Origin of the sequence: Spirochaeta isovalerica (assembly GCF_014207565.1) — a bacterium.
In the GTDB taxonomy this organism is placed as follows: domain Bacteria; phylum Spirochaetota; class Spirochaetia; order DSM-2461; family DSM-2461; genus Spirochaeta_F; species Spirochaeta_F isovalerica.
On record NZ_JACHGJ010000009.1, the window covers coordinates 115,186 to 172,856 of the forward strand.

General features: G+C 44.9%; 52 protein-coding genes (2 of these 52 only partly in view). 20 read left to right on the forward strand and 32 right to left on the reverse strand.

Going from position 1 to position 57,671, the window contains the following annotated elements:
• Positions 1 to 318, forward strand: the 3' portion of a protein-coding gene (locus HNR50_RS18695) for an iron-containing alcohol dehydrogenase (RefSeq protein WP_184748326.1). The gene continues 813 nt to the left of window position 1, outside the view; the window shows 318 of its 1,131 coding nt (coding positions 814-1,131); its start codon lies off the left edge, out of view; the stop codon is at positions 316 to 318.
• Between the two features lie 10 nt (positions 319 to 328).
• On the opposite strand, the gene HNR50_RS18700 is transcribed toward HNR50_RS18695, so the two are convergent.
• On the reverse strand, positions 329 to 1,306 hold the full coding sequence (locus HNR50_RS18700) for a 2-hydroxyacid dehydrogenase (RefSeq protein WP_184748327.1): 978 nt from the start codon (positions 1,304 to 1,306) through the stop codon (positions 329 to 331).
• A 78-nt stretch (positions 1,307 to 1,384) separates the two neighbouring features.
• Here HNR50_RS18700 and HNR50_RS18705 point away from each other — a divergent pair, with 78 nt between their 5' ends.
• Together HNR50_RS18705 and pncB are read left to right on the forward strand one after the other, a co-directional pair.
• On the forward strand, positions 1,385 to 3,664 hold the full coding sequence (locus HNR50_RS18705; RefSeq protein ID WP_184748328.1) for a sensor domain-containing protein: 2,280 nt from the start codon (positions 1,385 to 1,387) through the stop codon (positions 3,662 to 3,664).
• A 33-nt stretch (positions 3,665 to 3,697) separates the two neighbouring features.
• A complete protein-coding gene (gene pncB, locus HNR50_RS18710; RefSeq protein WP_184748329.1) occupies positions 3,698 to 4,885 on the forward strand; it encodes a nicotinate phosphoribosyltransferase in 1,188 nt (395 codons plus the stop codon).
• 1 nt (position 4,886) lies between these two features.
• On the opposite strand, the gene HNR50_RS18715 is transcribed toward pncB, so the two are convergent.
• Positions 4,887 to 6,434, reverse strand: coding sequence for an HPr family phosphocarrier protein (locus HNR50_RS18715; protein WP_184748330.1), 1,548 nt, complete (start codon positions 6,432 to 6,434; stop codon positions 4,887 to 4,889).
• A gap of 17 nt (positions 6,435 to 6,451) precedes the next feature.
• On the reverse strand, positions 6,452 to 7,102 hold the full coding sequence (locus tag HNR50_RS18720; RefSeq protein ID WP_184748331.1) for a Crp/Fnr family transcriptional regulator: 651 nt from the start codon (positions 7,100 to 7,102) through the stop codon (positions 6,452 to 6,454).
• A 121-nt stretch (positions 7,103 to 7,223) separates the two neighbouring features.
• Between HNR50_RS18720 and HNR50_RS18725 the strand changes: the two genes are divergently transcribed.
• The 4 genes from HNR50_RS18725 to HNR50_RS18740 are packed head-to-tail and all read left to right on the forward strand — an operon-like array spanning position 7,224 to position 10,429.
• Complete coding sequence (locus HNR50_RS18725) at positions 7,224 to 8,474, forward strand: ABC transporter substrate-binding protein (protein WP_184748332.1); 1,251 nt, start codon at positions 7,224 to 7,226, stop codon at positions 8,472 to 8,474.
• A complete protein-coding gene (locus HNR50_RS18730; protein WP_184748333.1) occupies positions 8,471 to 9,166 on the forward strand; it encodes a GTP-binding protein in 696 nt (231 codons plus the stop codon). Before HNR50_RS18725 ends, HNR50_RS18730 begins: the two co-directional genes overlap by 4 nt.
• On the forward strand, positions 9,167 to 10,177 hold the full coding sequence (locus HNR50_RS18735) for an ATP-binding cassette domain-containing protein (protein WP_184748334.1): 1,011 nt from the start codon (positions 9,167 to 9,169) through the stop codon (positions 10,175 to 10,177).
• Positions 10,178 to 10,189: 12 nt separating this feature from the next.
• Complete coding sequence (locus HNR50_RS18740; RefSeq protein WP_184748335.1) at positions 10,190 to 10,429, forward strand: hypothetical protein; 240 nt, start codon at positions 10,190 to 10,192, stop codon at positions 10,427 to 10,429.
• Here the strand turns inward: HNR50_RS18740 and HNR50_RS18745 are convergent.
• Both HNR50_RS18745 and HNR50_RS18750 read right to left on the reverse strand, forming a co-directional pair.
• The gene (locus HNR50_RS18745) at positions 10,404 to 11,006 is read right to left on the reverse strand and encodes a TlpA family protein disulfide reductase (protein ID WP_184748336.1); all 603 of its coding nucleotides are present in this window, start codon (positions 11,004 to 11,006) and stop codon (positions 10,404 to 10,406) included. The two genes, HNR50_RS18740 and HNR50_RS18745, sit on opposite strands and share 26 nt — an antisense overlap.
• Before the next feature lie 2 nt (positions 11,007 to 11,008).
• The gene (locus HNR50_RS18750; protein ID WP_184748337.1) at positions 11,009 to 11,767 is read right to left on the reverse strand and encodes a YaaA family protein; all 759 of its coding nucleotides are present in this window, start codon (positions 11,765 to 11,767) and stop codon (positions 11,009 to 11,011) included.
• A gap of 63 nt (positions 11,768 to 11,830) precedes the next feature.
• Here HNR50_RS18750 and HNR50_RS18755 point away from each other — a divergent pair, with 63 nt between their 5' ends.
• Positions 11,831 to 13,231 (forward strand): HAD-IG family 5'-nucleotidase, encoded by a 1,401-nt coding sequence (locus HNR50_RS18755; protein ID WP_184748338.1) that lies wholly within the window; start codon positions 11,831 to 11,833, stop codon positions 13,229 to 13,231.
• Between the two features lie 8 nt (positions 13,232 to 13,239).
• Positions 13,240 to 13,773: a GNAT family N-acetyltransferase gene (locus tag HNR50_RS18760; RefSeq protein WP_184748339.1), complete on the forward strand. Its 534-nt coding sequence runs from the start codon at positions 13,240 to 13,242 to the stop codon at positions 13,771 to 13,773.
• Positions 13,774 to 13,949: 176 nt separating this feature from the next.
• Here HNR50_RS18760 and HNR50_RS18765 read toward each other — a convergent pair whose 3' ends face one another.
• The gene (locus tag HNR50_RS18765) at positions 13,950 to 14,435 is read right to left on the reverse strand and encodes an FKBP-type peptidyl-prolyl cis-trans isomerase (protein ID WP_184748340.1); all 486 of its coding nucleotides are present in this window, start codon (positions 14,433 to 14,435) and stop codon (positions 13,950 to 13,952) included.
• 158 nt (positions 14,436 to 14,593) lie between these two features.
• Here HNR50_RS18765 and HNR50_RS18770 point away from each other — a divergent pair, with 158 nt between their 5' ends.
• Genes HNR50_RS18770 through HNR50_RS18780 form a run of 3 tightly spaced genes read left to right on the forward strand, consistent with a single transcriptional unit; the run spans position 14,594 to position 16,751 of the window.
• Positions 14,594 to 15,433, forward strand: coding sequence for a nitroreductase family protein (locus HNR50_RS18770; protein WP_184748341.1), 840 nt, complete (start codon positions 14,594 to 14,596; stop codon positions 15,431 to 15,433).
• Positions 15,430 to 16,317, forward strand: coding sequence for an aldo/keto reductase (locus tag HNR50_RS18775; protein WP_184748342.1), 888 nt, complete (start codon positions 15,430 to 15,432; stop codon positions 16,315 to 16,317). The genes HNR50_RS18770 and HNR50_RS18775 overlap by 4 nt, the downstream gene beginning before the upstream one ends.
• Positions 16,318 to 16,328: 11 nt before the next feature.
• A complete protein-coding gene (locus HNR50_RS18780; RefSeq protein ID WP_184748343.1) occupies positions 16,329 to 16,751 on the forward strand; it encodes a DUF3783 domain-containing protein in 423 nt (140 codons plus the stop codon).
• Here HNR50_RS18780 and HNR50_RS18785 read toward each other — a convergent pair.
• The 12 genes from HNR50_RS18785 to nagA all read right to left on the reverse strand — a co-directional run bounded on the left by HNR50_RS18785 (position 16,739) and on the right by nagA (position 30,735).
• Positions 16,739 to 17,146 (reverse strand): MerR family transcriptional regulator, encoded by a 408-nt coding sequence (locus tag HNR50_RS18785; RefSeq protein ID WP_184748344.1) that lies wholly within the window; start codon positions 17,144 to 17,146, stop codon positions 16,739 to 16,741. The genes HNR50_RS18780 and HNR50_RS18785 overlap by 13 nt on opposite strands.
• Positions 17,147 to 17,157: 11 nt before the next feature.
• Positions 17,158 to 18,111, reverse strand: coding sequence for an NAD(P)-dependent oxidoreductase (locus tag HNR50_RS18790; RefSeq protein WP_184748345.1), 954 nt, complete (start codon positions 18,109 to 18,111; stop codon positions 17,158 to 17,160).
• Between the two features lie 14 nt (positions 18,112 to 18,125).
• Positions 18,126 to 18,680 (reverse strand): DUF1707 SHOCT-like domain-containing protein, encoded by a 555-nt coding sequence (locus HNR50_RS18795; protein ID WP_184748346.1) that lies wholly within the window; start codon positions 18,678 to 18,680, stop codon positions 18,126 to 18,128.
• Positions 18,681 to 18,814: 134 nt separating this feature from the next.
• Positions 18,815 to 19,984 carry an iron-containing alcohol dehydrogenase gene (locus HNR50_RS18800; protein ID WP_184748347.1) on the reverse strand — a complete coding sequence of 390 codons (1,170 nt, stop codon included), beginning with the start codon at positions 19,982 to 19,984 and terminating at the stop codon, positions 18,815 to 18,817.
• Between the two features lie 56 nt (positions 19,985 to 20,040).
• On the reverse strand, positions 20,041 to 21,423 hold the full coding sequence (locus HNR50_RS18805) for a phosphomannomutase/phosphoglucomutase (protein ID WP_184748348.1): 1,383 nt from the start codon (positions 21,421 to 21,423) through the stop codon (positions 20,041 to 20,043).
• Positions 21,420 to 23,180 (reverse strand): HAMP domain-containing sensor histidine kinase, encoded by a 1,761-nt coding sequence (locus HNR50_RS18810; RefSeq protein WP_184748349.1) that lies wholly within the window; start codon positions 23,178 to 23,180, stop codon positions 21,420 to 21,422. Before HNR50_RS18810 ends, HNR50_RS18805 begins: the two co-directional genes overlap by 4 nt.
• A gap of 7 nt (positions 23,181 to 23,187) precedes the next feature.
• A complete protein-coding gene (locus HNR50_RS18815; RefSeq protein ID WP_184748350.1) occupies positions 23,188 to 23,883 on the reverse strand; it encodes a response regulator transcription factor in 696 nt (231 codons plus the stop codon).
• 12 nt (positions 23,884 to 23,895) lie between these two features.
• Positions 23,896 to 25,008 (reverse strand): ATP-binding cassette domain-containing protein, encoded by a 1,113-nt coding sequence (locus HNR50_RS18820; protein ID WP_184748351.1) that lies wholly within the window; start codon positions 25,006 to 25,008, stop codon positions 23,896 to 23,898.
• A gap of 1 nt (position 25,009) precedes the next feature.
• Positions 25,010 to 26,803, reverse strand: coding sequence for an ABC transporter permease (locus HNR50_RS18825; protein WP_184748352.1), 1,794 nt, complete (start codon positions 26,801 to 26,803; stop codon positions 25,010 to 25,012).
• Positions 26,804 to 26,851: 48 nt separating this feature from the next.
• Positions 26,852 to 28,000, reverse strand: a complete 1,149-nt coding sequence (locus HNR50_RS18830) for an ABC transporter substrate-binding protein (protein WP_184748353.1) — start codon at positions 27,998 to 28,000, stop codon at positions 26,852 to 26,854.
• Positions 28,001 to 28,100: 100 nt separating this feature from the next.
• Positions 28,101 to 29,573: a hypothetical protein gene (locus HNR50_RS18835; RefSeq protein WP_184748354.1), complete on the reverse strand. Its 1,473-nt coding sequence runs from the start codon at positions 29,571 to 29,573 to the stop codon at positions 28,101 to 28,103.
• Entirely contained in the window at positions 29,563 to 30,735 is a 1,173-nt protein-coding gene (nagA, locus tag HNR50_RS18840) for an N-acetylglucosamine-6-phosphate deacetylase (RefSeq protein WP_184748355.1), read from the reverse strand. Before nagA ends, HNR50_RS18835 begins: the two co-directional genes overlap by 11 nt.
• A 134-nt stretch (positions 30,736 to 30,869) precedes the next feature.
• Between nagA and HNR50_RS18845 the strand changes: the two genes are divergently transcribed.
• The 3 genes from HNR50_RS18845 to HNR50_RS18855 all read left to right on the forward strand — a co-directional run bounded on the left by HNR50_RS18845 (position 30,870) and on the right by HNR50_RS18855 (position 34,015).
• Positions 30,870 to 32,162, forward strand: a complete 1,293-nt coding sequence (locus tag HNR50_RS18845; protein ID WP_184748356.1) for an extracellular solute-binding protein — start codon at positions 30,870 to 30,872, stop codon at positions 32,160 to 32,162.
• Positions 32,163 to 32,230: 68 nt separating this feature from the next.
• Positions 32,231 to 33,136 carry a carbohydrate ABC transporter permease gene (locus HNR50_RS18850; RefSeq protein WP_184748357.1) on the forward strand — a complete coding sequence of 302 codons (906 nt, stop codon included), beginning with the start codon at positions 32,231 to 32,233 and terminating at the stop codon, positions 33,134 to 33,136.
• A 9-nt stretch (positions 33,137 to 33,145) separates the two neighbouring features.
• Entirely contained in the window at positions 33,146 to 34,015 is an 870-nt protein-coding gene (locus HNR50_RS18855; RefSeq protein ID WP_184748358.1) for a carbohydrate ABC transporter permease, read from the forward strand.
• Between the two features lie 88 nt (positions 34,016 to 34,103).
• Here the strand turns inward: HNR50_RS18855 and HNR50_RS18860 are convergent, their stop codons facing one another.
• From HNR50_RS18860 to HNR50_RS18870, 3 genes are all read right to left on the reverse strand, one after another.
• Positions 34,104 to 34,904, reverse strand: coding sequence for a helix-turn-helix domain-containing protein (locus HNR50_RS18860; protein ID WP_184748359.1), 801 nt, complete (start codon positions 34,902 to 34,904; stop codon positions 34,104 to 34,106).
• Positions 34,901 to 36,625 (reverse strand): cache domain-containing sensor histidine kinase, encoded by a 1,725-nt coding sequence (locus HNR50_RS18865; RefSeq protein WP_184748360.1) that lies wholly within the window; start codon positions 36,623 to 36,625, stop codon positions 34,901 to 34,903. The genes HNR50_RS18860 and HNR50_RS18865 overlap by 4 nt, the downstream gene beginning before the upstream one ends.
• A 107-nt stretch (positions 36,626 to 36,732) precedes the next feature.
• Positions 36,733 to 37,656, reverse strand: coding sequence for a DMT family transporter (locus HNR50_RS18870; protein ID WP_184748361.1), 924 nt, complete (start codon positions 37,654 to 37,656; stop codon positions 36,733 to 36,735).
• A 277-nt stretch (positions 37,657 to 37,933) separates the two neighbouring features.
• Here HNR50_RS18870 and HNR50_RS18875 point away from each other — a divergent pair, with 277 nt between their 5' ends.
• The gene (locus HNR50_RS18875; protein WP_184748362.1) at positions 37,934 to 40,339 is read left to right on the forward strand and encodes a PAS domain-containing hybrid sensor histidine kinase/response regulator; all 2,406 of its coding nucleotides are present in this window, start codon (positions 37,934 to 37,936) and stop codon (positions 40,337 to 40,339) included.
• A 44-nt stretch (positions 40,340 to 40,383) separates the two neighbouring features.
• On the opposite strand, the gene HNR50_RS18880 is transcribed toward HNR50_RS18875, so the two are convergent.
• From HNR50_RS18880 to HNR50_RS18905, 6 genes are all read right to left on the reverse strand, one after another.
• Entirely contained in the window at positions 40,384 to 41,652 is a 1,269-nt protein-coding gene (locus tag HNR50_RS18880; protein ID WP_184748363.1) for an ABC transporter substrate-binding protein, read from the reverse strand.
• A gap of 85 nt (positions 41,653 to 41,737) precedes the next feature.
• Positions 41,738 to 42,805 carry a response regulator transcription factor gene (locus HNR50_RS18885; protein ID WP_184748364.1) on the reverse strand — a complete coding sequence of 356 codons (1,068 nt, stop codon included), beginning with the start codon at positions 42,803 to 42,805 and terminating at the stop codon, positions 41,738 to 41,740.
• The gene (locus HNR50_RS18890; RefSeq protein ID WP_184748365.1) at positions 42,806 to 44,488 is read right to left on the reverse strand and encodes a sensor histidine kinase; all 1,683 of its coding nucleotides are present in this window, start codon (positions 44,486 to 44,488) and stop codon (positions 42,806 to 42,808) included. It lies immediately after the preceding gene.
• 50 nt (positions 44,489 to 44,538) lie between these two features.
• On the reverse strand, positions 44,539 to 46,158 hold the full coding sequence (locus HNR50_RS18895; protein ID WP_221439933.1) for a cellulase family glycosylhydrolase: 1,620 nt from the start codon (positions 46,156 to 46,158) through the stop codon (positions 44,539 to 44,541).
• Between the two features lie 5 nt (positions 46,159 to 46,163).
• Positions 46,164 to 47,003: a carbohydrate ABC transporter permease gene (locus HNR50_RS18900; RefSeq protein WP_184748367.1), complete on the reverse strand. Its 840-nt coding sequence runs from the start codon at positions 47,001 to 47,003 to the stop codon at positions 46,164 to 46,166.
• Complete coding sequence (locus HNR50_RS18905; protein WP_184748368.1) at positions 47,003 to 47,872, reverse strand: carbohydrate ABC transporter permease; 870 nt, start codon at positions 47,870 to 47,872, stop codon at positions 47,003 to 47,005. Before HNR50_RS18905 ends, HNR50_RS18900 begins: the two co-directional genes overlap by 1 nt.
• Before the next feature lie 234 nt (positions 47,873 to 48,106).
• Between HNR50_RS18905 and HNR50_RS18910 the strand changes: the two genes are divergently transcribed.
• A complete protein-coding gene (locus HNR50_RS18910; RefSeq protein ID WP_184748369.1) occupies positions 48,107 to 50,707 on the forward strand; it encodes a diguanylate cyclase in 2,601 nt (866 codons plus the stop codon).
• A gap of 17 nt (positions 50,708 to 50,724) precedes the next feature.
• Here the strand turns inward: HNR50_RS18910 and HNR50_RS18915 are convergent, their stop codons facing one another.
• The 4 genes from HNR50_RS18915 to HNR50_RS18930 form a co-directional block, all read right to left on the reverse strand.
• Entirely contained in the window at positions 50,725 to 51,288 is a 564-nt protein-coding gene (locus HNR50_RS18915) for a hypothetical protein (protein ID WP_221439934.1), read from the reverse strand.
• 216 nt (positions 51,289 to 51,504) lie between these two features.
• The gene (locus tag HNR50_RS18920; protein ID WP_184748370.1) at positions 51,505 to 51,810 is read right to left on the reverse strand and encodes a nucleotidyltransferase domain-containing protein; all 306 of its coding nucleotides are present in this window, start codon (positions 51,808 to 51,810) and stop codon (positions 51,505 to 51,507) included.
• A 3-nt stretch (positions 51,811 to 51,813) separates the two neighbouring features.
• Complete coding sequence (locus HNR50_RS18925; RefSeq protein WP_184748371.1) at positions 51,814 to 52,227, reverse strand: nucleotidyltransferase substrate binding protein; 414 nt, start codon at positions 52,225 to 52,227, stop codon at positions 51,814 to 51,816.
• Between the two features lie 111 nt (positions 52,228 to 52,338).
• The gene (locus tag HNR50_RS18930) at positions 52,339 to 54,525 is read right to left on the reverse strand and encodes an Ig-like domain-containing protein (RefSeq protein WP_184748372.1); all 2,187 of its coding nucleotides are present in this window, start codon (positions 54,523 to 54,525) and stop codon (positions 52,339 to 52,341) included.
• A 463-nt stretch (positions 54,526 to 54,988) separates the two neighbouring features.
• Here HNR50_RS18930 and HNR50_RS18935 point away from each other — a divergent pair, with 463 nt between their 5' ends.
• From HNR50_RS18935 to HNR50_RS18945, 3 genes are all read left to right on the forward strand, one after another.
• Positions 54,989 to 56,104: a Fic family protein gene (locus HNR50_RS18935; protein WP_184748373.1), complete on the forward strand. Its 1,116-nt coding sequence runs from the start codon at positions 54,989 to 54,991 to the stop codon at positions 56,102 to 56,104.
• Positions 56,105 to 56,234: 130 nt separating this feature from the next.
• A complete protein-coding gene (locus HNR50_RS18940) occupies positions 56,235 to 56,507 on the forward strand; it encodes a transposase (RefSeq protein ID WP_184748374.1) in 273 nt (90 codons plus the stop codon).
• Positions 56,508 to 56,692: 185 nt separating this feature from the next.
• Positions 56,693 to 57,265: an integrase core domain-containing protein gene (locus HNR50_RS18945; protein WP_184748375.1), complete on the forward strand. Its 573-nt coding sequence runs from the start codon at positions 56,693 to 56,695 to the stop codon at positions 57,263 to 57,265.
• Positions 57,266 to 57,550: 285 nt separating this feature from the next.
• Here HNR50_RS18945 and HNR50_RS18950 read toward each other — a convergent pair whose 3' ends face one another.
• On the reverse strand, positions 57,551 to 57,671 hold the 3' end of the coding sequence (locus tag HNR50_RS18950; RefSeq protein WP_184748376.1) for a hypothetical protein. 431 nt of this gene lie beyond the right edge of the window; only the last 121 of its 552 coding nucleotides appear in the window; the start codon falls outside the window, past its right edge; its stop codon occupies positions 57,551 to 57,553.

Below are 57,671 nucleotides of genomic sequence, written 5' to 3' on the forward strand. Positions count from 1 at the left end.
CACGGAACAGCCTGCGGAACCCTGATGCCGGAGACAATGAGGCGGACTGCAGAGCGACTGACCGCTTCAGGAGAGAGAGCGGGTTTCGATACGCTGGAGAAAATGGACCGGCTGGGCCGGTATGCCGGAGGTTCAGACCGGAACAGGCTTCTGGAGATTCTCGATTACTGGCAGGATAAGCTCGATATCCCCCGATTATCTTCTTTCGGAATTCACGAGGATGATATGGGGCGAATCGTTTCTGCATCTGGGAATAAAAACAATCCTTACCTATTCTCGGACGATGAGTTAACAGATCTGATAAAAGCCCGGCTATAAACGGATAGGATCAGTAATCTCCGGTAATGCTGTTAATAACAGTACCGTTATGAAGATAGGTCTCGAGCACTTGGCAGGCGCCGGTCAATTGCCCCAGTTTTCCTTCGGGAGCATGGCTGGCCGCATGAGGCGATATGACGACATTGGGCAGTTCATGGAAGGGAAACGCCGATCCCGTGACAGCCGGATTTTCTTTCGAGGGGTACTCATACCAGGCATCGATTCCGGCACCCTTTACTGTTCCGCTTTTCAGGGCATCAAAAAAAGGTTCCTCTTCAATAAGAGATCCCCGTCCGACGTTTATGACAAATTTCCCCTCCAGAAGGGATATTTTATCACGGCTGATGATGTTCTCTGTTTCCTTTGTCGAAGGAAGTGCCAGGAAAACGAGGTCTCCGAAACGCAGGGCCTCATCGAGGTCGGTGGTAATGGCATCAAAATAATCCGTCAGTTCCCCGGAATTTTTTCTGAACCCCAGAACAGAACAATCAAACCCTTTCAGAAGCCGGGACAGGCTTTTCCCGATAGATCCAGTACCGAGAATGGAGATCTTCTTTCCCGCAATGGAATACCAGTAATCGAAAGGCCTGCTCTGGTCTCCCGTTCTATGCCAGTTGCCTTCTTTCATATCATTGTGAAATTCAACAATTCTACCGCAACAGGCCATAGCCAGTCCCAATGCCCGCTCTGCGACTACCGCCCCGTTTCCATGGCTGTTCGCGACAGAAATCATTCGACTGCGGATCAGGGGAAAGTTAAGCTGTCCGACACCGGCGTAGGGTACGATAATCAGTTTGAGTTCCGCAGCTCTTTTGATAATATCATCAGAGGGATTTCCATAAACCAGAATATGCGAATCCAGCGCATGTTCCAGATACTCATCTTTCGAACGGGCACAGATGAAAGAATGCTCTTTCCATTTTTCTTTCAATTCATCAATCAGGGCGGGGAATTCTTCGGTCAAATGGGTAAAAAAGAGGATTTTCATATCTATTTCTGATTATAAACAGTTCTAGGAATATTTCCTATAGAATCAAATGGAATCTAATGAGAAAATAGAACACTAATGGAGAAGCAAAACAAGCCTGCCCAGCTGGAAAACAGAATGGGTTCTCTTGAAACCAAACTTGATTACCTCTCAACTCTTATCAATCAGTACAAGGCTTTGAATTTGAACCCCGAGGATGTGGTCAAAACGGCTTTGGAGGATAAGGATCTCAGCCTGCTTCTCGGCAGAGAGGATATCAATTTCCTGACAGGCAGTCCCGAGGAAATGAAATTCCGCAATCTTACGGAACAGTTGGGCGATACCTTTCTGGAAGTGAAAGAGGACGGGAACCTGAGCTTCTGTAACAGTAGAATTGAAGCGCTGACGGGCTTCAGTTGTGATGACATGATGGAGAGGTCTCTCTACCATATTATCAAGCCGGAATACAAAGCCGTTTTTTCCTACCATTTTTCCGGCACCGATCCTCTGGGCGATCATATTGTATTTCAGATCATACACAAATCAGGCAGCTTCATTACCCTGGAAGGGCAGATCGGTTTCTACAAGCGGGACAATCAACGTGTCATGGGAATGATTATCCACAGCCTTTCGCCGGAAAAGGAACTGCAGAACAGATTGCAGAAACTGGAAGACAACTACGACGCTCTTTCAGAGACCGTGAATGAAGTCATAATCCGGATCGATGAGGATTTTAATATCATCTATTCCAATTCGGCGATGAAAGACATCTTCGGTTACGGCTCCGATGAGATCCTCGGGAAGAACCTGTCAATTCTCTTTCCACCGGAAATACTGAAACGTTATCACGATGATCTTCGGAAGTATTTCTATATAGACAGCCGGGACAGGGAAAAAATGGGCATGACCAATTCTCTCGAAATACTGGGCCGCCATAAAACGAGGGGCATCTCTCCCATGGAGATTTCATTCGGCAATACTAAGAACTTCGAGGAAAGAACCCTGACCTGTATCATCCGGGATATTACTCAGCGCAAGAATGCGGAAAGGACACTTCATAAACTGGCTTATTATGACCAGCTGACAGGTCTTGGGAACAGGGATCTGTTCTTTCAGGATATGCAGGAGCACTTTGATAATATTCAATTGGAATTCAACCTCAGCTGCCTTATGTTCCTGGATCTGGACGGATTTAAAAACATCAACGATACCCTGGGGCACGATACAGGCGACATGCTACTGAAAGAAGCGGCGAAAAGGCTCCACGACTGCCTGAGGGAAAGCGATTCGGTTTATCGTCTCGGCGGAGATGAATTCCTAGTCCTGATCAGGAAAATAAGAGAAGTAAAAGACGCCTCGAAGGTCGCGGGAAATATCCTCAACACGATCCGCATGCCTTTCTACCTGAAAAGGGGAGACAAGTCGATTCCCGCCGTCAACGTGGGTGTCAGCATCGGGATTGTCTTTATCTCCGAAGGCGAAAAAGATGTCAACGAGCTGACAAAAAAAGCCGACCTGGCTATGTACGGCTCCAAAAACGCCGGAAAAAACCGTTACACCTTTTACTCTGAAGAAATGGTGCAGAAGATAAACGAGCGATGGGAACTGGAACAGGGCTTGAAAAAAGCCATGGCGGGAAACGAGCTGGAAGTCCACTATCAGCCCATTGTCGGAAGTTCAGGAAATATCCGCGGACTGGAAGCTCTCCTTCGATGGTATCATCCGGTCATGGGGCTCATTCCCCCGGATAAATTCATTCCCATTGCCGAGGAGACGGACCTGATCGTTCCCATAGGAACCTGGGTACTGGAAAAAAGCTGTCAGGATATTACAGAGTGGAACAATAACGGTTATGAAAACCTTTATGTCACGGTGAATTTTTCTACGAAGCAATTTGAACAGCCCGATATTATCGATACGATAACCCATGTGATCGAGCGGACAGGATGCAATCCCTCCAACCTGAAAATCGAGCTGACCGAAACGGGAATCATGCAGGCTCCGGACGAAACCATAAAAAAAATGAATTTGCTGAAAAGCGAAATTCCGGAGATCGAAATTCTGATTGATGATTTCGGCACCGGTTATTCCTCTCTCAGCTACCTGGCCAACCTCCCTACGGATATCCTTAAAATCGATCTCTCCTTCGTTTCGAAACTGCACGACCCGAACAACAGGAAAGTTGTCAACTCCATCATCAACCTTGCCGAATCCCTTGAAATGGATTATGTGACAGAGGGGATCGAATCGGAAGTGGAACTCGCCTTCTTTCAGGATAAAAAATGCGAAAGGATGCAGGGCTATTATTTCAGTCATCCGGTCAGTAAAGATGAGATTGTAAAGCTGCTTAAAGCGTCGTCGCTTCCATTGAAAGAATAGTCAACTTCAATTATTAAGGTTATATTGTATTCTATGGCCATAATTAAAAGCCTTCTCGATACGGACTTATATAAATTCACAATGATGCAGACTGCTCTGCACCAGTTTTCAACCACAAAAGTGGAATATTCTTTCAAATGCAGAAATGAAGCAAACTGGACAGCGGAAATACTCGAAGAGATCAATTGCGAAATCGACAGCTTCTGCTCCCTTCGCTTCACAAAAGAAGAACTTGACTACCTTCACACCATTCCCTTCATGAAGAGTGACTTCATCGATTTCCTCGGTCTTTATCAGCCCAACAGGGACCATATTCGTCTCTGGATAGATGATGAGGGAGAACTTCAGATCTCGGTCAAAGGCCCCTGGTATCTGACGCTGCCATTCGAAGTGCCGGTGCTGGCCATCATCAATCAGATCTACTTTGAAAAAACAGGAAACTTTGTCTACGATCCTTCAAACAGCGAAAATCCCGTTATTCGAAGCGGCCTGGAAAAACTGGAAAAGAAATTTGAAGCGGCTGTAAAATCGGGAATTCCATTCTCCGATTTCGGAACGAGACGGCGGTACAGTTTTCTCTGGCAGGGAACCGTTCTCAAAAAACTGAAAGAGCTTCCCCATTTTACCGGAACGTCCAACGTCTATTACGCCATGAAATACAATCTCAAGCCGATCGGAACCATGGCTCACGAATTCATCATGGCCGGCGCAGGACAGAACGATGTTCCTCTGGTCAAGTCACAGCAGAAGATGCTACAGGCCTGGGTCGACGAATACAGGGGAGACCTGGGAATAGCCATTTCCGACACATACGGCGTCGATGCCTTTATGCGGGATTTCGATTTATACTTCGCGAAACTCTATGACGGAGTCAGGCACGATTCGGGAGAACCCATAGAGTGGGCCTGGAAAATCATCCGCCATTATGAAAGCCTGGAGATAAACCCCAGAACCAAAACCCTCATATTCTCAGATGACCTGACAATAGAGAAAGCGAACAGCATACACGAGCAGCTCAGCCCTTATATTCAGGTGGCATTCGGGATCGGAACCCATCTGACAAATGATTTCGAAGGCGTTACACCTCTTCAGATTGTTATGAAAATCATTAGCTGCAATGACAGGCCCGTAGCCAAATTGAGCGACAGCCCCGGCAAGGGGATGTGCAAGGATGAGAATTATCTAACCTATTTAAAAGATGTCTTTAAGATTGCAAACTGATCTAGCGGCTCAGGTAGGAGAGTTCTTCGGGGAGAACGATGTTGTTTCCGTAACAGTCTTCACCATAACCGTTTTCCGCCAGAACCTGTAAATCGTGGAGAACTCTTTTGTCACCCTTGAACGAAACCTTCAGGTCGGTTCTCAAATCGATTTTCCCCTGTGCCAGAAGATAGGCTATGGCCCTGTTGGCAAATTCTCCGAGCGTTTCCTCATTGATCTGGCTTAAATCGGGAAGAGAGAACTCTGTCGAATAATTAATGATCTTGTTTTCTTCGAGCAGTTCGTGAAAAATTTCCTTCAACCCCTTTTCAAAATTCTCATTGCATTCCGGATCGTGAACGGAATGAAGGTTACAGATACTGAATGCGAGATTGCGCCTTTTCTCTGCATTGATTTTTTCGTTGACTCTGAATAAATCCATCGGCTTGGAAGCATCATAGGTTTCATCACCCAAAACGAGAGAAACCTTGCTCCCGTAATGCTGGACAATTTTGGCCACGAGCGTCGAGGGCCGGACATGAAATCCCCGGTAACTGGGAACAGAGACCTGCAGATCCCCTTCCTCGGCATATTTGGAAATGACCTGTCGGGAAAGCTTGACACCGGCTGACAGAAACTGGGATGCGTAATTTAGATAGTAATCAAAAATAATGCCCAGAATCTCTTTATCGGACACGGGCGGCTTATAGATTTTCGTATCCTTGCCGGAGAGGCTCATTATGTGACGCTCATAATAATGGATCAGGCTTGTCGATGCCTCGAGAAGGTGAAAGACGATGGACGCGTGCCCGCGGATAAGAAGTAGATCCTGATCCATATCCTCGCTGTCCGTATTGGAAATATATGTGTCATAGAGGCTCTGGAGATTGTGGAATTTATTCTCCAGCAATCTGATACGGCTTTCATTATAAATATTGGGAATCAATTCCGAATATTTACCAGTTCTTTGCTTTTCAAGATCTATGAGGAGAACGCTTTCGCTGGCCAGGTTGAGATAGCTGGTTGCCAGATTAACAATGACTTTTTCAGGGTTGGTCACCTCTCTGCGCTTCAAATCCGATTCCAGCCTGCCTTCGGGGAATTCAATATAATGAAGGTTTTTCTTATCGATGACTGAACATTCTTTCAGCTCATTTCGCGATGCATTTTTCGTAATATCCTTAAAGCTGGTTTTCAGAGATTTTGCCAGTTTTTCGAGGACTTTGTCCGTTTCCTTTAAAAACAGATCGATGCCGCTCAGCAATTTGTATTGCGGTGAGGTCGATCGCAGATGAAGAGTAATATAAGAGACATCGGTCAAGGTCTTAATCGTCGATGTATTTTCCCTGAAAGCCGCCCATTTGCTGTTGTTCTTCGCGTTGTAATAATCGAGAACCTCCTCAAGCCTGGACGCTACGGCATGGGACTTTCCGAGAAACAATGTATTTAAAATATTCCGTCTGTCCGCCGAGGTTATAGCATAACGGGCATAGGACAGAAGAGAACAGGAAAAATGATTTATAAAATCATTAAAATCTTCTTCAACCGGTACATTTTTCTTCCAACTCATATCGTCTCCATTATCGGTCAATCGTATTCTTTCCAGAAGTCCTCTTTCAGCATCAATTCCTTTTTTTCCCAGTTGGCAATCCCTCTTTTCTTCAATCTGGCCAGTAGCCGTGACAGAGTTTCAGGAATGGTTCCAATTGCCGAAGCCAGATCTTTTTTAGACAGGGAAATAAGGTAGACCTCTTTTTCTCCGTAATTTTCCTTCAGATACCGGAAAAAGCGGTCTTCCACATCGTAGGCTGAAAGATAGTGAATCCTTCCGGATAGATATCTCTGCTTATTCATCAGGACGGCAATGAAATCATTTCTGAAATCTTCATTTTCCATCAGGCGATAAAAAGATTTCTTGTTGAGATAAAAGAGATTTGAATCTTCAAGAGCCATGGCTGATACGGGATAAATATCATCTAGATACAGAACGACCTCACCGAAGAGCTCTCCTCCCGAGAGTATTCGAACGATGATGTCCCGCCCCTCTTCTGTTCCCCGGTAAAGCTTGACAGAGCCGCTTAAAAGAAGAAAAACCCGGGAACCGGATTCCCCCTCCCTGAAAATCTGCTCATTTTTTTCTGCAGCGGCAACTGTGCCCTCTCGTAATATCTCTTCACGATGTTCTTTCATCAGCCCGGAGAAAAGCTCAGTCCGGCTGAGAAATGCTTCGATGTCCATAAATCCAGTTTACTACTTTTTGAAAAAAAATACCCGAATTTGACCTGAGTCAATTTCAACTTTTCCCGGACCATGTATATTATGTTCACAAATTAGATGATGTTTAAGAAAAGAGGAGAATATGAATAAACAGTTTTCCCTGACAATAGAGAATACGCTTTACGAAATCACGGAAGCCCATCCCGAAACAATAGATGTTTTTGTATCACGGGGATTTCCCCAGATGGGAGATGAGGAGAAGAGATTAACCTTCGGGAAATCCATAAACCTGAAAACCGCTCTGATGCTCAAGGGAATTAATTCCGAGAGCTTCCTAAACCTCCTGCGGGAAACGGTAGAAGGAATTAGCCAGCAGGATGTCACTCTTCTGAACGGACCGGTGAAGACCGCGGAAATGACCGGGGAGACATTGAGCATCATGGGTCTCCTTCCCTGTCCGGTCCGAATTCCGCTGATGGAGAATTTTGAAAAATTCGCTTCCACTTTTACAGCGGAAAAGGGAATCGTTCTCAACTATCAGCTCCAGGCCGCCTCGCTCGGGCTTGAGTGGGTGGAAGAGCATATACTCGGCAGAGATTCGGCAGAAGAACTTCCCGATCTGTTTCTGTCTGCCGGATTTGATCTTTTTTTTGATGAGGAGAAATTCGGTCATTTCAGAAAAAGCGGAGTTTTCAAAGATTTAACGGACTTTGATACCGTAAACAGTGATTTCGAAGGCATGGGAATCATCGACCCCGAAGGGCTTTACAGTATAATCGGAGCCGTTCCCGCCGTTTTCCTCGTCAACACAGAAGAGCTGGGAGGGCGAAAAGTACCCGAAAGCTGGGAAGAGATTCTGAAGCCGGAGTTTGAAAACACAGTATCACTGCCGGTCGGAGATTTCGATCTGTTCAATGCCATTCTTCTCAATATCTATAAAAATTACGGTCCGGAAGGTGTCAGAAAACTGGGAAGAAGTCTTCTTGAAGACCTTCATCCGTCGCAGATGGTTAAAAGCGCCACCCGAAAAGGGAATAAGCCTGTCGTTACAATTATGCCATCCTTTTTTACCAGGATGACAGGGGGAAAGGGACCGCTTATTTCTGTATGGCCGAAAGACGGAGCCATCATAAGTCCCATTTTTATGCTCTCCCGGGCCGATAAAGCCCGGCAGCTCAAACCGGTAGTCGATTTCTTCGCTTCAAAAGATGTGGGAGAGATTCTGGCTCATCAGGGCCGTTTTCCTTCTTTGAGAAGCGATGTGGATAACCGCTTCGAAGAAAGCAACTATATGTGGATCGGATGGGACTTCATAAGAGACAACGACATAGGAGCGCTCATCAGAGAATGTATGGATCTGTTCGAAGAAAGTTCAAAGGAGCCAGCTCAATGAATCTCGTAACCGTTTCCGGTCCCCCTTCAACGGGAAAAACCGCCGTTATTCTCAAAACCATCGAATCCTATAAAAAGCAGAATGTAAACGTGGGGGTTATAAAATTCGATTGCCTCTATACAGATGATGATATTCTCTACGAAAAAGCCGGTATTACCGTACGGAAAGGACTTTCCGGGGGACTCTGTCCGGATCATTATTTTGTCAGCAACATAGAAGAAGCTTTTGAATGGGGGCAGAAGGAAGGTTTCGATGTGCTTATCAGCGAATCAGCCGGTTTGTGCAATCGTTGCTCACCCTATATCAAAGATGTAAAAGCGATCTGCGTCATCGATAACCTGAGCGGAATCAATACGCCGAAAAAAATCGGACCCATGCTCAAGAGCGCTGATATCGTCGTCATCACTAAAGGGGATATTGTCTCTCAGGCGGAAAGGGAAGTCTTCGCTTCCCGGGTTCACACAGTGAACCCCGGCGCCACAGTGATGCATGTGAATGGTCTGACCGGACAGGGAAGCTTTGAGCTTTCCACCCTTCTCTACGATCGAAGTCTCGATACGGAAACGCTGAAGGGAAAAGAATTGCGATTTTCCATGCCGTCGGCTCTCTGCTCCTATTGCCTGGGCGAGAAAAGAATCGGCGAACAGTATCAAATGGGCAATGTGAGAAAAATCAATCTGGAGGAAAGCTGAATGTCACTATCAGTAAAAGAGTCGACCCTGGGAGAAATCCTGAATAAGTACCCTTTCGCCGCAGCTTATCTGGAACAGCAGAATCTTAAGGTCGAAGGCCGGGAGAATATGTCTCTCAATGAATATTTATCTTCTTTATCGGAGGATGAAATTGAGGAGAGAGCTCTGGACAGAACAGCCCTTATCGAAGGGTTGGAAAGCTACATAGCGCAAATGCTCGCTTTTCTGGGAGAGGAAGAACAGAAAGTAAGCTCTCTGTCGATTCTCTCCGGTGCAGATAAGTCGGGAGAGCCGGAGGGATTTGATGACTTCACAATCCGTACCGGCGAGATTATCGCCATCGTGGGCCCTACCGGTTCAGGCAAAAGCAGATTGCTGGGTGATATCGAATGGGTCGCTCAGAGAGATACTCCGACGAACCGGCAAATCCTCATAAACGGAAAAGTCCCCGACAGCAAATGGCGCTTTTCCACATCGGATAAACTGGTTGCCCAATTGTCCCAGAATATGAATTTTGTCATGGATCTGACCGTGGAGGAGTTTCTTCACCTCCACGCGGAAAGCCGTATGGTGGAAAACAGAGATGAAGTCGTCAGGAAAATCATCAGCTGCGCCAATGATCTGGCCGGAGAAAAATTTGAACTGACCACACCGATAACCAGTTTGAGCGGCGGTCAGTCCCGGGCCCTGATGATTTCCGACACGGCCATATTGAGCCGCTCTCCCATCATTCTGATTGATGAGATTGAAAATGCGGGGATTGACCGGAAGAAAGCCCTCTCGTTCCTCCTTTCCCAGGAAAAGATTGTTCTTATGGCCACTCACGACCCGATGCTCGCGCTGCTGGGAGACAAGAGAATCGTAATCAAAAACGGCGGCATCCACAAAATCATAGAAACCTCCTCTGAAGAGCGGGCCATGCTTGAGGAAATAGAAAAAGTAGACAGAAAAGTACAGAACCTCCGGGCTTCATTGCGCCGGGGAGAAATACTGACAAGAGAAAGTTTTTAAGGAGTTATCAATATGCACGACGGATGTTCAGGAAGTTTCGAGAACGGCAAACAGGTTGTCGACAAAGTGAGAATGATGGGATTCGACAGGCAGATGATGCCCCTCCCCATGACAATTGACTGCACCAATTGCGGAGAATCATTTCAGATGGAAACCTTTGCCGCGCGGTGCAGCTGCGGCATGGTCTACGGCGTGACGCCCTGCCACGCCTTTGATCCGGCGAACGTTATGGCCGCCGGGATAGATTACTGATCAGCTCTACCGTATCCTCTCCATGCCACTTCTTCGATCCGACCTCTTTCAAAACGATTTCCCCTGAGGGAGCGACGAGAAAAGTCGTGGGTATGGACCTTACGGCAAATGGTTCCGGAGGATTGGAACGGGCGATCATATAGGGAAAGGTATACCCCTCCTTATCCATAAAATCTTCCACTGTGCTTCTCTTTTCATTTGTAATTATGATGAATGCTACGGATTTATCATCTTTCAAACGATCGTATAATTTCTGAATGCTGGGCATCTCGGCAACGCAGGGCGGACACCAGGTAGCCCATTCATTGATAAAGAGAGTCCTTCCGATAAAGTCCGCCAGGTTGACCACATTCCCGCTCTCATCCTCCATCAGCCAATTGTACTCGTCAGGAATGAGAGACACCCTTTCTTCGCGGCTGATTTCCCGGGGAGAAAAGGCGAAAACCCTTTTTACGGCGACAGTAAGAGCCATCCGGCTCGAAGGAATAATCATAGCGATGAGGAGTCCCAGGAAAAGAATATCCCCGATTTTATCGATGAGCTTTTTCGATTTCCATTTATCTATTAATTTCTTCATGTTTAACATCTCCAATTGCCGGAAAATATCCATTCGCTTCCGGTGCTTAATTCCTCATTGAAACCATATCCGTTTATATCCCAGTTTTTCAGATCTTCCCGGTTTTCCACGCCTTGACGAATCAAACGGCCGGCCATCAGCCCCCGGGCCATTTTGCTGTACATTCCGACAGTCGAATAGCGGCTGCCTTTTTTCTCCTTGAACTGGATGGAAAGCACAGGTACGGCAAGTTTTTTCCAGTTTACAGCTTTACTGTATTCCCCAGAGGACAAATTTAAAACCGGCTGATTTTCTTTGATCAGACAGTCGGAGATCTTTTCCTTCCAGAACTGGTAAAGCCCCGATCCCCTTCGGTTTTCAAGCGGGGTTTTCATTTCCAGGCGGTAGGGAAAGATTCTGTCTGCCGGTCTTAAAAACCCGTATAATCCGGAGAGGATTCTCACATGGGCAGCTGCGTAATTCCATTCCTTTTCTCCAAGCGACGGAATATCCATATGCTGGAAAACCGTCCCGGAATAGGAAAGCAGAGCGGCCCCCTGTTCACAACCTTCCTTTCCAAAATTCTCTATAAGTTCAGAGGTCGATTCGGCCAGCTTCATGCTTGTACTCATGAGGCCGGCTATTTCAGCGGCACTGTAAGATTTTAGAAGGTTATTGAGTTCGAAGGCTTCCCCATTGAAAACCGGTTCGCTCAACCCGGGCAAAAAAGCCGCTTTCCCGCTGAAATTCATTTGCTTTGTCGGTGATAAAAGAATTAGCATAAAAAAGATTATGGCAGTTTTAAATGTATTGTAAAAGTGGAACAGTCCGTTTAGTCTTTCAATATGTCAGTCTTTATAAACCGCGTATTAAATCTTAAACATATAAAAGTCATCGGGTTCGATATGGACTATACTCTGGTCCGCTATCACACAGAGAGATTTGAAGAGCTCACCCACCGTCTGGCGGCGGACAGACTCGTCAGCCAGTTCGGCTATCCGGAAGAAGTGAGAGATCTCGAGTTCGATTTTCACAGAGCTATCGTGGGGCTGGTGATCGATGTCAGGAATGGAAACCTTCTCCAGGTAAGCCGCCACGGCAAAGTCAAACTAGCCTACCACGGACTGGATATTCTGGATTTTAAAGAGCAGAGGCGGATTTATCAGGAAATGGCCATAGATCTGAGATCTCCCGATTTCAGAAGCCTTGATACTAATTTCGCCATCTCAAACGGAGTCCTCTACTCTCAGCTTGTTGACTTGAAGTCCAAAGGTTCGGAAATTCCCGCCTATCACCAGATCGCTGATGACGTAAACCGGAGCATTGACATACTGCATCAGGACGACAGTATAAAATCCGTTCTGACTGGCGATTTCGAAAAATACGTCATTAAGGATCCCGACGTGGCAAAAATGCTCGAACGTTATGTCGACTATGGTAAAAAGCTGATAATCATAACCAACTCGGACTACAACTACACGAAGAAACTGCTCGATTACGCCATTGATCCTTTTTTGAAAAAACATAAAAGCTGGACGGATCTGTTTGAGATAGTCATAACCTTTGCCGACAAACCCCGTTTCTTTGAAAGGCAGGGGCGGTTCCTCCGCATTGATCCCGAAACGGGACTGATGAGTAACCATGAAGGCCCCATCGTCAAAGGAATCTATCAGGGGGGCTGGTTCGGCAAACTCCAGAAAGACCTCGGTTACTCGGGAAGCGAGATTCTCTACCTGGGAGACCACATCTACGGAGACGTCGTATCCATAAAAAAAACCTGCAACTGGAGAACGGCCCTGGTGCTGGGCGACCTGGAAGCGGAAATGGACGGCCTGAGAAAAGCCGCTCCGGTTCAGAAAAAGATTGAAGAGTTAATGGATCAGAAGCAAACCCTGGAACGGGAAATCAATAGATTGGACAACCTGAGGTACGAAGGGAAAAGAGTGTCTCATGATAAAATCAATAAGCTCTTTGAAAAAATGGACGGCCTGAATACGGAAATATCCGAACTCCTCCGCCAGTACAAAGCCTTCTTCAACCCCTACTGGGGCGAAATCCTCCGCGCCGGATACGACGAAAGCCGCTATGCCGAGCAGGTTGAAAAATATGCCTGTATCTACATGACAAAGGTTTCGGACCTCTATGCCTACTCACCCAAAACCTATTTCAGACCCTACCACCGGACTATGCCCCATGAGGCCGCGGCATTAAACAGTGAAGAGAGAGTAAGCAGCAGGACGAAATAAAGCGAGAAATGGATACTCAAGAAAAATTTCAAATCGAGATGGATACTCTCGTTTATGAAGACCAATCTGAATTATTTCAACTCATCAAAAAAAACAGATTATTTCTGAAACCATATCTGCCCTGGATCGATAACGTCCAACAACCGGAAGATCTTGAAAATTTTTTCAATCGAAGTGCTATCCTGCAAGAAAACAAACGAGGAATGAATTATAAAATCCTGTATAAAAATAACATAATTGGAATGATTGGCTTTTTCATAAATGATGATGAAAAAAGAATTTTTGAATTAGGTTATTGGCTCGATAAAGATCTGATTGGTAACGGAATAATCAGTTCCATAATACCTGAAATTGAAAAAATCTGTTTTACGACTTTCAATTCCTCAGCAATTGAAATCCGATGCGCAATTGATAATATTGCAAGCAATAAAATTGCCCAAAATAATGATTATCTTTTTCAGAGTGTAATTAAAGATTATTTTGAATTTAAAGAATTCTCAAAAGATTGCAACGTTTACAGAAAAGGAAATAAAGCTTATTAACCGCGCCCTCCAGCGAAGCGGTGAGTAGCCCGAAAAAACAAATTTGTACAACGAAAATCCGATGGTATTTGTTTCGAGTTCAAGGCAGTCTGATGATTTGGGAGCACAGTGTGCGACAGCACATGAGCACCCCCAATTATCAGACTAACGTAGAAATTGGAACAAAGACCGAGGATTTAATGATGATGATGACCACCTTCGCCATGAACATGCCCATGCTCAAGCTCTTCGGCCGAAGCTTCACGAACTTCAACAACCTCCACGTCAAAATTCAAGGTCATTCCCGCGAGAGGGTGATTCCCGTTAATGGTAATCTCGTCATCGGCAACTTCTTCCACGCGGACGACCATAGTCTCGCCGTTTTCGTTGGAAGCCTGAAATTCCATACCGACTTCGATTTTATCAACGCCCTGGAAGGTGTCCCGGGGGAGTTTCTGGATCAACTGGGGCATATGGGGACCGTAACCTTCTTCGGGAGTAACGGAAACCTGCAGCTTATCGCCGGCGCCTTTTCCCAGAAGTTCTTTTTCCAGACCGGGGATCAGAGCCCCGACTCCATGGATATAAGCCAGAGGCTGATCCTGGGACTGATCGATAACCTCTCCTTTATCATCTGTGAGTTTATAGTGTATGGAAACAACACTTTTTTCTTGAATATTCATAACTTTTCCTTTGGTTTATTTATCCGCTAAGGGAATACAACCTGAATAGAAAAGCTGCACTTCTTAACAAATATTCTTCCATTATATCGAATGTTATATTATTTTCCAAATAGAGCACCTGCCTAATCAGCAGGAAAAACACCGCAAGGGGAGCATCCATGTCCGGTTTAACCTTTCATAGATCAACGAAATACAAAGAAACCATCAGTTTTTACAGAGAAAAGATCGGAATGAGCATCTGGCTTGAGCAGGGCGGCTGTACTATCTTGCAAAAGGGAAACTTTCTTCTCGGTTTCTGCGACAGAGATGAAGCTGATACAGAAGGAATGATCACTTTTTTCTTTGAAACAAAAGAAGAGGTCGATTTATATTACCGGAAGTTTAAAGAAAGCGCGGCAGCCCCTCCGAAAATTACAGAACAATACCGTATCTATCATTTTTTCACAAAAGATCCCGAAGGAAGAAATGTTGAATTCCAGACATTTCTCCACCCTGTTGAATCCCATATGACAGGAAGCATGCTATTGAAAAGCAGAAGAAGCATCAGACAGTTCTCCGACGCTCTTCTGCCGGAAGCAACTCTCAGAAATATTTTTGAAGAGTGCCGCTATGTTCCGACTTCCTGTAATTCTCAGGCGTATTATTTCAAAGTCATCAGAGACAGAGAAATCCTGGAGAAACTGTCGGCTATCCGGGGATCTTCATCCAAACCGATAAAAATGGCTCCCATGGCTGTCATAGCCTATTCCGATCCGGCCGGCACGGGACGCCCCGAGCAGGACGGAGCCATAGCTTCCACCTATTTCGTTCTGGCGGCTGCACAGCACGGCGCGGGCACCTGCTGGATAGGGGGAATGGATAGAGAGGATGTCAAAGAATTGACGGGGATCGGAAAGAATATGCATATAGCCATGGTGACCCCTCTGGGATGGCCTGAAGAAAGGAAGGCGCTTCCGGAACGGCGGATGGTTAATGAATTTGTGGAGGGATTGAATTGAAGTACAGAATACTGGGCAAAACAGGTATGAATATAAGCGTTGTCGGTGTTGGAACCTGGCAGTTCGGAGGCGAATGGGGAAAAGACTTCACTCAGGGAGAAGTCAACGATATTCTCGATGCGGCACAGGAAAGAGGTATCAATTTTATCGACACAGCGGAATGTTACGGCGATCACCTCTCGGAAAGTCTTATAGGCAAAAGGACCAGCCGGGACCGGGACAAATGGATCATCGCCACTAAATTCGGCCACCACTTTCACAACTTTCTCGAACGGACAAGACACTTCGATCCTACAGATGTTGTCAGGCAGCTGGATCTGTCGCTGAAAAGTCTCAAAACGGATTATATCGATCTTTATCAGATGCATTCATCCAAAGACGATGAGTTCCATACCGAAGGTTTATGGGAAGAGCTGGAAAGGCAGAAGGAAAAGGGGAAAATACGGCATATCGGACTTTCCATTAGCGGGAATGATAATATATACCAGACATCCCGGGCCACAGATGTGGGAGCCGAATCAATTCAGGTTGTCTACAACAGGCTCGACAGAGTTCCGGAAAAAGAGGTGTTTCCCTCATGCAGAGAACAGAACCTCGGCGTTCTGGCAAGAGTTCCCATGGCCAGCGGATTGCTCAGCGGCAAGTATGGGAAAGGTCATGTTTTCACGGGTTCCGATGTCAGGGCGACCAGAGACAAAGAAGAGCTGGAACGTCAGATTGAAGAAGTGGCAAAGATAAACCGAGAGGAAGTTCCCGAAGGTGTTCCCATGGCATCATGGGCTCTTGCCTGGTGCCTGAAAGATCCGGTTGTCACTGCTGTGATTCCGGGATGCAAAAACACAGCCCAGGTTCACAGCAATGCCGATGCAGCTGAATTATTGTAAAGGAGAGTAAAATGGCATTCAGAAAAATAGAGGACCAGGGCACACTACCCGGGCCCAGAGCTTTATTCATATGCGGCTATACAGAAGAGGAACACAGGTCAATGAGTTCCTATCTTTCCGGGAGCAGCATTAACAATATAGAAGTGATTCCCTGTCGTTTGGACGCCCTGGAGAAAAAAGTCGGAGATGTTCTTTCCGGCTCGGCTCAGGGAGAAATTATCGATGCGGAAAAACTTCCGCCCGTAATGGTCTGGGCGGGAATCGGCCATGACGAACTGGACAAGGCATTGAGCGGATTTCAAAGCACGAAGCTGAAAAGGCCTATCTTTGCCACGGCGACCATTCCCAATATGGATTTTACAGTCAAGGAGCTGCTCAACCATCTCCTGAGTGAGCAGAAATCCATGAGAGAAGCTATGAATCAGAACGAGTGACTTGAGCTGTTGAGAATGTCATCGTAAAATTCAATTTTCCAGTTGATATGGTTCATTGCGGCCTGGAGCTCAGTCATCTGATGCTCCAGGTACTCTTTATGAAGAACCATCAGCTCTTTTCTTTGAGCCGCTGTTTCATTGCCCAACATCATCAGCCGTCTGTATTCCCTGATCGTATCAAGTGGCATGCCTGTTGATTTGAGACAGTTTACGAAATCCAGCCACTCCATATCTTTTCTGGAATAGCGTCTTCTCCCACTCTCTTCCCGGTCAATAGGACCGATTACTTCGGATTTTTCATAATAGCGGAGCGTGTCGGCTGATAAACCGGTCAGCTTTACGGCATCACCTATAGTCAGAGATTCCGTTTTTTCCCTTTCAGCAACATCTATCATACCAGACACCTTTAAAGAATGACATTTTTCGGGTTGCCATCTATCCAGCTGAGAATATTATCCACAACAATTTCCGCCCGGCGGACAAATGCCTCTTCAGTGGCAAAAGCGACATGAGGAGTCACGACAGTGTTTTTCAAACCGAGCAGCGGAAAATCGGGATTGAGAGGAGTTTCCCTGTCAAAAACATCAATTCCCGCACCGGCAATTTCTCCCGACTCCAGCGCCGCAGTCAAAGCGACGGAATCCACGACAGGCCCCCGCGCCGTATTTATGAGATAGGCCGTAGATTTCATAAGCTTTAATTCATCTTCACCGATAAGATGACGGGTGGATTCCGTCAGGGGACAGTGAAGAGTGACGATATCCGATTCCCGAAGAAGTTCATCCATCTCCACATATCTGATACTGAGTTCGTTTTCCAGTGGTCTGTTCTTTCTTTTCACGGCCATCAGCGAACAGTCAAATGCATGAAGAATCCGGGCGACCTTCTGTCCTATAGCTCCCATGCCGATGATTCCGACAGTTTTACCGGCCAGGTCGTTTCCAATAAATCCCTCTTTTGTTCCTCCGGAGCGCGTAACTGGATCCAGGGTCGTAATATTCCGCATCACGTCTATTATCAATCCGATCGTCAGCTCTGCCACATTAATGGTGGAATATCCCGATGCATTGCAGACCCCTATACCTTTTTTTTCACAGGCATCCAGGTCGACATGATCCACGCCGGTGAATGCTACAGCCAGGAGCTTTAATGACGGGAGGGATTCTACACAGACGGCCGGGAAGGGAAGATTCGCGATAACGACGATATCAGCCCCATCGCATCGGCGGATTATTTCATCGGGATCGGTATTTCGATCAAGAAAGAACCGGATGACATGACCTTTTTCCCTGAATTTCTTCTCTATCTCTTTTATGGCCGAATCTTTAATAGCAAGAGGTTCAATAACATGTATTTTCACAATCTACTCCGGGATTATCGTCTTTTTTTCCGTTTTGACGGTTTGATTTCTATACCGCCTAAAAATAGAGTTCCATGAAGCTTTATGGTGGGATTGCCGGGGTGGAAATCTCCCGACAGCTTATTTTCTATTCCGGCGAGAAGAGGCAGACCGGAGACATCGACATTTACCCCTTCGGGGACGCGAAGCTCGATACCGCCGAGAGCACAGAAGTACTCATATTCTGTGGTACCGGGCTCCAGTTCGGCCTCGGTAAAGTCCAGTTCGACTCCACCCATAAAGACCATTATTTTATTACGGCGGGCCGGCTTCCATTTTCCCTTCCGCTTAATCCCGCTGAGAACACCCATGATGGTTTCTTCCCTTTCATCCGGAGAAGATGGCTCATCCTTAACTTCCGGCTCTTCCTCTTTCAAGTCGGAAACCAGTCGTTCCAGGTCTTCTTTGAGATCCGTGTTTATAGCCAACTCTATTCTCTTTTCCAGCTCTTCGAGAGAAATCTCTCCGTGGGCATAACTGTATTCCAGTCTTTTTACGGTACGATCCCGCATCTCTTCAATCGATATCATAAGAAAACATTAAAGAGATGACGCCCTGCTGTCAATCAAAATCCATCGTTCCACCGGCCTTATTCCTCTCGCCTGCCGTACTGGAATCGTACAGGACTGATCCACAGGAAAGCAGGAGAGGACGTCCCGGATAATTACAGGGCGAGCTTTAAGACATTATAGACATCGGACTTCTTCAATTTGACAAAATTTCCGACTGTCGTTGTATCGCCGTTCGTCGCTTTATCAGCCATTTCCTCCAGTCTGGATTCATCAATGCCGACGCCATCAAGACGGACAGCCAGTCCCAAAGACTCGAGAAATTGCTCAAATGCCGCGATTCCGGCAAGAACTGTCTCTTCATCGGATCTGAATTTCTGCTCGACGTTCATAACCCGGACGGCCCACTGGGCAAATAACTTAATATCATGTTTGTAGTTATACTTCATCCAGGCTGGAAAAATCACAGCCAGGCCGGCTCCGTGGGCGATATCATAAATACCGGAAAGCTCATGTTCGATATCATGGGAAGCCCAGTCTCCTATCCTGCCGGTATTAAGAGAATTATTATGGGCGAAAGTGCCTGACCACATGATTTCGGCCCAGCCGTCATAATTTTTACGGTCGGAGAGAACGACAGGAGCATACTCCATGATGTTTTTCAATGCTCCCTCAATAAGCCTGTCTGTCAGTCCGACCGGTTTGGCATTGGTGAAATATCTTTCGAGAAGATGGGCCGTCATATCGGCGATGCCGCAGGCTACCTGAAAATCGGGAAGGGTATATGCAAGCTCGGGATTCAGAATGGAAAAAACAGGATATAGAACTTCATGATCAAAGGGTCTTTTAAAATTACCCTCTTCTTTTGTTATTACGCTTCCCGTACTCGATTCACTTCCCGCCGCGGGTATGGTCAGGACAGTCGCTACGGGCAGGGCTTTATCCGCCGATCCCTTTCCTGTATAAAGATCCCAGACATCGCCTTTGTAGTAATAACCAACGGCAATGGCTTTTGCTGAATCGATAACGGATCCACCACCGACGGCCAGTATCAGGTCAATATTTTCTTTATGACACAGATCGATTCCTTTGCGGACGAGAGATAGACGGGGATTGGGTTTCACGCCGCTTAGTTCAAAGACAGTTAACCCCGCCTCCTTGAGCGAAGCAACAATCCGATCATAAAGACCGGACTTCTTTATGGAACCGCCCCCATAATGGAGGAGTATATTTTTCCCGTAAGCCGAGGCTTCTTTGCCGACCTCGCGTTCTCTTCCTTTGCCGAAAATTATTTTTGTTGGATTATTAAAGGTAAAATCTTCCACATATTTCTCCTTCTCTTTAATGTAATACCAAAATTAAAGATCGGGGGGTTAATCATTTACCAAAGGTCGTCTTTTTTCACTCCTGCAACAGAAAGGAGATCCCGCAGTTCATTCATTGTTTCTTCCAGCCCCGACTTAGTCAACGCTTCGCATCGAATTGTCAAATGGGGCTGTGTATTGGAACTCCTTAACATCCAGAAACCTTCTTCCGTAGAAACTCGTATACCGTCGATATCCGTATGATCCCTACCTACGGAACGCAATTGGCTTTTCAATTCTTCGATAACGCGGTGCCTTTCCTCCGAAGTCAGTGATACCCGGATCTCCCCGCTGTCATGATAGACGGGAAAACTGTCAACAATTTCATTGAGGGAATCCTCTTCCCCATTAAGAAAATTGAGCAACTTAATAGCCGCAAAGAGTCCGTCATCAAATCCATAATTCTCCTGAAAGAAAAAATGACCGCTGGTTTCTCCAGCCAGACCGATTGCCTCTTCCTTCATCTTGGCTTTCTGGTTGGTATGTCCAACCTTCCACATTAATGGACTGCCTCCCATGGCGAAAATTTCGTCATAAAAAAAACGGCTCGCTTTGACTTCACTCATAACTGTGGCGCCGGGGAAACGGCGGAGATAATCCCGGGAGAACAATACGAGCAATTGATCTCCGTAAAGCAATCGCCCTTTTCCATCAACTGCGGCCATACGGTCTCCATCTCCATCAAGAGCGATTCCAAGATCCGCTTTTTCCTCAAGAACCTTCCGGCTGAGCATAATCGTGTTTTCAGGAAGAGAAGGATCGGGATGATGGTTCGGAAACCTTCCATCCACTTCTCCGCAGATGAGAATATGATCACCGGGAATCTTCTCGAGCAATGAAGAGAGAATGATGCCGGCGGCTCCGTTTCCGGGATCCCATACGACTTTTAGATTTTTCAATAAGCGTGTATCAAGAAATTTGAGCAGATAATCCATATATTCCGGAATAATATTTCTCTGAGAACACAATCCCTCTCCCACTGCGAACACTCCTTCCCGACAAATGCTGCCGAGATTCACAATATCCTCTCCGTGAAAGGAACCTTCATCTGTGAGAAATTTAAAGCCGTTATACTCCGGCGGATTGTGGCTTGCCGTGATCATAAGCCCCGCCTGAATTTTCAGCGCATTCACACCGAAATAAACCGCTGGAGTGGGGATTAAGCCACCATCGACGACATCGATACCCGCATCAATCAATCCGGAGATGGTGCTCTCCGCCAGCCTTTTTGATGAGAGCCGACCGTCTCTTCCCACTAGGCAGTTCTTCTTGTTTTTAAGTCTGAGCATAGTACCGAACCCTCTGCCGACAAAATAGGCATCCTGATCACCGAGGTTACGATCGACAACTCCCCTGATATCGCATTCTTTTAAAATGTCCGAATCGAAAGTATGTTTCATTTTCTATTTTCCCTTTTTTCACGGATGGGGAGAATAACCCGGAATAGAGCTCCTCCGGAAACGCTCTTTTCAACAGAGATTTCTCCTTCAAACTCATTGACCATATGTCTGGTGATTGTCAGACCTATACCGTTCCCGGAAAAGCCCTTCCCCATGGTATTATCGCCTCTGTAAAACCTGTCGAATATCCGTTCCCTGTCAGTATCAGGAATTCCGCAGCCGGAATCTTCCACTTCCAGACAGAGCGCACCGGGAATCTGAAAGAGCTTCAGACAGACCCGTCCCTGTTCCGGCGTGTATTTAATGGCATTTTCATAAAGGTTGTAAACGATCTGACGAAACCATCCGGGAACACCGAATAGCGGCATCACTTTTTTGCCTATCTCAATTTCCGTATGGATACATTTTTTACCGGCCATCGGAGCCAGAGTTCTTTCAACCTGCTCAAGAGCCAGCACGGGATCGATCAGGCTTTTTGTAACATGTCCCATTTCTCCTTCGATCTTCGAAAGCAGCAGGAGCTCGCTAATGAGTTTTTTAAGCCTTTCCGTTTCGACTTCAATGATATCCAGAGCAAGAGACCTGTCTTCCTGTTGAAGGGTGTCATAGGATTTGAGGGTTTCCACAAAACCGCTGATGACTGTCAGAGGCGTTCTCAATTCATGAGAAACATTGGCGACAAACTCATCTTTAAGCCTTTCAAGACGTCTCATTTCCGTTACGTCTCTGAGAATGATGAGATAACCGGAGCGGGTGTAGGGCTCGTATTTACTGGTGACGATTTCTACATCGATATCGAGTTCCACTCCCGATTTTTGCTTTATGGTAAAATTATATCCCTCTCTCCGATCGGAGGATTCATCTATTTTGTCGAGTATCTCCGAAAGAGCTTCACAGTCCTTTTCCCTTTGTCCCCGGATATGAAACAAACTGAGTTTGTTCAGATTCAAAAGCTTCTCCGCTTCGGGATTGACAAGAGTCACCTCGAGATTATTATCAACCATGAGTATTCCAGTATGGAGGTTGGAAAGAAGAGTATTGATCCGGCTGTACTTGCTGTTATCCGCTTCCACCAGAAAGTTGTAGCGGTCAACAAGAGCATTGAATTCCTCAGCCAGCTGATTGAGCTCTCCATCCGTGCTGTTGATGGATATTTTATTAAATCCGCCTTTCGCCGCTTCTCTCGTATGATGGAGTAAGGTTCTGAGCGGTTTTTTATAACGACTGAGCAAATAGGCTCCGGCGGTTCCCGACAGGAGGATAACAAGCAGAATAATCAGAGAAATCATACCGCCATAAAAGATTATGAGTTTTCTCTCTTCATCAACATTGTATGTAAGAGAGATTAAAATATCCTCGCCGTTCAATTCGACTTTTCCCGCCGTTGAGATTGTAAGAATTCCCGAACGGACACCTCTTAAAATGCTCTCGGCGAAGCCTGAGTTTTTCGCTTCCATCAGAGATGCGTTGATAAACTTGCCTGGAATCAGCTCCGAACCGAGATTTGAATCGGCCAGCAGGTTGGAGTCCATATCAACGATAACGACACGAGCCGAAATTATCTCAGCCTGTTCAGCCGCAACAACCTGAAAGCTGCTGTGCTTCAGCTCCCGCCGGATCTGTTCAATGTCGTCAAAGCCCCTTTTTTCTGTTTGCTTCACAAGCAGATTCAGAGAAAAGAGAAACAATATGAGACCGCAAATCAGCAGAGTCAAAATATTCAAGGTCAGGAGAACAGGATAAAATCCTCTTTTCATTTACCAGTCATCCGGCTTTAAAGCCTTCTCCGCGTATAGTGATGATTTCACATCCCCGGGCGCCTTTTTCATCGAGCTTTTTCCTCAGGTTCCTGATATGGACATCGAGGGTCCGGCCCATCTCTTCGGGAGAGAGATCAAAAATTTCTCTGGCAAGCCGCTCCCGGGATACAGTCAATCCCTTATGCTGAAGCAGGATGAGGAGGATTCTGAACTCGGTCTGGGTCAGCTCGATTTTTTCATCAGCAGCCCTGACGAGAAACTTCTCCTTATCAAGGGTAATGTTTCCAAGAGATAACAGTACCGGCACGGGAGAGGAAGTCAGAAGTTCCACCTGCCTCAGCGCCGCGTTGATCCTGAGATAAAGCTCCTCCAGGTTAAAGGGCTTTGTGACATAATCATCAGCCCCGCTCTTCAGACCGGTAATTTTATCCTTACCTTCACTTTTCGCGCTGACCATGAGAACGGGAATTCTTTTCGTCCTCTCATCCTCTTTAAGGCGCCGGCAGACTTCAACACCATCGATGCCGGGAAGCATGATATCAAGCAGAATCAGGTCAGGAGACTTCTTCAGAGCTATCTCCAAAGCCTCTTCTCCGCTTTCCGCGGTAAGGCTGTTAAAGCCCCTGGCCTTCATGTTCATTTCCAGCATGGTGAGAATATGTTTTTCATCATCTACGATGAGAATGGTTTTTTCATTCATAAAACGATTGTACTACATCAGTTTTCCACCGGCTATATTCTTTGTTGTCTTTCCATCGAAGAGAACATACCTGTCTCCGGGAAAAGAGAGCCTGGCTTCTTCTCCTACAGCAAAGTCGACATCACCGAACACAACGCTGGTGAGAATAGATCCGTCTATATCGATTTTTACTATCGTTTCCATTCCCGAAGGAAGGGTGGAATAAATTTTGCCTTCAACGACTCCCTTCTCATCGAGAACGATATCTTCAGGCCGGATTCCAAGAAGCAGTTCCTGGTCAGCCTGAATCGTCACACTTGACGAAACAGGCTCGAAAAGGAATTCCATCTTTTCATGAGTCAGCTTTATTTCGTCGAGATTGACATTGCTTCCTTTGACTTTCAGGATATTGATATTGGGACTGCCTACAAAATCAGCTACAAAAAAGTTGGCGGGATAACGATAGATATCCAGTGGAGGCTGAAACTGCTGCAGAAACCCGTCTTTGAGCAGGCAAATCTTTGTCGACAAAGTCATGGCCTCAAGCTGATCGTGGGTCACATAGACGAATGTCGACCCCGTTTCAACGTGGAGCCTCTTCAACTCGGTTCTCATCTCCATTCTCAGTTTCGCGTCAAGGTTGCTAAGCGGTTCATCCATGAGAAGTATTTTCGGTCCCGTCGCCAGAGTCCGGGCAATAGCCACTCTCTGCTGCTGACCGCCGGAAAGCTCCGAGGGATACCGGTCTGCAAACTCATCGATTCTCAACAGGTGAAGCAGCTCCTTCACTCTGACCTCTATTCGCGATTTCTCCCACTTCATATTCTCCAGGCCGAAGGCTATATTTTTATAGACCGTCATATGTGGCCAGAGGGCGTAATTCTGAAAGAGAAAACCGACATTCCTTTTGTCAGGATTGATATCCACACCGGTTTCTGAGGAAAAAACGCATTCCCCGTCGATATAGATTTCTCCTTCAGAAGGAGTTTCCAGTCCGGCGATCATTCTGAGAGTCGTGGTTTTACCGCAACCAGAAGGCCCCAGAAGGGTAACGAACTCCCCGTCTTCTATAGTAAGGTTCAGGTTATCGACGGCAACAGCCTTTCCGAACCGCTTTGTTACATTTACAAGTTTTATTTCCGGCACTTTACTGCCCTCCTATACCTTTGTCTATGGATGCCCCGGTCACTTTATTGACCACCGTGTTGCTGAAGACGACAAACAGAACAATCAGAAGATTGATGGCATTGGCATATTGATTCCACCCTTTTTCGTTGTACTGAAATAGCATCGTTGTCAGAATTCTGGTCGATGGCGTAACCAGAAGAATAAAAAGGGAAAGCTCCCTCATGCTCGAAATAAACGGAAGAAGATATCCCGATAGAAAACTCGATTTCTGGATGGGAATGATGATCCTCGTCATCCTCTTGAACCATCTGATCCCCTGAATTGTACCGGCCTCTTCAATTTCGTTACTCAGCTGATGCATGGCGCCGACGCTTGCACGGGATGCGAATGGCAGATATTTGACAGCTCCCACCAGAACCAGTAAAGCAAAGGTTCCGTATAGAGGGGGAATAAATCCTCTTCTGGCGGCAAACATGGACAGATAAATAGCTCCGAAAGCCATGGAAGGCATGAGATAGGGGAAAAATGCCAGATTGTTAACCAGAAGGGAAAGCTTCGAGTTTTTCTTTTTTACAATGGCGTAACCGGCCAGGATTCCCACAGAACCGGCGATGAAAGCCACCAGAACCGACAGTTTTACCGAATTCCAGAGCCCTTGGAGAATACTTGTGTTTCTCAGAATTCCCGGTTCACCGTTGGCTATCTGCGGATCCCCCGCTCCTGTCCAGAAGAGCGTTGTGAAGTTGCTCAGGGAATAATTGCCCGGTTCCATAATAAATGATTCGACGGCAAAGGTAAAAAGCGGTGCAATACAGACGACCAGAACAAATAGCATCATGAAAATCGATACAGGCCATCGGAAGGATCTCAGTTTAATCAAAGCGATATTGGAACTTTTCCCTGTGATCGTTGTGTAACTTTTCCGCGTTCCGACTATCCGCTGATTGACTCCCAGAATAAGAACGCCGATTGCAATCATAATAAGAGCCATTATATAGCCGTAGCCCGGATTGAGTCCGTTCAGTGTCCTGTACATCTGAGTCGTAAGAACCTGATAACGTACAGACGTTCCCAGAAAAGCCGGTACGGCGAAAGCGCTCATGGCGCTTGAAAAGACGAGAAGAAATGTGGAGAGCATGGCTGGCATGACTATGGGAATTGTTATGCGGCGCATGATTTTTCCTCTGGAAGCTTTCAGAATAAGAGCGGCTTCTTCCAGGTTCGCATCCATATTGCGAAGAATTCCGCCTATGAGGATATAAGCGAAAGGAGCGTAGTGAAGCCCCAGGACGACTATAATCGGAAAGGGTCCGTAGGCGAACCAGTTAGCGGTTTCCAGACCCGTCAATGCTGTAAAAATTCCCGGCGTCCCTCCGATTCTGGAGTTCTTGAAAAAATTCAGCCAGGCCATGGCTAAAGTCCATGATGGCATGATATAGGGAAAAATAAACAGCGTGGACAGCATTCCTTTAAATCGGATATTTGTCCTGGTGACCAGCCAGGCGACCAGTCCGCCCAGGCTTATAGAGATAAAGCACGTTCCGAAGGCCACGACCAGAGTATTGAAGAACGGCTGATAGAAAACCTTGCGGCTTGTGGACTCGATAAGAACTTTACTCCAGTGATAGAGTGTGAAGTCCCCCACTTTCGCGCCTTTGACGCGCATCAGTTCCGACTGATGGACAGTGAAGGTATCCAGTATGATCGTGACAAGAGGCACAACGGTCAGATAGATGAGGATGAAAGCCAGAGACAGCAAAATGACATTGTGCGGCTTTTTGAGAAACGTTTTCAGTCTGTTTCGGTAATTCAAAACTATATCCTTGAGAAGAAGGCGGGGAGCATATCCCCGCCCGGTTTATCAGTAAATATACTCGTTCAGGAATTCTTCAACATCAGCTCTGTTTTCGAAACAGTAAGCCGGATCTTCCGCGACGAGGATCTCAACCCAGGTTGTCATAGGATGGTCCAGAGGCTGAAGGGGAATGTTGGGGTTGGAAGAGTATGTTCCCAGGTCTTTCCCCCATGGAGCGAATCCCTCTTCAGTAAGTAGATATTCAATGAAGAGTTTTGCCGCATTGGGATGAGCCGCGTTAGAATCCATAAGAGCGTAAATGGGATAATAAAATCCGGAAAAGGGTTTCACATTCATCATGGGTTCAAGTGCCAGATTCTTTGACTCCTTGTACCGGAACTTCGAAAATACGAAGAGTCCGGCATTATTCGGTTTATTCTGGCCTTTAATACCGATTGTCTCTGCCGTAGTTGTATCTGATGTGGTGAGAATAAGATCATTTTCCAGAATGGCTTTAATCCATTCATACCCGGCATTGGGCGTTGTCAGCCGGATTTCTTTTCCGAAATATTCTTTATAGGCAGCCGCGATCTCATCAGCGATTTCCGGTTTGGTCACCATGGTCAGGAAGTTGGCATTCACCCCCTCCTGGAAGGGGTTCTTGAATTGGAAAAAACCGGCCCATTCGGGAGTGGTCAAAGCCCAGATGTTATCGAAGGGAGGAACAGGTGCGGCTTCATCATTGTAAATGAATACTTTGTTAATAAAAGCAAAGGAAAGAGGATTCTGGAACTCTTCGGGAATAATATCCTTCATTGTCGGAGGAACATAGTTGTAGAGGTAACCGAGATTAATCAGCTCTCCCATGACCCGTCCGCCATCCTGGGCGATAACAAAGTCCGCTCCCACCGCTCCGGTGCTTCCTTCTTTGGATATTTTTTCAATAAGTTCGAAGTCTTTGAGATTCGTATCCTCGACTTCTATTCCGTATTTGGCAGTAAAAGCTTCAGCGGCGTTGGCGATCCGGCTGGTGATGGAGTACACCACAACTTTTCCTTCAGCCTGAGCTGCTGCAACCAGCTCTTCATGTGTCATGGGCTTTTCGTCAACGGCGGGAGCGGCGCTTTCTTCCTGAGCACCACCGGCAAACAGGCTCAAACCTGAAAACAGGAAGAGAGCAAGAACCATTGACATCAATCCGGTTAATCGTTTCATCTTTTTCTCCTTTGTAAAGATTTCTTAACTGTCTTAATGTTAAGATTCCTTTACAATTATGTCAAATTGTTTCTTGCATATAATCGATAAGGTAATTCCGCTAATAGTTTTCAATCCTCACCAGACCGGATTTCTTCAGAACCAGCACTTTATGGCTGAGTTCTCCATCAAGCTTTATGACCATATGGATCCTGTAGACCCTGGTACCCTGGATCTTTTTCATTTTCCCTTTTTCGAGTCGATAAAGTGTCTCTTTGGGATCATCCATCTCCTTTAGCCAGGAATCAACCTGAAAGCGGATTATTTCCGTTAGAGATTCCAGCCTCGTGTGGTTGCTCCTCAGGGCGTTTCCCCTGATTTTCATTATCTTCCGGTAATGTATGACTGTATTGGGGGGAATGATCTTTCGGAAGGGATTGTCCCGCGCGAATCTGATATCGAGAATATCTCCCGGTAATCTTACCGGTTCCGTAAACTCAACCATACCCGAAGATCGGCCGGCTAATGTTTTCAGAGCCGGGTCAAAGAGATTTATCTGCTGATCCGTTGTCAATCCGGGTAGGAGGTTCCCGAAAACCTTTCTGAGGACCTCTTTGATTCTGTCTTTCATAATATAGGAGATCACCATGACCAGAATCCACAGAGAGCTGTTTTCCGGTGAGACTTTATCTGCTACAATCGCCGCCGTTACAGCGAAGAACATGGCGAGGCCGGCAGCCGTCCCGGCAATCAGATGTCCTATTCGATTGGGGGTTCGGCTGTACTGGCTATTCATATACATGGCGCTCTGGGACCACTTTTTCAGCATGCTGTCCCTATAAGCCATCTTCTCTCCGCAATGAGGCTGATTTTCATTGTAGAGATATTCATAATTCATGGATTGTCTGTATTTCTCTTCCCCGGCCAACAGATCTTCTATCATTTTCCGCTGGGGGATATCCGATTCCGGATCACAATAACCATGAAGACTGATAAAGCTCTTTTCAGTGATAATGCTGATTGATTCATCAGCCCATCGAAGAGCTTCCCTCAGCGTTTCATTAATATGAGGATCGAGAAAACGTGCGTGAAGACTGCGGAACCTATGAAGAAAGGCGTCAACAGTGGTAAGCATATCGAGAACCCTTTCCCTGTAAATTTCCGACAGGTTGTCTTTTCTTATCTCCCTCCTGATCAAATCCACAAAGTTTCGGGTTTCAGCTCTGTAGAGATTGCATAGGGTCTGCAGTTCATAAATTACAGATTTCTCAAAACCCCGTCTTTCTCCCCCCACCGACTCGAGAAGAGTTTCGAGTCTCGTTAAGGGGCTTAAATCAAAATCAGGATCGAGAACCTTTTCAAGGGGGATCAAAGGAGAGGAAAATCTCGTATTAATCTGCATACTGTTGAGGAAATCCAGATGAGAGATCCGCTTTTCCGTAATGTGAAGCTGGGGAGGAAAAAAGAAATAACAGTCCAGTCTGTATGCGGACAGCTTTTTCGATTTCAGGGGATAGGTCAATTTCAGCTCGATCTGTTTATGGCTGTGTTGTCTGACTGAACAGTTGAGGTCGCTTAAATGATTATAACTCATATTCAATTTTCCCTTCGACAATTGTAAGCAGTATCTTGAATTCTTCATCGAAAGCTGTGAGGTCGGCAGAATGTCCCGGCATGATGAGTCCGCGATCCTTATCCAATCCGAGAATTCTAGCGGGGTTTGTGGTCGCCATGGCAATGGCATCGGAGAGGGGAATACCCCAGGACACCAGATTCTCGATCCCCTTGATCATTGTCAGAGACGAGCCGGCCATGACATTATCCGATTCCCTGTAGAAGACTTCATCCTCAAGGTATACAGGTTCGCCGTTAGCCATAAGATGTCCTTCGCTCTGCATCGTCGGGCCGAGAGCGTCAGTAACCAGCACGATTTTATCCAGAGGCTTATCTCTGTGAAGCAGTTTGATAAGGGCCGGATGGACATGATGTCCGTCGGCAATGATTTCGCAGGAGATTTCCGGATGAATGAGAATGGCTCCGATACAGCCCGGATCCCTGTGATGCAGTCTCCTCATGGCATTGAAGAAGTGGGTTGAGTGCATGATACCCGCCTGCATGCCTTCCAGCATGTTTTCATATGAAGCGTCTGTATGCCCTGCCGAAAGAATGATTCCTTTTTTAAGGCAATAAATGGCCAGCTCTCTCATGTTCTTCAATTCGGGCGCCACGGTAATCAGAGTTATCTTACCTTTACCGATTTTTTCATAAGAGCGCATTCTCTCCATATCCACTTCTTTCAAAGCCGAAGCGTCCTGCGCACCCGACTGAAGCCTGGAAATAAAAGGTCCTTCCAGATGAAGGCCGATTATTCGCGCCCCCTTTTCCCGGCCGACAGCCCGGACGCCGGCTTTTATGCAGGCAGAGAATTTTCTGTCTTCCTGTGTGTATATGGTGGGGCAGAAAGATGTGACTCCGTATTCCGTCAGGCTTTCTGAAATTTTCAGAATCGACTCGTCCGAGGCATCCGAGGTTTCGTATCCTCCGAATCCGTGAATATGAGAATCGATAAATCCCGGGCAGAGGATCGACCCTTTCAAATCGATAAACCGCGTGGATTCGGGAAGATTGAGCTTTACCAGACGATTGCTTCCCACGACATCAAGGATTTTTCCATTACCGACTATGACAGCACCGGATGGGATATTCATGGTCCCTGTGTATATTTCAGCATTATGCAGGCATAACAATTGTTCCATAATAATATCCTAATTCAATAATCAATTCGAAACCACAGGATGTCAGAATCGCAACAAAAAGTGGAGGAATGTCACATTGTAGCCCCTGTGAACCTGCTTTAAGATGAAATCAAATAACAAAGGAGAATGGAAATATGAAAAAGACATTGATGATTTTTCTGTCGCTTGCAGTCCTTGCGCTTCCCCTGCTGGCTGGTGGAGCCCAGGAAGAGGAAGGACCGATCACCATTAAATTCTGGACCCATGAAGACCCGAACAGAACAACGATCGAGGAAAGGTACATTGCTGAATTTGAAGCATCCCATCCCGGAATAACGATCGAAAGAGTCACAAATTCAAGTGCGAAAATGCCTGAATTACTTCTGACCGCCTTCGCCGCTAACGAAGGACCACACATTTTCAATACCCAGATAGAAGATGGATACGCCTATATCGCCAATGGAAGAGTCGCTCCTATCGACCCGGTTATCGCTGGATTTAAAAGCAACGATGAACTTAGAGACTCCTACGTAAAAGGTGTTCTCGACGCTGTGTCCGAGGACGGAAACATCTACGGACTGCCGCTGGAACTGACGAACTGGGCGCCTTATATAAACAAAAGAATTTTCCGTGATGCCGGACTTGATCCGGAAAAGGATTATCCTCGAACCTGGGAAGATATAGTTGCCGTCTCCGAAAAAATCGTCAAGAGAGAAGGACAGATCATAACCAGAAGAGGATTTGATTTCCGTTATCCCTACTATTTGGTTTCCGTAGTCCCCATGGTAGAACAGCTCGGAGGGAAGTTAATCAGCGATGATGGAAAAACAGCAATTGTAGGAGATGACGCCTGGTTGAAACTTCTTCAATTTATGGCTGACTGGGGTCCCAGCGGGTTGAATCTCGGTTCGCCGACTTATAAAAACGCCAGAAAACTCTTCAATGCCGACAACAACGATATGGCCATGGCAATGAGCGGACTCTACCAGGAAGGACGAATCAGAGCCGACAACCCCGAGTTTTACGAAAGCGGAGACTGGATGGTCATTCCTTTTCCCCAGTTTGAAAACGCTGTTAAGGAAGTCGCTTCCGCTTATTACGGACACTTTTATATGGTGAACAGCCAGAAACCAGAGAGAGAGCAGAAAGCGGCCTGGGAGTTTATTACTTATATGCTTTCCCATTCGGAAGAATATCTGACAGAAGTCGGCTTAATCCAGCCTACGAAAAAACTGATGTCTTCATCGACTTTCGCTAGCATCCCCTATGCCGATGTATTCGCTTCCGATATGGAAAAGGGAAACATCGTTTATTATGCCGAGAACAGCGCGAAGATTCAGGAACTAATCAAAGAGGCAATCGAAGGTGTTATGCTCAGCGGCATATCTCCGGAAAAAGCACTGGCTTCCCTGAAGGTTAAAGCTCAGGAAGTACTCGATCAGGAATGATCATTTCAGATTATTGATTAACAATTCAGAACGGGGCGGCTGGCGCCCCGTTTTTTCAAGGATGAGTCATGAAGAAGACATATAGTGGAATCGAAAAAAAACTTTCCCGATGGGGATGGTTCTTCGTCGCACCGTCGCTGTTTTTTTTCTCTCTTTTCAGTTTTTACCCCATCCTGAACGCCGGCTTTACAAGTTTGTTCAGGAAAAAGATCCTTTCGCTCAAGCCTCCGACATTCATCGGGTTGAAGAATTATATATATCTGCTGCAATCCGATGATTTCTGGAATTCTATCAGAGCGACATTCGTTTTTACCATTGGAACCTTTATACCCCTTCTGGTGTTCAGCCTTCTGCTGGCTGTTTTAATTCTCAATATCAAAAAAGGGAAGAAATTCCTCCAGCTGGCCTACTACGCTCCGGCTGTATTATCCTCAGTCGTCGCCGCCGTTATATGGATGTCCATATTCGACCCCAGAGGTCTCGGAAACCAGATTCTCAATTTTCTATTTAACACACCCGGCATTGATCACAAATGGCTGGCCGATTCCACTATGGTTCAGCTCTCAACAATATTGGTATATTTCTGGAAATACATCGGATATTTCGTGGTAATTTTTATTGCCGGCCTGGCCGCCATTCCGGGCTCTCTCTATGAAGCTGCGACTATCGACGGAGCGGGCAAGTGGCAGAGCTTCTGGAGGATTACATTTCCTCTGTTGAAGCCGACCATAATCCTCGTATCGGTCATGTCCATGCTCCAATGTCTGAAAACCTTCAGCACCCAGTATTTATTTGTACAATCCGGGTCTCCGCAGGCGCCCATAAATGTCATTACACTAAACATTTACAATACGGGAATCAGGGATCATCTCATAGGAAGATCCAGTGCCATGAGCATTATCCTATTTCTTATAATGCTCTTTTTTACCTGGCTTCAATTCAAAACCTCAAAAGCCGACGACGTGAGCTATTAGGAGAATGAAATGACTAACACCAATTTGATTTCCAGGCCCGGCAGAATAATATCCCCCATCTCATTACTGATCTGGATAATACTCACGAGCGCGCTTGTATTTACCCTCATGCCCATAGTATTCATGTTTTCAGCATCAATGATGCCCAGCAAAGATATATTGAAAATGCCATTCCCATGGATCCCGAAAGAATTTCACTGGCAGAATTTCACCAAAGCGATTGCCGGTAATGATGGAAGTTTCATTTTCATTCGGAACTTCAGCAATTCAGTGATAGTCTCCGCTGTTGTTACAGTTACGACTGTCATTCTTTCAAGCATGACGGGATACGGCCTGGCGAAATTCCGTTTCAAAGGACGCAATATCGTTTTCCTGGCCATAATGGCAACTATGATGATTCCCTTCGAGGCAATCATGATTCCCCTCTATCTCGTGGCGACGAAACTTCATTTGCAGAACAGTTACGGCGGATTGATCATTCCCTTTCTAGTGAATGCTTTCGGCGTATTTATGATGCGTCAGTATCTTCTGCCCTTTCCCGACGAATTTCTCGATGCAACAAGAATCGATGGTGCAGGAGAACTCAGTATTTTCTGGCATATTGTACTCCCCAACTGCGCCCCGGCCATAGCGACTCTCTCCATTCTGACTTTCCGAAGCCAGTGGGATAATCTTCTATGGCCTCTCCTTGTTGCTCAAAGCGAAAAAATGAAAACGCTTCCGCTATATATTGTTAAGTTTGCCGCCGAGAAGTATACCGACGAGGGGGCCATGATGGCTGTTGCCGTTCTGGGAAGCATCCCTATGTTGATTCTCTTCTTTACCATGAGCCGGTACTTCGTATCCGGGGCCTCTGTGTTTTCCTCGAGAAAAGGATAAATTCTAACTGCAGCGGCAAGGCAGGAAGGAATCCCTTCTTTTTTATTTGAAAATGCCGGGACTTTCGCAAAGGAGCTGGAGAAAACCGTCAGCTATTACCTTTTCTGAACTGACCCGGCGTCACCCCCAGATACCGGCGGAATAGCTGGGAGAAATAACCGTGATCCTGAAAGCCGCACAGGCGGGCAATTTCATTAATTCTGAGAGAGCGGTCGTGAAGCAGTTTCACGGCCTTTCTCAGTCTGTAATATGTCAGGTACTCCAGGAACGTATATGTTGTTTTTTCTTTGAAAATTCGGGATAAATACCCCTGTGTAATACCCATATTCCCAGCGGCATCAGCAAGAGAGATATCCTGAATATAGTGTTCGCGTATATATTCAATGGCCTGTTTCACATACTCGTCCTTGTTGTCGCCAGCCACTGGATCGCCGAATTCCTTAAATAGAGCCAGGCGTCCCTTATCGAGAATTTCCAGTTCAGATTCTGCTCTGCGGCGGGCATTTCTTTTTTCAAGCTTCTGAGCAGTTTTTAAAAGCAGGGAATGGAACAGTGTGTCATCAACAGGCTTCAGAAGATAATCTCCCACACCGATGCGAATGGCCTGCCTTGCATATTCAAAATCAGTATGACCTGTCAGCAGAATGGCATAAGGTCTTTTATCTCCCAGGCTTTCATTCAGTCGGGAAAGCATCTCAAGACCATCCATCCCGGGCATTCTTATATCTGTAATGATCAGGTCCGGCCTCGTCTTCTCAATAAGTTCAAATCCGGAAGCACCGTTTACAGCCTCACCGATCAGTGCGCAGCCCAGATCCTGCCAGGGAGTCGTTAATGCAATTTCTTTTCTGAGATATTCTTCATCTTCCACCAGAACGACTTTTATCACATCATTCCTTCCTTTATTTCCGGGATAACTATCCTGACGGTCGTACCGGCCCCCGGAGAGCTTGATATCTCAAGCTCGGCAGAGTTACCGAATAGAAGCTGAAGCCTCTTATGCACATTCGACAACCCGATCCCCTCATCTTCAGGGCTGTCATGGGAAGACCAGAGTCTCGACATACCTTCTCCATCATCAACGATCTCAATCAGTATTGTGCCTTGTCTGACAGATGCAGTCACAGAAATTGTCCCTTTCCCGACCTTGCCTTCGAGACCATGTATAACAGCATTTTCTACAATAGGCTGGAGAATGAGCTTAGGAAGGAGAAAATTGTTCAGGCTTTCAGGAATATCGATATTGAAATCAAGCCTGTCTCCAAAACGGATTCTCTGAATTGCCAGATAATCCTCAATCAATTCGGCACTTTCCCGGAGAGTCACCATCTCCCTGTTGCTGTCAATCGTATTTCTGAGCAGCTTGCCTAACCTTGTGACGATTTCCGTAATCTTGCCTACCCCTTCCAGCTTGGCGATGGATTTTATCGTATTCAGGGTATTATAGAGAAAGTGTGGATTTATCTGAGCCTGCAAAGCTTTTCGCTCGGCAATTCTCAATTGCGCCTGTTCTTCTTTCATCTCATCGAGAAGATTGTGTATCTGTTCGGTCATGATATTAAAACGCTTGTTGAGCAAACCGATTTCATCATCTCTCGAGGACTTAATCCTGACAGAGAGGTCTCCTTCTTCCACCCGCCCCATGGCAACAGCCAGCTGATGAACGGGTTTCGATATGGAACGGGACACAAGAAAAGCCAGCAGAACAGACAGAAAAATGCTGAAGAGAATGACCCAGAGAGTAATCCTGATCAGATAGGACAGATTAGACAGGATTATATTCATGGGCACGGAACCGGCAACTTGAAAGGGCCCGGAATCCAGAGGTTGATGAACAATCATCCTGTCTCCCCGATTAAACTGTCCCGCCGTTTCAAGCTGAATATCGGATAATGAGGGAAGAAAACTGAAATTCCCATCATTTTCATCGTGATTGAGATCGCTTGCCAGATTATTCAGGGGATCAACGATAAACAACTCATTGAAAAAGTTGTTGTTCTCTTTTTCACATAATTCCGCAATGGGATTTTTATTTATATCGAGAACGACAAATCCCAGCAGCTCGCCTCTGGCATCAGTTATCGATTTGCAAAAAGTCATCATGACTCTATCACCGCGGGCATTTGTAAAATTGTTGAAAACAGTTACGGTCTTTTGAGGCTGATCAGAAGATAGCCAGAATATCCCTCCGGCTGCCTCTTCGCCCCCATTCAGGTAGTTTTCCGGAATCTGCTGCGTCGATAGAGAAGGAAAATCTGTGAGACTTATAATATGAAGCGAAACATTATCGATATTGCCGGAAATCGCTGTGTACATCTTTTGATACAGTTTGAGAAGATCAGGTCTCTCAAGATGTCTGTTCTCCAGAAGACCGGTCATGATTTCCGGATCTTCGCTCATTGCGTAAACGGTATGGCGGTATTTATCTAATTGCCGGTTCAGGCTTTCGACGATTCTCTCAACCGTAATCTTCGATTGCTGCTTATAGGAGCCGGTAATAATATCACCTGAAAGAAAGGCGAAAACCGTACTTATAAGAGCTATGGGTATGATTCCGGTAAGGAGAAAAGCTATGAACAATTTGTAAAAAAACTTAACACTCTTCAGCATAAGATCTCATCGCAAGTAAACATATTGACAATTCTACACTACTTTTCAATCCCGGCCGCATCAAATTTTATAACATGAAGATTATAAAACCCGATAACCCCGGGCCGTTACTTTACATGAGATGTCTCTTTTTCAGGCCTTTTACGACCGGGAATTTTCCACTGTCCCGATATAGTGATGAACAATCCGGTCAAAATTATTGGCGCGACCAGGAGAAAGCTTCTGCCGGGAACCTCTCTCAGTATAAAAAAAGCCATGATTCCGGCATAAATAAACTGAGTCGTATGAAACACGGAAACGATCTGCCCCCGAAGATGTTTCATAGCCAGATTGAAAATGCTGTGCCCCCCGATTGTGGACAGCAGGGAGAGTCCGAAAATGGCTATTACATCATGAGCGGTCCAGTTTAAAAATGACGCTCCGGTGAATATGGCAACTATCAGGCAGAACAGACCTCCTACAAGATACAGCGGCACCATATAGCGCCAGAGACCGGTCATCCTCTTTTTGGCATAGACCTGGTACAGAGCAAAGGTTAACATGGCGCTGAAAATAACCAGATCCCCCAGAAAATACTGACGATCCATACTGAAATCACCCCGGGCAAGGAGAAAGCACCCCAATATGGCTATAAGACTTCCAAGAACTTCCAGAAAATTTACCCGCTCTTTTGCTGAAAAGTATATAAAAAACGGTGTGGCAACTGGGGTGAGATTGACTATAAGTGATGCATTGGCCGCCGGAACGAGCCTCGCCCCGTATATCCAGGTTATAAAATGAATCCCCAGCAGTAAGCCGGGAACCAATACGGGCTTAATCTCAGCCGGGGAAAAAGGGACGACATCCTTATGGTCCCGCTTAAGTTCCCGGAAATAAAATGGAAGAAGAAACACAACCGCAACCAGCATGCGAAAAGAAGCCAGCAAAATGGGATCGATTGAGGATAAACGTATAAAAACGACAGAAGCCGATGCCAGGATTTCTCCTCCCAGCAGTATCATCAGCATTGGTATTTTAGGGATATCTCTCATGTAATTTCCTCTGATCCTTAAAGTAAATGATAAAAAAAACTCCCTTATCCCGGAGATGATATTATAAGCGCCTGACAGTAACTGCCAGACGAATTTCCTGTTCATAATATACCATTTCAAACTCTTGTGGAGAAATATATCCCAGAAGTAAGGTGATCGGTTTATTATGGTACCAGTCCAGGAATGGTTTAGAGGAATCCTGCAGAAGTTGAGAAGATCGAAATACTCTATTTGACGATAGAATATCCGTAACATAGAATTCAGATAGGGTTAATTCATGATAAAGAAAGTGATTTTAGTGAACGCTGAAGACTCTACCGCCTCTGACTCGAAATTAAAAGATCTGCTCGAATCAAATGGATACACTGTTAAAAAAGTGAAACCAGGTGAAGAAGTTGAAACATTTCAAAAAGAGACTGATAGCGATGTCTCACAAGTTTTATTGAGCTCCAGAGACTTTGAACAATTCAGAATGTACCGGAAGCTGATAGAAAACTCACGGGATATGCTTTACAGAATGTCTTTGCCCGAAGGCATATATGAATATGTCAGCCCTGCTTCAACCGAAATAACAGGTTATACACCGGAAGAGTTTTACAACAACCCGTTATTAATAGAGAGAATGATTCATCCGGATTGGAAAAATTACTTATACAAAAAAATGGATGAGCTGCTAGCGGGAAAAATCAACCGAACCTATGAATATCAGATTATTTGCAAAAATAATGAAATGAAGTGGATCAATCAGAGGAACAGGCTGATTAAAGATAACAACGGTTTGCCTGTTGCTATTGAAGGTCTTGTGACAGATGTTACAGAGCGGAAAAACGAAGAAGAAAAATACCGGAAATTAACAGAAACCCTGCAGGAAGGTCTCTGGCAGTTAGATAAAGACAGCAATACCGTTTATGTAAACAGCAAAATGGCTGAGATTCTGGGCTATTCAATCAATGAAATGCTGGGCAGACACCTCTTTTCTTTTATGGATGAAAAAGGAGTTGAATATGCCACAGAATTGTTAGCCCGCAGAAAGCGTGGATTACAGGATCAACACGATTTCGAGTTCATGAAAAAAAACGGAGAACGGGTTTATCTGTTACTTGAAACAACGCCTGTCTTCGATCAGAAAGGAAATTATAATGGCGCGCTGGCTTCTGTTATTGATATAACGAAACGGAAAGAAGCGGAAAAAGCTCTAAGGGAAAGCGAAGAGAGATTCAAAGCTCTTCATAACGCATCATTTGGGGGGATAACCATACATGACAAAGGGATTATTCTCGAATGCAATCAGGGGCTTTCTCAAATAACCGGTTATACCTATGAAGAACTGATCGGAATGAACGGGTTGCTGCTGATTGCAGAAGAAACACGGGATTTGGTGTTGAAAAACATCAACTCAGGGTATGAAAAGGCTTATGAAGCAATAGGAGTCCGAAAGAGCGGAGAGAAGTATCCAATAAGGTTGGAAGCCAGGCAGGTTCCCTATAAGGGAAAAAACGTCCGCGTTGTTGAATTCCGGGATATTACAGACAAAAAGAAAACTGAATTCGAGCTTCTGAAAATGGAGAAACTGAGGAGTCTAGGAGACCTGGCCGGAGGTATAGCACACGATTTCAACAATCTTCTAACAGGCATTTATTCAAATGTATCCATCGCTTTATTGAAATTGGATAAAAACCATCCAGCATATACATACCTGTTAAAAACAGAAGAATCGATTGAACGGTCTAGAAAACTGACGGGACAGCTTCTGACTTTTGCAAAAGGAGGGCAACCGGTAAAGAAGAAGACCGACCTGGTCAAACTCATTAAGGAGACGGTTCTTTTTGATTTATCGGGCAGTAATCTTCAACCGGTCTTTACATATTCGGAAAAAGAATCCATAGCCGAAGTTGACATAGGGCAGATCGAACAGGTCATATCCAATCTTGTCATCAATGCCAAGCAGGCAACACCGGGAGGTGGTTCTCTATTTGTCTCTATCGAGCGCTGTATAATAGGTGAAGATGACATTCCGGAATTGCAACCGGGTGATTACTGGAAGATATCAATAAAGGATGAGGGGACCGGGATACCCTTTAAATATCTCGATAAAATTTTCGATCCCTACTTTACAACAAAAGAGGCCGGCCATGGTCTTGGTCTGGCTACAATTTACTCAATTATAAAAAAACATGATGGACATATAGAAGTCTCATCAGAAGTGGGAAGAGGTACTTCGTTCTCCTTTTATTTACCCTCGCTGGGGCAGAGCCATGCCGCTGAAGAGGACAAAACCGGCTCAACGGAAATGGTTCCGGAAAAGAATGTCAGAGTTCTGATTATGGATGATGATGAAATTATCAGGGAGACTTTATCGGAAACTATCGCCTTACTGGGCCATGAAACTGAAGTGGCAGCCGACGGGGATGAGGCTATCGCAAAATACAAAGAAGCATTTGCCAGAAATAGACCTTATGAAATTATTATAATGGATTTAACCATTCCCGGCGGAATGGGAGGTAAAGAAGCTCTTATTGAAATCCAGAAAATAAATGAAAACGCCAAAGTTATCGTTTCCAGCGGTTATTCAGCCAGCCAGGAATTAGCTGATTATGAGGCTTTAGGGTTTATCGATATAATTGAAAAACCCTACACAATGTCAAGAATAAAAGACGTGCTGAACAGGGTATTACCTCTGTAGAAAAAAGGCTGATTGCTCCCGGGGAACAATCAGCCTTTCCATCTTTATTTTACGGCTTTAGCCCATGTCTTATCGAGTCTCTCGATAATCTCATCCTGACTGACTTCTTTCAGATAATAACTTTGAAGCAGCTGTGCCGTTTCGTCAGTTACCGCTCCCGGTAAGGATAGATCCAGATACGCATATCCTTCTGCAACATAGGAAAGCGCTTCTTCAATCCAGGGAAAGATTTCATAGTCATGGTATGATGTAACGGGATTGAACTTCAGTTCCTCAAACAACGCTGCCGAATCCTCCTTATCGAGAATGTAGTTCATCAGATCTTCAGCTACATCCTTGTTTTCACATTCGGGAGAAAGGGCCAGAGACGTTGAAGTGGCCAGGTTGATCATGGCGCTGTTTCTGTCTTCGCTAACGGGAAGGGGGGCCACGCCGAAGTTCATATCAGGGTTGACTTCAAGAATGGATTCAGCCATCCAGGGGCCCTGAACCCACATGGCAGCCTCGCCTTTGGCAAAGCTGGTCGAACCGGCCATGCTACCCACTTCAAAGGGATTTTCCGTACCGTTGGCCATAATCACATCAATGATTTCAAAGACCTGTCTGACTTCTTCATAGGAGGCGCTGCCACTGTTCATTCTTTCAACGAAATCGGTAACATCGGAGCTGACCACACCACCGAGAGACAGAGCCATCATCAGCTGGGGAATCCACGATTCCTGGAATGCCAGAACGAAAGGTGTAACGCCGGCAGTCTGGAGGGCAGCAGTTACTTTTTCCATTTCGCTGACGGTTCGAGGAGGAGTCAGCCCAAGCTTATTGAATATATCCTTGTTATAGAGGTAACCCCATGAGAGGCTTTCCAGAGGAAGAGCCAGCACTTTTCCATCTTTGGATACAGTATTTTTTACTCCATCGAAAAGTTCTCCGGCAAAGTCCATTTCTGAAAGATCTTCCATATAACCGGCTTTGTAAAAGGTCGGAATATCGGCAATGGCATGAAGAGTATAAATATCAGGAGCATCGCCCGAAGCAAATCTCGTTTTCAGAATCTGACCGGCCTGATCGGCATTAGGCATTTCCAGCTTGATGTTGACATCGATGTTCTTCTCAGCCAGCTCTTTAGCTTTGAACTGCTCGAAATAAGCTTCGAATTGCTCCTGAAACCGGGGAAAACTCATAAAGACCTTCAGTTCCACTTTCCGGACATCCTTTCCGCCGGATTCGGCATCCTGATTTCCCGAAGCCATACATACAGTTGCGGCTAACAATCCGAGGACAATAGAGATAAACATTGTTTTTGTCTTTTTCATAACAACTCCTTTTTCCTGTTTTTTATATTAATACAGGAGCGGGAACCGGAAAGATATGACCGATCTTAACATAGGCTTTTGCATTTTATTGACTACCACGCATCTTTCCCGGGGGGCTTCCGAAATGCTTCTTGAAGACTCTGTAGAAATAAGCCAGGTCCGTATAGCCGCAGAGAAAGGCGACCTGTTTGATCTCCAAACCCTCATCGACAATCAGGATCTTTGCGTGATCCATTCTCAACGCGGTTATGTAATCATTCAAAGTCACTCCAAATGATTTCTTAAAAGACCGGCTCATATGCTCTTTCGTTACCAGAAACAGTCTGGAAACCGACTCGAGGGTAATCTGCTCCCGATAGTATCGGTCAATATGATCCCTGACCTCGGAAAGATCGAGCGATCCTTTGCGGGACTGGTAGTCCTCAATCAGATCTATTGCTTTTCCATAGAGATTACCGATCAGCGTAAAGACATCTTCCTGCCCGCGTTGTATCTTTTCGGGACGGAGAGATTCGAGCGAACGGGAATCGAGACCGAAACGTGAGGTAAACTCTTCAAGCATCACAATAAAGTCATGGAATATTCTGTCCAGAGATTCTTTATCTGCAGAAGAGAGATTATCGGGAAAGAGCGATTTCTTCAAAAGAAAAAGCCCGTCATTCACAGACTGTCTATCCAGTTCGAGCAGATGGGAGAAGATGCGATTCCGGTATTCGATGTACTCGTTCAGTCTGGCGGAATTGCTGAATACCAGAGTCTGCTCCTGAAGCAACCGGCTTTTCAACTCCCCGGTACATTTTTCCAGAGTGGTGTTGAGCTGATCGCGGTCCACCGGTTTCAGGAGATAGTCGACCGCCCCCGACCGCAAAGCCTGCTGAAGATAGTTGAAGTCGTCATAGCCGCTCAGCACGATTATCTTAACCTCGGGAAATCGGACCTCCAGCTCTCTGAGGAACTCATCCCCATCCATGCCGGGCATCCGCATATCCGTAAGGGCAATGGCGGGATTCAGGCTCTCGATCATCAACATGGCCTGGGAAGCATCTTCCGCCTCGCCGGCCAGCTGGAGATCCAGCCTGTTCCACTCGATCAGAGATATGACAAGCTGTCTCGACCAGGGCTCGTCATCTATTACCAGAACTTCAAAAGCCATTTACTCTTCTCCCCGTTTATCCGGAAGCCTGATGACTATGCGCGAGCCCTGTCCCGGAGAACTGAATATCTTCAATCCATAGTCTTTCCCGAAATGGAGTTTCAACCGGGTATCGACATTCTTCATTCCGATATGACTTTCCGCCGTGTTTTTAATGATATTTTTCTCAAAGAGAAGCGCTCTCTGTCTGTGAAGCGCAGCGCTTTCCATCCCGACGCCGTCATCACTGATGAGCAGCAGGACGCCGCGCTTTTTCCTTACAGCTCTGACATTGATATTCCACTTTCCCGGCTTGGGCTGCAGACCGTGTTCAAAGGCGTTTTCAATTATGGGCTGAAGAGTAAACTGGGGAATCAGAACATCCCGGACCGAATCATCGATCCGGATTCCGACTGTACAGCGTCCTTTAAATCGCATTTCCTGTATTACCAGATAGTTTTCTATATGTTTCAGCTCCTTTTCCAGAGGCACCAGTTCCCCTTCGCTGGCTGTTGTGTAGCGAAACAAATCGCCCACGGCCTTGGAAATCTGATAGATCTCCGGAGCCTCTTTGGCCATAGCCATGCCGCCGATAAGCTGAAGGGTATTGTAGAGGAAATGGGGATTGATCTGGGCATGAAGAGCATTGAGCCTGGCATTCCTCAGATCGATCTCCCGCTGATATTCTTTCTCCACGAGATCGCGCATACGCATCATCAAAGTGTTGTACCCCTCTTCCAGAAGACCGACTTCATTGTGTCGATTGACCTTCAGATGCTCAAAGTCGAGAAGTGATGTCTCCTCCATGGTTCTGGCCAGATTGACAATAGGTTTGCTTATCTGCATAGAAAAGAGTATGGACAGAAGGACTGTGGCCAGAATCAGAATACCCCCTGTCAGTAGTCCGGCTGCGAGAATTCTTCTGGAACTGGCATCGATGACTTCAACAGGCAGAGTTTTGATAATTGTCAGCCGCTCTTTATAAAGTTTTTTCGCGAAAACAAGAGATGTTCCGTCTCTGAAAAGCGGAACATCATCGGCGAAATATTCGACAGAGTCTAACCAGCCCAGAGTCTCACCGGAAAGAATCGAGACCGGAGATCCGGCGAGAAGCTCTCCCGCTTCGTTTAGCAGCAGGACATGGCCCTCATCATCAGGCCTGAGAATATTCATTACGAAATCGATAACATCCTCATCTATTCTGACAGCCATTCCTCCGAGGAGTCTCCGCTCCATAAAAGTATTGATGCTGTGCAGGGCGTAGACCGATCCCGAAACCTCTTCCAGACGGAGACTGACCGGTCCATTTAAAATGGGAGTCCATTTACCACTTCGTATATCCGGCCTGGAGATACGGCCGCTCGTAAGGGCATTGACAGAGATCTCCTCTCCGGAGGAATGGATGTAGAGATCCAGATTATCAATCATCCGCGAATGGGTATAATATGCGGAGATAAGCCGTTTCTGCGTATCGAGAATCGTCACCTCATCGGCTTCCTTTTCGACAGCTTTGATAATCAGTTCATCGATCTGGAGAGAATAGAAGAGATCATCAAAGCGAAGAATCAATTCTTCCAGATACTGACCCGCCCAGTTAACCCGTGTTCTGGAACCGGCGATTATCTCCTTTTCCACAGAAGAGAGGGTATTGTCGGCTGCGGTCCATGTCAAAATCAGAACGGGGGCGATGGCCAGACAGACCATAATAAGAAGAAGCCTCGATCTGATGCTCAGTTGCCTGTAAAATCTGATACTTATTCCCCCTTTACCGGAATTATAGAGATTCTTTCAATCTGTACCGGATTATCACAAGCCGTCAACTTTATTTTACACCTTCCCCTCTCAAGCCGGAAAACAAGGGGAACCTTAACTTCCGTCCAGTCGTCGGAAGCCGTGCAGACAGCTTCGAGAAGAGGAGATTCAATCGATAATTTTATCGAAGCCGTTTCTTCGACTCCACGGATTTTCAAAACAAACTCAAAGTCATTCATTTCCAGGGGACTGTCAGCCAGGAAGTCATATAAGATCCAGTCCTTTTCATCTAGCCGGATATACATCCAGTCATCTTCTCCCCATGGTTCTCCGCCGCTATGATTGAAATCGACAGAATTTCTCTTACCCGAGGTAAAGCCTATAGGAACCGCTTCACTGTCTCTGAAACCGATGGCCTGCTGTCTCAAATTCTTATGAATGGAATAAGCTTTGGCGGGACCACAATTGCTGTAAAAAACCGCCGGTATTCTCACCGGAGGTCGTCTCAACAGCGACCATACCACAGACCGCCTGTAAAGGCATTTATCGATAGGCAGAGAAGAGAGAAAACCCCAAAGAACTGTCTCGGCGAGTTCACGATCAGGCTTTTCTCCTCCTTCGAGATAGGTAACGAGACAGTCCCAATTCTCAGGTTTCACTATGGAACAGGGGGAATTATCCCTCTCCATTTTTTTCCAGGTCCAGAAATTCCAGGAGATATCCAGATCCTCGAAGAGCTGAAAAGCGCCGCTGTACCAATCGCAGTTGTTCTCTCCCCCCTCTCCCATAAAAATAGGAACATCAAGCTCTTCCCTTTTTTCAAGGTAGGGCTTTAGACTTTCCCTGTCGGGACTGTTCCAGTATTTATGAAACTGAAGCATAAGATTATCATCGAGTCTTTCCGTAAAAATTGACCAGTCTGTAGCCCAGTGAACCCCTTCGAGAATAATCATATGCCTTGTATCAACTTCACGGATAGCCCTGATGATATCTCTGTAAAGGGGCATAACTTTGTCGTTGTAATCGCTGAACCACTCAGGCAGCGGTTCGTTCAGCAGATCGTAACCGGCTACGATCCATTCATCGCGATAGCGGAGCGCCAGTTCCCTCCAGAGCCTAACAGTTTCCCGGGCATGTGATTCATCCATGAAAAGTTCAGGCTGATCCTTTTCAGAGTCGTCGATATTGGTTCCCGTCTGACCTCCCGGTGCGCCGTGCAGATCGAGAATGACATAAAGGCTTTGCTCTCTACACCATTCGATCAGCTTATCGACCCGCTCAAGAGATTCAGATCCTCTCTGCAGATATCTGTAACTCAAAGGGAGACGGATAGAGTTGAATCCTTCCTCACGAATCCGCCTGATATCCTCTTCACTTATGAAGCTGTCGAAGTATGTTCTCCAGAACTCGCCAGCCTTATCGGAACCGATAAGTTCCAGGATCATTTTCTCAATTCGTCTTGGACGGTCTCCCTGGTCAGGAAAGCACCACATATACCCTTCGGGTAGAAACCAGCTTCCGAGACCTACGCCCCTCAGGAGGATCTCGCAGCCCCTGCCGTTGATAGTCTTTTTTCCCGAAGCCGAGACAAAGCCCTCAACATCTCTATTGAATTCAATCACACCTTTCATCCTTTGATAGCTCCGTCGGCAATTCCTCTGGTTATATATTTCTGCAGGGTAAAATAAAAAATCATGACCGGCATCATAGCGAGAATCAGCGTGGCCAGAATAGCCGACCAGTCGTTGTTGTTGTACTGCCCGAAAAGCATGTTGGTCGATAGAAGAATCGTATAATTGTCCGAATCAGTGAGCATCAGAAGCGGAAGGAGAAAATCATTCCACATCCAGAGCGTATTGAGAATAGCGACAGTGGCCGTAATGGGCATGATCAATGGCATAATGATCGAAAAGAAATACCGGAATTCACCGCATCCGTCCATGAGCGCCGCTTCATCGAGCTCCATTGGGATGGATTTGACAAAACCGTGATACAGAAAGACAGCCATAGGTACTCCCAGCCCCGTATAGATCAGCCCGAGACCGAATGCCGATCCCTGGACTCCGGTAACCCTGGCCACCTTTGTAAGAGTAATCATGATGGAGTGAAAAGGGATAATCATGGACATAACGAAGAGGAAAAAGAAAAAGGAACTCAGTTTCCCCTTCGACCGCGAAAGCTTATACCCGGCCATGGATGAGAGATAGATGATACCCGCCAGGCCGGTGGTAAGAACAACGAGCGTATTGAGGAAGCTTCTCGCAAATCTGGTCTTTTCAAAAGCCGTAGCATAATTGGAAAAAAGAGGGTTTGCGGGGAGAGCCATAATATCACTCAAAATCTTTCCGTCCGGTTTCAGAGAGTTTATTAAAGCCATGTAGATGGGAAAGAGAGTGATCATGGAGATCAGAATCAGCATGACAAAAGTGAAATGACTGTACAGTTTATCTGCAGAGGATATTTTCATCAGGCCTGAACCTCCCTGTTCTTCATTATCTTCAATTGTATGAAAGTGATCATAGCGACAATAAAAAAGAGAATGATAGCTTTCGCGCTGGCATATCCGAAACGGTTGCTCATGTTGAATGCCTCTTCAAAGATATTGAGCGCTATGACCTGTGTCGCACGGCCTGGTCCTCCTCCCGTCAGGGCGTATACCGCTTCAAACACCTTGAAGGAGCTGTTGAGCGATAGAAAAAGACCGATAGTGACGGCGGGAAGAATCATGGGAAGCTTCACATATCGCAGCAGAGCCATTCTTTTAGCTCCGTCAATAAGAGCCGCTTCGATCAGGTGCCCGGGAATGCTCTGGATGGCAGCGATATAAATAATCATCAGGTATCCGACTCCGGCCCACAGAGAGACGATGAGAATTGCGAAAAAAGAAAGCCGGGGATCGCCGATCCATGTTCTATTTAGAATTTCGATTTTAGGCAGAACCCTGGTAAAGATAAAGAGCCACATGAAACCGGCGATAATCATACTGATCATATTAGGCATGAAGAAAATGGTTCTGAACCATGTTTTGGTTCTTTTTCTGTTCTCGATGAGAAGAGCGAGAAAAAGGGCCAGAACGTTCTGAAGAACGACCATATAAAGGACGAACTTCAGGGTGAACCATATGGATTTGATAAAATAGGGATCTTCCGTAAAGGCTTCTATGTAATTACTCAATCCGACAAAATTATGTGTCCGGTTTAAAGCGTTCCAGTCAGTCAGGCTGTAATAGAAACCGCCGAAAGCCGGAACGAGAACGAAAAGGGAATAGAAAGCAAAAGCAGGCAGGACGAAAGCGAGAAGTTTTACTGTCTCTCTGAAACTTTTCCTGATGTTCATTCTTGTCTCCTGAATAGAGGTATACCGCCTTTATACAGTAGACTATGCCGTTTGTCTTTTGATCATATTAATCATGATTATTGGACAATATTGATATTGGAAGTTTATAAATACTAAAAGCTTTTATGAACTGATACAAAACCTCAAAATCACGACTAAAACCTATTTGTCATTTGCACAGCTGAAGTGGTTAATCTAGTATTTAATATACATATGACTCTTAAGGGATAAAGTGTGCCTTTAAAAAAGAATATCATTTTAATAAGCGTTTTTACTTTTCTTTGTCTTATAACTCTGGGCATAGGTATTGAAGTCATAATTCACAGTTTTCTTGTAGAACGCTATAACATCCTGGAACGGGAGGATTTACAGGAAATAACGGGTAATATCCGCGCAAAAATAGAACTCATGCTTTCCAGGGACCTGCTAATTGTTAATTCTACTGCTGCCTATATTTCAGTTAATCCCGACATTTCCGAAGAAGAGTTTATCAGATTTGCCTCAAAGATTTTCGGGGATTCCAAAACACTTTCCAACCTCGCCGCTGCGCCGGATCTGGTTCTTTCATACGTGTATCCAAAAACAGGCAACGAAGCCATTATCGGAGTAGACTACCGCGATTTGCCAGACCAGTTACCCCTTGTATTAAAAGCAAGAGATTCAAGTGAGCTGGTTGTTGCCGGTCCTATTGATATACTTCAGGGCGGTCAGGGAATTCTGGGTCGGGCTCCGGTATTTTATGAAGATAATGGCTCCGGGATATTCTGGGGTATTGTTTCTTCACTGATCAGCCTGGATTCCCTGATAAATGAACTGAAACCTCTTCTTGATCAGAATGAGTTGAACCTGTCAATGCGGGGCATCAACGGAACGGGGTCATCGGGAAGCGTCTTCTATGGAGACAGCAGAATCTTCGAGGAAGAAGACTCTATCAAAAGCATGGTTCTCTTTCCAAACGGATCCTGGCAGATAGCTATCACTCCGATACATGGTTTCAGCAACAATCATCCCTATCACAATCTCATAATTTTTCTCATCATAATAGCCGTAGCTGTTGCTACGACTTTGAATTATCTCCGGATGATGTACAATCAACAGCTCCGGGAAAATGAGAAGCGTCTGAAGGATATAATCAATGCCTCATCGGATATAATCTGGGAAACAGATCGGTCAGGAATCATTACTTACATATCAGGTAATGGGGAATCCAACCTCGGATATACGGAGGATGAATTACTGGGATCTTCCATTTTCAGTTACACCTCAAAAGACAGGGAAGATAAAGCGGTAAATTCACTTCGCGATTTAATGGAAAAGGGCAAACCGATTGTAGACATGGAAACCAGGCTGAAAACCCGGGACGGGATGCTCATATCTATTCTTAGAAATGCCATCCCGGTCTTAGAGAACAAATCGGGGAAACTCGTTGGATATAGAGGCGTCGATAAAGACGAAACGATGCGGAAAAAGCTACAGGAAGAACTGGAAGAGAGTGAATACCTGCTCTCTCTATTTTTCAAGCAGTCTCTGGACGGTTTCTTTTTTATGATGCTCGATGAACCGATAGAATGGAACGATTCGATAGATAAGGAGTCAGCTCTCGATTATATCTTCCAGCATCAGCGAATCACAAAAATCAACAAGGCAATGCTTAAGCAATATCATGCTACCGAGACAGACTTCATGGGTCTGACTCCATCTGATTTTTATAAACATGATATTATTGCGGGACGAAAACTGTGGAAAAGATTATTTGATGAAGGACGAATTCACATCGATACTGACGAACGGAGATTAGACGGCAGCGCTTTTGTCGTAGAAGGGGATTACATTGTTTTATGGGATTCTCAAGGAAGGATCACAGGGCACTTCGGAGTGCAGAGAGATATAACATCTGAAAGGGATAGAGATTTTCAACTCAAACGTTATGTTGCTATCAATGATAAGTATGTCATTGTTTCCCAGACAGATCTTGATGGAATCATTACCTATGCCAGCGATGCTTTCTGTCAGATCTGCGGTTATGAAAGGGAAGAACTGATAGGAGTCGGACACAATATCATTCGCCATCCCGATATGCCTGACACACTCTTTAAAGATCTCTGGGAAACGATCACCTCCGGAAGAGCATGGAGTGGCGAGATGAAAAATAAAAGGAAAGATGGGACTTTTTACTGGGTGAATACCGATGTAACGCCTTTGGAAAACCGTATGGGTGAAATATACGGGTATATGGCTGTTCGCAGAAACATAACAGCCCAGAAAGAACTTGAAGTTATATCTGTTACCGATAAACTTACTGGTCTGTTCAACCGCCAGAAAGTTGACCGCTCCCTGGAAGAACAGCAGATACGATTAAGCCGCTATCAAGAAATATACTCGATCATAATACTCGATATTGATCACTTTAAATCCATAAATGACAATTACGGACACCTGGAAGGAGACCGTGTATTAACAAGCATTTCCCGTTTAATAGAAGATCAGATCCGTCAATCCGATATCCCCGGTCGCTGGGGCGGCGAAGAGTTTCTTATTATCTGCCCTCATACAGATCTCAATGGGGCTGCCAAACTGGCTGAAGAGCTAAGACAGACTATAGAAAAATTCAATTTCGGTTTAAATCACCCTGTGACTATAAGCCTGGGTGTGGCTCAAGCAACAGCTGATAATTTCCCCGAAGTATCTGATAAATGGACAAACCGAGAATCGAGGAAAAACAAACCCGGAGATTTTCATATCAACTCAATAACAAAAAAATTGATTAACTCTGCTGATAACGCCCTGTACAAAGCGAAGAAACAGGGCCGGAATCAGGTGGTTTGCGGAGAATAATACTAACCGGCTAGATATCAAAATTTACGGCTATCATAAGCCCAGTGAAGTAATGCCTGCCTTTGTTTTCTTCGGCAATCCAGATCGCCCTGGGCGCAGTTTTTTCTTATTTGAGCAATATGCCGAACCATCTGCTTCCATCTTTTGATTTGCTTTTCATCGTAAGGAGATCGCCGGCCCATATAATAACGACAATACCATTGAAACCAACCGCGGGGGTCCTCCGGATATATCCAACCTCTTTCTATCCAGTAATTTAAACTTTTCGATGCATTTATTTTAAAGTAATTTAAATCGGGATTATGAAAGTCATGACATAATTTTGCATTTCTGAACCAATCATCGGGAAACTCTTGCCGGCAGTCTGTCATGTACTTTCCTCCGAAAACCCCCATTTGGAGCATTTCTTTGGGTGTTAAATCCGGTTTGAAATCTCTATGATAATTCTCCCCTTCCGGCTCGGTCAGGAGATACTGATAATTCTTCTGCATTAAATCGTTAACAATTACAATCATGAATAAAGAATAATGTAAGAGTTCGCCTTTTACAAAAGATCTATTTTGCTCTAAAAAAGCAATCATATCTAAAAGGTATTTCAAGCGGACACTGATCAGAAATAAAAAAAACACCTTCCGTTGAAAATGCTTTGATTTGATGCCTGGAAGAGGACAATTAATTTTCTAAGTTTTGGTTTATTGTCATTTTACCGAGTTTAATCGATGTTTTATCGCTGATTTCTCAGCAGAAATATGACAATGATCAACTAGAGCTGTCTACAATTTGTATACAAGTAAATCTCACAAGCTTCTCTTGAAGAAGACCTTACCGACTCTTTTAATATGTTCAATCAGATCCTTATTATCAATTTGATCGTATATGGAAAGATCAATATGGTAAGGCAGAAGCAACTCTTCAATTTCCTCTTCAATATTATAGATCGTCTTTAAGGTAAGGTTCCTGCCAAAGGCTGTCAAATCAATATCTGATCCTTCTCTGTAATTTCCTTTGGCTCTGGAGCCATAAAGAATCACTTTCTCTATTTCTTTCCGGTTTTGAAATATGGATGTCAGTTGTTTGACCGTCTCTTCACTTAAACCGTACATGGATCAGACTTTATCCTTCTCTATAGCCAACTGCCGGGCTAAATCCTCAAACGCTTTATAGTAATGATTAATGACTGCCTGGAGTATTTCCTCTGCTGTTTCTTCATTATAGGAATGACTGGTTTTCTGACGGCTTTTAATAGTTTCCATAAGGGTCTCCCCATCAGAAACGAGGTTTCTGTTAAACGCCATCCTGAAGGCATCTCGGCTTCCCTGGATTCCTGTTTCACCCTGTTCTGTGTAAAAATCTTTTACCGTATTCCAGGCCAGCTCATATGTATACTCAAAACTCTGAATTAAGCCTTGTTTCTCCAGCTTGTTCAGTTCTCTGGATTTGGCCGTATCAACCGCTTCTTTTAAATTCGACAGAGCTTTACTGAAATTACTGAGCCTTTGAATCCACCGGATGTCTTCCATTGAGTCGTCCCCTTAATATATCGATATACTACATCATAAAAAAGAGTTTGTCCTGACTCAAATTCATGTCATTAAGACCTGTGGAAATCCTGTCCACAGGTCTTAATCATTTTACGGTCTGATTTCGGTATAGAAGTAGAACCTGTACTCACGATCATAATAAGTATCATATGAAAATGCTGCCAGAACGGTTCCATCGCTGTTAGGAGTAAAAATAACGTAATCCTGACGATTGGGAATGTCTATAGTTTTCAATCGGGTATAATTCATGTCAAAAATTAATATTCCATCGTTGTAATTATTCGAATAAAAATACTGAGAATCGTGGCTGAAAGTACCGTATTCAGGGTAGTTGTCATTAACCCACTCTCCATATTTCTGACTAATATCAGCTGGCAGTATATCGAAGATCGTATATCCGGTTCCATTACCTCCGCCATTTGTAAAAATGACATGATTGTCATCGGGGCTGACGGCAATATGCTGGCCGTTTCCGCCCAGTCGGACATTCTGATACTCTATAATGGTCTTTCCGCTTCCTTCGCGATACTGATGCAGTGTCGAGGGTGACGTTCCTTCATTTCCGATAAGAATTTCACCTGTGGAATCGGTAACTCCGATAAGAGATCCGTCAACAGTGCCAGAAGCGATTAATGAGCCCGAATCCAGGTCTATGATTCTCAAATAATCATCAAAGGTTCCGGCCGGAGATAGAGCATAAAGCTTTCTTGAAACGGGCGCGATATCTATACTCCATGTTTCTCCTGTAGTGCTTGAAGTATCATAATCCAGTTCTGAAAGAAAGGAGTTACTTGCTAAATCATATCGGCTGATAATATCTCTGTATCTATATGCTATATAAAGAATATCATCAGACTGGGAGTATTTTATAGATACAGGATTGGGATGCGGCAATAGAATAAGGGAATCAATTTTCTGGTTTGCTGTGTCGAGTTTGATGAGGTTCATGTAATCGTAATCGATTGCATACATCCAGCTTGAATCACCGCTTACTGCGATCTCACGAACCTCTCCTATAGGTATATAATTGACGAGAGCAGAGGCAGTAGCCGAAATATTTTCATTCCCGGCTGAATCTGTAACAGTATCTGCAGGAAGCGAAACGCTTATATCTCCTTTATTTTCAGGATACACTTTGAACGTGTATCTCGTTTCAATAGATGACGAATCCAGCATTACGGAAGAGACTGTTCCATTAGTACAAATTAAGTCAGAAGAATATAAGCTGGAAGAGATGTCTTCCGAAAAGATTATTTCATATTCTACTGTATCGTAATATGTATCAAGCTCACTTGTAGGATTTATCGTTACCGAAGGAGGAGTCCCGTCAAAAATAAAAGTAGCCGTTGTTGATGCGTTACTATTTCCATTTGTGTCCGTAACCGCCCCCTCTTCTATTTGAACTGTGACATCTCCATCAGAAACCGGTGTTACGTCAAGGGTATAGATTATATTATCCAAAGTCGAAAGGTTGGAAGGCGTACCGTTTGTAACGGCAATCTGATCCAATATCAGTTCTGTGACTTCTCTGCCGAAATCAAACTCAACGGCCAGCGGTGTAGTATTGGTGGGAAATATCGAGCTGTTTGTATATACAGAGAAAAGTCCGATGAACTGATATGACTTTTCAGCGATCGAGCTGTAGTTCTGATAATCATAGGAGACTGCTTTAATTGTTGTTGTATCCGAAATAAGGATTGAACTGTAATAGCGGCTTCTCGTCGCACTTGAGCGGGGATCAGTTCCGTCTTTTGTGTAATATATAATATTTCCGGAATCGGTACTGAGACTCAAGTAAAAACTATCTGTGTATTGCCCCGTATCCCTTGAAAAGATAGGTTCTGATAAAACGGTTTGCGGGTTGGAATCGTTAATATCAACTCCATCAGAGTAAAATTCAAAAGTAGAATCGTTCAGAACTAGCGAGTAGTTTTTATCTTTTTCAAAAACGAACTCAAAAGTATCACCTGTGACAGAACTGACCAACTCAGTTGTCCAGTTTGTGTTTCCCGATGTATGAGTGTACCAAAGGTTTACTATTCTATTTAAGGGTGCTTCGTAAAAGTCAATTGTTTCTCCTATCCCGACAGGAGTGGTCGACACATCAGAGCTTCTTGTAGTGGGTGTACCGAAATATCCAAGGTGAACAGTAATATTATTATCACTTGAATTATTTTCAATAGTTAATTTACACGAATCTTCGGTAGTTTGCTGTACAGGGTTAGTACACGAAAAGAATAAAAGCATCAATAGTGAGAAGAGTAGATATTTTTTCACTTTAACTCCGGCAAATGTTTATTTTTTATACTTTATGTAATCTTTTAATTTTGAATAACGTTATCATGAAAAATGACAAAGCGCAAAAAGAATAATGATCTTTTCTGCTTATTCCCAAACATATTCTCATTCTCAAAATAATCTCTCATAAAAGATTTGACCAGCTTCATCATGCTCATATAGGGACTGTACTAATGTTGGTATCGTATTTATATAAAATGTACGAGATTATTCCTGAGAAAGAATTGGAATAAAATTTCAAATGTGAAAAATCTGACTGAATCAGAATCGCCCCATTTCTTTAGCTCCATAACAATATAATCACAGTTGGTATTTCATTAGTAGTTCACAAATTCATTTTATCCAATCCAGGAATAATCTTTGAAATGACCTGAATAAGTGCTACAATCAGGTCACAACATGACCCTTTTATTAAATTATTCAGGTCATGCAAGGACATAAGATGAATTATATCTGGGAAAAAGAAAACTGGACAAACTTTCTCTGGAGCTCAGAAAACATAATTGATTCATTGGCAACAGCCAGAAAAAAACAAGGCATAATCCTCGGTAAAGGAGACACTCTAGAGTTAAGAGAACTCAGTAGTCTCTTAGCCGAAGAAGCCATGACGACTTCTGAAATTGAGGGCGAAAAACTGGATCGCGAATCCGTCAGATCATCAGTAGCCAGACGATTGGGGCTACCGACTGCAGGATTACCGGAGACAAGAAGGGAAACAGATGGACTGGTTCAGGTCTTGATTGATGCTACTGCAAATTATGCGACCCCTCTCTCTTTTGAAACTTTATGGGGATGGCAAGCCGCTCTCTTTCCAACAGGATATTCAGGTCTTCAAAAAATACAGGTTGGGCTATGGAGGGAAAAACCAACCCCGATGCAAGTAATTTCCGGTTCCATGGGTAAAGAAAAGATTCATTATTTGGCGCCACCTACAACATCATTACAGCTGGAAATGAGCAGATTTATCGAATGGTGGAATAATCAGAATCTTCAACTTGATGGGATGATTCGTGCTGCTATCGCTCATTTCCGGTTTGTAACAATTCATCCCTTCGAAGATGGAAATGGGAGAATAGCAAGAGCATTAACAGATAGAGCTTTGGCTCAGGATGAGAAAACAGGAAAACGATTATACAGCCTATCATCACAAATTATTAAAGAGAAAACTGCCTATTACGATATCCTTGAAAATTCACAAAAAGGAAACGGAGATATAACAGACTGGTTGAACTGGTTTCTACAGATGTTCAGCCGCAGCATTGACGCATCTCTCATGACAATCGAAAGCTCTATCTTTAAGAACACCTTCTATAGAATATTGAATGATCTCATAATAACCGAAAGACAGAAAAAGGTGATTGATAAATTACTGGCACCATATCCTGAAGAATTTAAAGGCGGACTGACCAACAAAAAATATGTATCAATGACAAAGATTAGTCCGGAGACGGCTAAAAGAGATATCAAGGATCTCCTCGATAAAGGGATTTTACTCAAGAATGGAGGTGGAGGCCGTTCTGCCAGTTACAGATTGAATTTAGATATGGCTAAAGATTGATATTCTACTCATGGAGACTATTGATTTTCGGGGGGAAAACTCTGGATTTTGTATACATATTGATCCCCTCCCTTAAAACTGTACCATAAGGTAGATTACTTTTCAGCTTCAAAATACAATGGAGACTGAAATGAAAAAGAGATTTACAGAAGAACAGATCGTCAAAATCCTAGGCGAGCAGAAACTAGGCAAACAGGTAAAAGAGATTGCCAGAGAGTACGAAATCAGTACCAATACATTCTTCAACTGGAAGAAGAAATATGGTGATATGACAAAGCAGGAGATTGTTAAGCTGCGACAGTTTGAAGAAGAGAATGAGCGTTTAAAGAAGCTGGTGGCTAACCTATCTCTTGATAATATGGCTCAGAAGGAAATCATAAAAAAGTTCTGCGACCCGGAATAAAACGAGAGGTCGTTGACCATCTGAAAAAGTATTTCGGGTTTTCAACCAGGCGCAGTTGTACTCTGGCTCAAATTGCCAGATCTACATACTTATATACTCCCAAACCAAATGATGATGAGAAAAATATCAAAGAGATCTTTAAGATTCTGGAGAAAAGCCAGAAATATGGATGCGAGATGGTACATATGAAACTCCGTCAGAAGAAGATTGCCGCTGTTGAAAGGCAGCCTGTTGAGCTTCCAGAAAACCCAGGTGTAGTCTGGGCAATGGATTTTGTCAGTGATTCTGTTGCTCATAGGAGGAAGCTGAAGATCTTGACTGTTATTGATCCAGTGAGTAATAGATCTCCATTGATTCATCCTGCATTCTCTATCAATGGGAAAGAGGTCGCAAATCGGTTGGAGATAGCAAAAGAGGAGCATGGAAAACCTGAATATATTCAATGTGATAACGGACCGGAATTCAGAAGTAAAGAGCTAGATCAATGGTGTTATGAAAATGGAATTAAGCTCGTTTTCTCAAGGCCGGGAAAACCAACGGACAACTGTCATATTGAAAGTTTCAATGGAACGTATCGAAATGAGTGTCTGAACTCTCATTATTTTTTATCATTGAAAGATGCCAAAGAAAAAATCATTGACTGGTGGGAAGAATACAATGTTGAAAGACCTCAGAAGAGGTTAAAAGGAATGACACCTTTAGAATATGAAGGTATGCTGAAAAAGCGGAAAAGTAATCCTACGAGTGGTCGAATGTAGGGGTGAGGTCAATGGCACACCCGGAAGTAAGGGAGATGACATACTAATACTTGTCAAAGATTACTATAATCACTTTGGTATAAGATCAGAATAGAAAAAACATAGGCTTCATATATGGATCCGTTCAGACTGATTCCAAATCCTCTGTTTTCAACTTGTGGTCGAACTTTGGGGTGAGGTCAACTTAGGCAAACATCATTTCGTTCTATAGACCTGGTTTGAATCTCGACTCCCTCCGTCCAATTGAGTAAGTGATTGTCTATACAGATTTCAAGCGATGAGCCTTCACTGTTCTTGCATTTGTACTCCTAATTCCGAAAGTGCTTTTTTACCGAACTTGGTACGCAGTGTGAAATGCGAATCACCGAGTTCTTTATCAGCTCTTGAGAGAGCATCAAATAAGCGT

Bases quoted from the DNA above. Each gene is read 5' to 3' on its own strand.
- HNR50_RS18700 (WP_184748327.1), bottom strand. From the start codon at position 1,306: ATGAAAATCCTCTTTTTTACCCATTTGACCGAAGAATTCCCCGCCCTG.
- HNR50_RS18705 (WP_184748328.1), top strand. From the start codon at position 1,385: ATGGAGAAGCAAAACAAGCCTGCCCAGCTGGAAAACAGAATGGGTTCT.
- pncB (WP_184748329.1), top strand. From the start codon at position 3,698: ATGGCCATAATTAAAAGCCTTCTCGATACGGACTTATATAAATTCACA.
- HNR50_RS18715 (WP_184748330.1), bottom strand. From the start codon at position 6,434: ATGAGTTGGAAGAAAAATGTACCGGTTGAAGAAGATTTTAATGATTTT.
- HNR50_RS18720 (WP_184748331.1), bottom strand. From the start codon at position 7,102: ATGGACATCGAAGCATTTCTCAGCCGGACTGAGCTTTTCTCCGGGCTG.
- HNR50_RS18725 (WP_184748332.1), top strand. From the start codon at position 7,224: ATGAATAAACAGTTTTCCCTGACAATAGAGAATACGCTTTACGAAATC.
- HNR50_RS18730 (WP_184748333.1), top strand. From the start codon at position 8,471: ATGAATCTCGTAACCGTTTCCGGTCCCCCTTCAACGGGAAAAACCGCC.
- HNR50_RS18735 (WP_184748334.1), top strand. From the start codon at position 9,167: ATGTCACTATCAGTAAAAGAGTCGACCCTGGGAGAAATCCTGAATAAG.
- HNR50_RS18740 (WP_184748335.1), top strand. From the start codon at position 10,190: ATGCACGACGGATGTTCAGGAAGTTTCGAGAACGGCAAACAGGTTGTC.
- HNR50_RS18745 (WP_184748336.1), bottom strand. From the start codon at position 11,006: ATGAAGAAATTAATAGATAAATGGAAATCGAAAAAGCTCATCGATAAA.
- HNR50_RS18750 (WP_184748337.1), bottom strand. From the start codon at position 11,767: ATGCTAATTCTTTTATCACCGACAAAGCAAATGAATTTCAGCGGGAAA.
- HNR50_RS18755 (WP_184748338.1), top strand. From the start codon at position 11,831: ATGTCAGTCTTTATAAACCGCGTATTAAATCTTAAACATATAAAAGTC.
- HNR50_RS18760 (WP_184748339.1), top strand. From the start codon at position 13,240: ATGGATACTCAAGAAAAATTTCAAATCGAGATGGATACTCTCGTTTAT.
- HNR50_RS18765 (WP_184748340.1), bottom strand. From the start codon at position 14,435: ATGAATATTCAAGAAAAAAGTGTTGTTTCCATACACTATAAACTCACA.
- HNR50_RS18770 (WP_184748341.1), top strand. From the start codon at position 14,594: ATGTCCGGTTTAACCTTTCATAGATCAACGAAATACAAAGAAACCATC.
- HNR50_RS18780 (WP_184748343.1), top strand. From the start codon at position 16,329: ATGGCATTCAGAAAAATAGAGGACCAGGGCACACTACCCGGGCCCAGA.
- HNR50_RS18785 (WP_184748344.1), bottom strand. From the start codon at position 17,146: ATGATAGATGTTGCTGAAAGGGAAAAAACGGAATCTCTGACTATAGGT.
- HNR50_RS18795 (WP_184748346.1), bottom strand. From the start codon at position 18,680: ATGATATCGATTGAAGAGATGCGGGATCGTACCGTAAAAAGACTGGAA.
- HNR50_RS18805 (WP_184748348.1), bottom strand. From the start codon at position 21,423: ATGAAACATACTTTCGATTCGGACATTTTAAAAGAATGCGATATCAGG.
- HNR50_RS18810 (WP_184748349.1), bottom strand. From the start codon at position 23,180: ATGAAAAGAGGATTTTATCCTGTTCTCCTGACCTTGAATATTTTGACT.
- HNR50_RS18815 (WP_184748350.1), bottom strand. From the start codon at position 23,883: ATGAATGAAAAAACCATTCTCATCGTAGATGATGAAAAACATATTCTC.
- HNR50_RS18830 (WP_184748353.1), bottom strand. From the start codon at position 28,000: ATGAAACGATTAACCGGATTGATGTCAATGGTTCTTGCTCTCTTCCTG.
- HNR50_RS18835 (WP_184748354.1), bottom strand. From the start codon at position 29,573: ATGAGTTATAATCATTTAAGCGACCTCAACTGTTCAGTCAGACAACAC.
- nagA (WP_184748355.1), bottom strand. From the start codon at position 30,735: ATGGAACAATTGTTATGCCTGCATAATGCTGAAATATACACAGGGACC.
- HNR50_RS18845 (WP_184748356.1), top strand. From the start codon at position 30,870: ATGAAAAAGACATTGATGATTTTTCTGTCGCTTGCAGTCCTTGCGCTT.
- HNR50_RS18850 (WP_184748357.1), top strand. From the start codon at position 32,231: ATGAAGAAGACATATAGTGGAATCGAAAAAAAACTTTCCCGATGGGGA.
- HNR50_RS18855 (WP_184748358.1), top strand. From the start codon at position 33,146: ATGACTAACACCAATTTGATTTCCAGGCCCGGCAGAATAATATCCCCC.
- HNR50_RS18865 (WP_184748360.1), bottom strand. From the start codon at position 36,625: ATGCTGAAGAGTGTTAAGTTTTTTTACAAATTGTTCATAGCTTTTCTC.
- HNR50_RS18870 (WP_184748361.1), bottom strand. From the start codon at position 37,656: ATGAGAGATATCCCTAAAATACCAATGCTGATGATACTGCTGGGAGGA.
- HNR50_RS18875 (WP_184748362.1), top strand. From the start codon at position 37,934: ATGATAAAGAAAGTGATTTTAGTGAACGCTGAAGACTCTACCGCCTCT.
- HNR50_RS18880 (WP_184748363.1), bottom strand. From the start codon at position 41,652: ATGAAAAAGACAAAAACAATGTTTATCTCTATTGTCCTCGGATTGTTA.
- HNR50_RS18885 (WP_184748364.1), bottom strand. From the start codon at position 42,805: ATGGCTTTTGAAGTTCTGGTAATAGATGACGAGCCCTGGTCGAGACAG.
- HNR50_RS18890 (WP_184748365.1), bottom strand. From the start codon at position 44,488: ATGGTCTGTCTGGCCATCGCCCCCGTTCTGATTTTGACATGGACCGCA.
- HNR50_RS18900 (WP_184748367.1), bottom strand. From the start codon at position 47,003: ATGAAAATATCCTCTGCAGATAAACTGTACAGTCATTTCACTTTTGTC.
- HNR50_RS18905 (WP_184748368.1), bottom strand. From the start codon at position 47,872: ATGAACATCAGGAAAAGTTTCAGAGAGACAGTAAAACTTCTCGCTTTC.
- HNR50_RS18915 (WP_221439934.1), bottom strand. From the start codon at position 51,288: ATGATTGCTTTTTTAGAGCAAAATAGATCTTTTGTAAAAGGCGAACTC.
- HNR50_RS18920 (WP_184748370.1), bottom strand. From the start codon at position 51,810: ATGTACGGTTTAAGTGAAGAGACGGTCAAACAACTGACATCCATATTT.
- HNR50_RS18925 (WP_184748371.1), bottom strand. From the start codon at position 52,227: ATGGAAGACATCCGGTGGATTCAAAGGCTCAGTAATTTCAGTAAAGCT.
- HNR50_RS18935 (WP_184748373.1), top strand. From the start codon at position 54,989: ATGAATTATATCTGGGAAAAAGAAAACTGGACAAACTTTCTCTGGAGC.
- HNR50_RS18940 (WP_184748374.1), top strand. From the start codon at position 56,235: ATGAAAAAGAGATTTACAGAAGAACAGATCGTCAAAATCCTAGGCGAG.
- HNR50_RS18945 (WP_184748375.1), top strand. From the start codon at position 56,693: ATGAAACTCCGTCAGAAGAAGATTGCCGCTGTTGAAAGGCAGCCTGTT.